Annotated in this window: 37 protein-coding genes and 1 pseudogene; 18 read left to right on the top strand and 20 right to left on the bottom strand. The window is 70.3% G+C overall.

What is annotated here, in order from left to right; all coding sequences use genetic code 11:
• Nucleotides 1-173: 173 nt before the first annotated feature.
• The 4 genes from ACVCAH_RS31285 to ACVCAH_RS31270 all read left to right on the top strand — a co-directional run bounded on the left by ACVCAH_RS31285 (nt 174) and on the right by ACVCAH_RS31270 (nt 3,471).
• On the top strand, nt 174-806 hold the full coding sequence (locus ACVCAH_RS31285; protein WP_447139839.1) for an RNA polymerase sigma factor: 633 nt from the start codon (nt 174-176) through the stop codon (nt 804-806).
• Nucleotides 807-887: 81 nt separating this feature from the next.
• Entirely contained in the window at nt 888-1,103 is a 216-nt protein-coding gene (locus ACVCAH_RS31280; RefSeq protein WP_447139838.1) for a hypothetical protein, read from the top strand.
• An 80-nt stretch (nt 1,104-1,183) separates the two neighbouring features.
• Nucleotides 1,184-3,139 (top strand): hypothetical protein, encoded by a 1,956-nt coding sequence (locus tag ACVCAH_RS31275; protein ID WP_447139837.1) that lies wholly within the window; start codon nt 1,184-1,186, stop codon nt 3,137-3,139.
• Nucleotides 3,140-3,201: 62 nt separating this feature from the next.
• A complete protein-coding gene (locus ACVCAH_RS31270) occupies nt 3,202-3,471 on the top strand; it encodes a hypothetical protein (protein WP_447139836.1) in 270 nt (89 codons plus the stop codon).
• 198 nt (nt 3,472-3,669) lie between these two features.
• Here the strand turns inward: ACVCAH_RS31270 and pcaD are convergent, their stop codons facing one another.
• The 9 genes from pcaD to ACVCAH_RS31225 all read right to left on the bottom strand — a co-directional run bounded on the left by pcaD (nt 3,670) and on the right by ACVCAH_RS31225 (nt 13,544).
• Complete coding sequence (pcaD, locus tag ACVCAH_RS31265; protein WP_447139835.1) at nt 3,670-4,485, bottom strand: 3-oxoadipate enol-lactonase; 816 nt, start codon at nt 4,483-4,485, stop codon at nt 3,670-3,672.
• A gap of 56 nt (nt 4,486-4,541) precedes the next feature.
• The gene (locus ACVCAH_RS31260; RefSeq protein WP_447139834.1) at nt 4,542-5,726 is read right to left on the bottom strand and encodes a thiolase family protein; all 1,185 of its coding nucleotides are present in this window, start codon (nt 5,724-5,726) and stop codon (nt 4,542-4,544) included.
• Nucleotides 5,727-5,806: 80 nt separating this feature from the next.
• A complete protein-coding gene (locus tag ACVCAH_RS31255) occupies nt 5,807-6,526 on the bottom strand; it encodes a sulfite exporter TauE/SafE family protein (protein ID WP_447139833.1) in 720 nt (239 codons plus the stop codon).
• A gap of 6 nt (nt 6,527-6,532) precedes the next feature.
• Nucleotides 6,533-8,056 (bottom strand): acyl-CoA mutase large subunit family protein, encoded by a 1,524-nt coding sequence (locus tag ACVCAH_RS31250; protein WP_447139832.1) that lies wholly within the window; start codon nt 8,054-8,056, stop codon nt 6,533-6,535.
• Nucleotides 8,056-9,603 carry an AMP-binding protein gene (locus tag ACVCAH_RS31245; RefSeq protein WP_447139831.1) on the bottom strand — a complete coding sequence of 516 codons (1,548 nt, stop codon included), beginning with the start codon at nt 9,601-9,603 and terminating at the stop codon, nt 8,056-8,058. The genes ACVCAH_RS31250 and ACVCAH_RS31245 overlap by 1 nt, the downstream gene beginning before the upstream one ends.
• Before the next feature lie 22 nt (nt 9,604-9,625).
• Complete coding sequence (locus ACVCAH_RS31240; RefSeq protein WP_447139830.1) at nt 9,626-10,858, bottom strand: FAD-dependent monooxygenase; 1,233 nt, start codon at nt 10,856-10,858, stop codon at nt 9,626-9,628.
• Nucleotides 10,859-10,939: 81 nt separating this feature from the next.
• Complete coding sequence (locus tag ACVCAH_RS31235; protein ID WP_447139829.1) at nt 10,940-11,704, bottom strand: ABC transporter ATP-binding protein; 765 nt, start codon at nt 11,702-11,704, stop codon at nt 10,940-10,942.
• Nucleotides 11,701-12,423 (bottom strand): ABC transporter permease, encoded by a 723-nt coding sequence (locus tag ACVCAH_RS31230; protein ID WP_447139828.1) that lies wholly within the window; start codon nt 12,421-12,423, stop codon nt 11,701-11,703. The genes ACVCAH_RS31235 and ACVCAH_RS31230 overlap by 4 nt, the downstream gene beginning before the upstream one ends.
• A gap of 182 nt (nt 12,424-12,605) precedes the next feature.
• Nucleotides 12,606-13,544 (bottom strand): ABC transporter substrate-binding protein, encoded by a 939-nt coding sequence (locus ACVCAH_RS31225; RefSeq protein WP_447139827.1) that lies wholly within the window; start codon nt 13,542-13,544, stop codon nt 12,606-12,608.
• 162 nt (nt 13,545-13,706) lie between these two features.
• Between ACVCAH_RS31225 and ACVCAH_RS31220 the strand changes: the two genes are divergently transcribed.
• Both ACVCAH_RS31220 and ACVCAH_RS31215 read left to right on the top strand, forming a co-directional pair.
• The gene (locus ACVCAH_RS31220) at nt 13,707-14,540 is read left to right on the top strand and encodes an IclR family transcriptional regulator (protein ID WP_447139826.1); all 834 of its coding nucleotides are present in this window, start codon (nt 13,707-13,709) and stop codon (nt 14,538-14,540) included.
• Nucleotides 14,488-15,528, top strand: coding sequence for an NAD(P)H-quinone oxidoreductase (locus ACVCAH_RS31215; RefSeq protein WP_447139825.1), 1,041 nt, complete (start codon nt 14,488-14,490; stop codon nt 15,526-15,528). The genes ACVCAH_RS31220 and ACVCAH_RS31215 overlap by 53 nt, the downstream gene beginning before the upstream one ends.
• Nucleotides 15,529-15,611: 83 nt before the next feature.
• Here the strand turns inward: ACVCAH_RS31215 and ACVCAH_RS31210 are convergent, their stop codons facing one another.
• The 3 genes from ACVCAH_RS31210 to ACVCAH_RS31200 all read right to left on the bottom strand — a co-directional run bounded on the left by ACVCAH_RS31210 (nt 15,612) and on the right by ACVCAH_RS31200 (nt 18,603).
• Nucleotides 15,612-16,781, bottom strand: a complete 1,170-nt coding sequence (locus ACVCAH_RS31210; protein ID WP_447139824.1) for an N-acetylglucosamine-6-phosphate deacetylase — start codon at nt 16,779-16,781, stop codon at nt 15,612-15,614.
• Nucleotides 16,778-17,548: a 6-phosphogluconolactonase gene (locus ACVCAH_RS31205; protein ID WP_447139823.1), complete on the bottom strand. Its 771-nt coding sequence runs from the start codon at nt 17,546-17,548 to the stop codon at nt 16,778-16,780. Before ACVCAH_RS31205 ends, ACVCAH_RS31210 begins: the two co-directional genes overlap by 4 nt.
• 80 nt (nt 17,549-17,628) lie before the next feature.
• Nucleotides 17,629-18,603 (bottom strand): LacI family DNA-binding transcriptional regulator, encoded by a 975-nt coding sequence (locus ACVCAH_RS31200; RefSeq protein ID WP_447139822.1) that lies wholly within the window; start codon nt 18,601-18,603, stop codon nt 17,629-17,631.
• A 104-nt stretch (nt 18,604-18,707) separates the two neighbouring features.
• Between ACVCAH_RS31200 and ACVCAH_RS31195 the strand changes: the two genes are divergently transcribed.
• Genes ACVCAH_RS31195 through ACVCAH_RS31185 form a run of 3 tightly spaced genes read left to right on the top strand, consistent with a single transcriptional unit; the run spans nt 18,708 to nt 22,774 of the window.
• A complete protein-coding gene (locus tag ACVCAH_RS31195) occupies nt 18,708-19,955 on the top strand; it encodes an AGE family epimerase/isomerase (protein ID WP_447139821.1) in 1,248 nt (415 codons plus the stop codon).
• Nucleotides 19,939-21,249: an enolase C-terminal domain-like protein gene (locus tag ACVCAH_RS31190; RefSeq protein WP_447139820.1), complete on the top strand. Its 1,311-nt coding sequence runs from the start codon at nt 19,939-19,941 to the stop codon at nt 21,247-21,249. Before ACVCAH_RS31195 ends, ACVCAH_RS31190 begins: the two co-directional genes overlap by 17 nt.
• A 31-nt stretch (nt 21,250-21,280) precedes the next feature.
• Nucleotides 21,281-22,774: a DUF4127 family protein gene (locus ACVCAH_RS31185; RefSeq protein ID WP_447139819.1), complete on the top strand. Its 1,494-nt coding sequence runs from the start codon at nt 21,281-21,283 to the stop codon at nt 22,772-22,774.
• 33 nt (nt 22,775-22,807) lie between these two features.
• Here the strand turns inward: ACVCAH_RS31185 and ACVCAH_RS31180 are convergent, their stop codons facing one another.
• The 8 genes from ACVCAH_RS31180 to ACVCAH_RS31145 form a co-directional block, all read right to left on the bottom strand.
• On the bottom strand, nt 22,808-25,702 hold the full coding sequence (locus ACVCAH_RS31180; protein WP_447139818.1) for a hypothetical protein: 2,895 nt from the start codon (nt 25,700-25,702) through the stop codon (nt 22,808-22,810).
• Nucleotides 25,699-28,041: an outer membrane protein assembly factor BamB family protein gene (locus ACVCAH_RS31175; RefSeq protein ID WP_447139817.1), complete on the bottom strand. Its 2,343-nt coding sequence runs from the start codon at nt 28,039-28,041 to the stop codon at nt 25,699-25,701. The genes ACVCAH_RS31180 and ACVCAH_RS31175 overlap by 4 nt, the downstream gene beginning before the upstream one ends.
• A 226-nt stretch (nt 28,042-28,267) precedes the next feature.
• Nucleotides 28,268-30,346 (bottom strand): hypothetical protein, encoded by a 2,079-nt coding sequence (locus tag ACVCAH_RS31170; RefSeq protein ID WP_447139816.1) that lies wholly within the window; start codon nt 30,344-30,346, stop codon nt 28,268-28,270.
• A 95-nt stretch (nt 30,347-30,441) separates the two neighbouring features.
• Entirely contained in the window at nt 30,442-31,323 is an 882-nt protein-coding gene (locus ACVCAH_RS31165) for a carbohydrate ABC transporter permease (RefSeq protein ID WP_447139815.1), read from the bottom strand.
• Entirely contained in the window at nt 31,320-32,222 is a 903-nt protein-coding gene (locus ACVCAH_RS31160) for a carbohydrate ABC transporter permease (RefSeq protein WP_447139814.1), read from the bottom strand. Before ACVCAH_RS31160 ends, ACVCAH_RS31165 begins: the two co-directional genes overlap by 4 nt.
• A 100-nt stretch (nt 32,223-32,322) precedes the next feature.
• Nucleotides 32,323-33,495: an extracellular solute-binding protein gene (locus ACVCAH_RS31155; RefSeq protein ID WP_447139813.1), complete on the bottom strand. Its 1,173-nt coding sequence runs from the start codon at nt 33,493-33,495 to the stop codon at nt 32,323-32,325.
• Between the two features lie 305 nt (nt 33,496-33,800).
• Complete coding sequence (locus ACVCAH_RS31150) at nt 33,801-34,805, bottom strand: hydroxyacid dehydrogenase (protein WP_447139812.1); 1,005 nt, start codon at nt 34,803-34,805, stop codon at nt 33,801-33,803.
• Nucleotides 34,802-35,752 carry a dienelactone hydrolase family protein gene (locus tag ACVCAH_RS31145; protein ID WP_447139811.1) on the bottom strand — a complete coding sequence of 317 codons (951 nt, stop codon included), beginning with the start codon at nt 35,750-35,752 and terminating at the stop codon, nt 34,802-34,804. Before ACVCAH_RS31145 ends, ACVCAH_RS31150 begins: the two co-directional genes overlap by 4 nt.
• Nucleotides 35,753-35,928: 176 nt before the next feature.
• Here ACVCAH_RS31145 and ACVCAH_RS31140 point away from each other — a divergent pair, with 176 nt between their 5' ends.
• The 9 genes and pseudogenes from ACVCAH_RS31140 to ACVCAH_RS31100 form a co-directional block, all read left to right on the top strand.
• Nucleotides 35,929-36,795, top strand: a complete 867-nt coding sequence (locus ACVCAH_RS31140; RefSeq protein ID WP_447139810.1) for a Gfo/Idh/MocA family protein — start codon at nt 35,929-35,931, stop codon at nt 36,793-36,795.
• 13 nt (nt 36,796-36,808) lie between these two features.
• Entirely contained in the window at nt 36,809-37,816 is a 1,008-nt protein-coding gene (locus ACVCAH_RS31135; protein ID WP_447139809.1) for a Gfo/Idh/MocA family protein, read from the top strand.
• Between the two features lie 15 nt (nt 37,817-37,831).
• On the top strand, nt 37,832-38,488 hold the full coding sequence (locus tag ACVCAH_RS31130) for an SGNH/GDSL hydrolase family protein (protein ID WP_447139808.1): 657 nt from the start codon (nt 37,832-37,834) through the stop codon (nt 38,486-38,488).
• Between the two features lie 23 nt (nt 38,489-38,511).
• Complete coding sequence (locus ACVCAH_RS31125; protein WP_447139807.1) at nt 38,512-39,528, top strand: NAD-dependent epimerase/dehydratase family protein; 1,017 nt, start codon at nt 38,512-38,514, stop codon at nt 39,526-39,528.
• Entirely contained in the window at nt 39,528-40,589 is a 1,062-nt protein-coding gene (locus tag ACVCAH_RS31120; RefSeq protein WP_447139806.1) for a dihydrodipicolinate synthase family protein, read from the top strand. The genes ACVCAH_RS31125 and ACVCAH_RS31120 overlap by 1 nt, the downstream gene beginning before the upstream one ends.
• 223 nt (nt 40,590-40,812) lie before the next feature.
• Nucleotides 40,813-42,246, top strand: coding sequence for an RNA-guided endonuclease InsQ/TnpB family protein (locus ACVCAH_RS31115; protein WP_447139805.1), 1,434 nt, complete (start codon nt 40,813-40,815; stop codon nt 42,244-42,246).
• A complete protein-coding gene (locus ACVCAH_RS31110) occupies nt 42,191-43,681 on the top strand; it encodes a mannitol dehydrogenase family protein (protein ID WP_447139804.1) in 1,491 nt (496 codons plus the stop codon). Before ACVCAH_RS31115 ends, ACVCAH_RS31110 begins: the two co-directional genes overlap by 56 nt.
• Nucleotides 43,682-44,301: 620 nt before the next feature.
• Nucleotides 44,302-44,436, top strand: a complete 135-nt coding sequence (locus ACVCAH_RS31105; protein ID WP_447139803.1) for a hypothetical protein — start codon at nt 44,302-44,304, stop codon at nt 44,434-44,436.
• Between the two features lie 156 nt (nt 44,437-44,592).
• Nucleotides 44,593-45,012, top strand: a pseudogene (locus ACVCAH_RS31100) (hypothetical protein); the annotation flags it as partial.

Genomic DNA, 45,012 nt, shown 5'->3' with positions numbered 1-45,012 from the left:
CGCCGTGCGCTACGAAGCCACCGTGCACGTCGCCGCGATCAGCGAGTGGCTGTGACCGACTTCGACACAGGCCCTAGCAGTGCGGTATCACGTCCGGTCAACAGACCAGGCAAGCATCGCGTGCACCGGCTCGGGCGTCCGCCAGTCCGCCATATCCTGAGAGCGGGCACGGCATGCCCGGTGAGCTGAGCGAGGCCGTCGCCGCGGCGCAGGCCGGTGACGAGGACGCCTTCCGCTTCCTCTACCGGACCCTCCAGCCGGGCCTGCTCCGGTACCTGACCGCCCTGGTCGGCGCCGACGCGGAAGACGTGGCGTCGGAGACGTGGTTGCAGATCTCCCGGGACATGCCCAGCTTCACCGGCGGCGAGTTCCGCGCCTGGACGGTCACCATCGCCCGGAACCGGGCTATGGACCACATCCGCTGGCAGCGCCGCCGGCCGTCGTTGCCAGTGCCGGTGCAGGCGCTCAGCGGGCTGGCCGCCGACGCCGACACCGCCGAGCGAGCCGGAGAGACTATCGGCACCGAGGCCGCGCTCGCGCTGATCGCCACGCTACCGCCCCGGGAGGCCGAAGCGGTCCTGCTCCGAGCCGTCATGGGCCTGGACGCCGGCACCGCCGGGCGGGTGCTCGGGCGGCGCGCCGGCGCCGTGCGGATCGCCGCGCACCGGGGGCTGCGGCGGCTCGCCGGGCTGATCGAGCGCCACGACGTGGGCCAGTCACCGGCCGCATCCGAGCGCACGGTTCCGCCCCGCGCCCGCGGCGACCGACGCCGGCAGGCGCCGCACGCCGAACCGGCGGATGGTTGACATGAGGAGATTTGGATGAGTTCCCCCGAACCGGCCGACCCGCCGACTGCGCCGAGGCCGCCAGGTAGGCGAGGACCGCACATGACCCGGCCGGAGAATCCGTCGGCGGTGGCCTGGCGGCTGGAGGTCGAGGACTTCGAAGCGAAGCCCGAAAAAGCGGAAGGGTGCCTCGTGCGGCGGGTGATTGCGCCAGAGGGCCACACCGCGTACCACTTCTGCCCGCACGGGTGGCCGCGGCACGGGGGCGCGGCGAACCGTCGGCGTCGCACCGTTGACGGCGGTAACTCCCTGCTCTAGGGTTCCTCCATTAACGGTCCGGGCCGTAATTCCCCACGGCTACGGGCTTCCTCGAGACCGGTCACCCGGAAGGACGCACGATGTCGGGAAGTCTCTCGCGGCGGGCCGTGCTCGCCGGCCTCGGCGCAGTAACGGCAGGAGCCGTACTGCCACGGGCGGCCCACGCCGCATCCGATGACGAACTCGCCGAACCGATCCGCGTGGCGATCAGCGACCTCGGCCCGGCCTCACGGGTGCTCAACTTCGGCAACGGCGTCCGGGTAGGCAACGAGATCTGGTTCGCCACCCGTCAGATCCTGCCGACCCGGGTCGCCGCGTACGACCTGACCCAGCGCCGGATCACCAAGACCGCGCTCATTCCGGGAGTGCCCGGCATCTGGGGAATCGACGCTGTCGGCACCGACGTCTTCGTTTCCTCGTACTCTCCGGGGCTGCTGTTCCGGGTGGATACCCGCACCCTCGACGTGACCCAGGTGCTCGACCTTGGCGAGGAGGTCGGCTGGACCACCAAGGCCTCCCCCGACGGCAAGATCTTCGTCGGCACCTACCCCTTGGCACGGCTCTGGGAGTACGACCCGGCGACCGGCCACGCCACCGACCACGGCCGGATGGACCCCGACGACACCTACGTCCGCGACCTGGTGGCCACCGACACCACCGTCTACTGCGGCATCGGCTCCCACGCCGGACTGGTCGCCTACGACCGGGCCAGCGGAACCCGCACCGACATTCTCCCGGCCGAGCTGCGCGACCGCACCTTCGGCGCGGTCTGTCACCTCGCCGGCGACCACCTCCTGGTGGGCATCTCGCCCACCGCCGAGATCCTTGTGCTCGACACCCGCGACCCCAGCCGCTACCAAATCCTCAAGACACCCAACGATTCGTTCGTCGTCGGCATCACCAGCCGCGGCGACGAGATCTTCTACACCACCCGCCCGAGCGGGTCGCTCTACCGCTTCCGCCTCGGCGACAGCACGCCCACCCTGGTCGGGGTGCCGGTGGCGGAGGCCTCGAACGTGCGGATCGGCTTCCTCGACGACGGCCGGCTCTGGGCGGTGCAGGGTGCCGGCGGCATTCTCTACGACCTGGACACCCGCGCCACGGAGGCGCTGGACATGAGCTCGCCGGAGCTCGCCCCGACCCCGGAGCGGCCGATGTCGCTGTGCCACGCCGGGGACCGGATCGTCGTCGGAGGCACCCTCGGCGTGCAGGTCGTCTCCACCGAGGTCACCCCCGCCTTCGCCACCTTCCGGGTGCCCTTCGGCGGCGAGGCCAAGGACATGGAGGCCTACGGCGGCGTCGTGCACATGGGGGTGTACACCCTGGCCCGCTACCTCACCCTGCCGCCCGGCGGGCGGACGGTGACCGAGGTGGCGCGGGTCGACGCCGACCAGGAGCAGACCCGTCCGACGTCATTGACCGTCGATCCGCACCGAGGCCTGGTGCTGATGTCCAGCGAGCCGGACTACGGCCGCTGGGAGGGCGCCCTCAATATCTGGGACGGCCAGCGGTTCCGCAGCTGGCGGGGCATCCTGCCGGACCAGACCGTGCAGTCCATTTGCCCCGACCCGCACGGCGTCTTCCTCGGCGGCAGCATCATCAACGGCTACGGCACCACACCGACGACCAGCCGGGCGAAACTCGGCTACTTCGACTACCGCACCGAGCGGCTGGCGTGGCTCGTCGAGCCGACCGCGGGCGCGGTGATCGTCGACCTCAAGCTGATCGGCCGGGTGCTGGTCAGCGTGACCCGCGACGGCGAACTGTTCGCCATGGACCCGCGCACCCAGGAGGTGCTCTGGCGGGTCGACGTCGGCACGGTCGGCGGGAAGCTGGCGGTGATCGACGACCGGGTCTTCGGCACCGACGGCAGCCGGCTGTGGACGGTCCGGGTCAGCCGGCGCGAGCCGAAGCTGAGCGTGCTCGCGGAAGGGCTCAACCAGTCCTGGTTCGGTGCCCCCGAAGTGGTCACTGACGGGGTGCGAGCCCTCTTCACCACCCGGGGCGTCAACCTGATCCGGGTCGACCTGAACTGACCGGCCACCCATGCCCGGGCGCGCCGCAGGACAGGGGTGCGGCGCGTCCGGACACGCCCGGCATGCCCGGACTCGTTGGCAGCGCCGGAGCCGCACTCCTCGGCGCTGCGACCGCCCTGACCGCCAGCCGCACCACCCGCCTCATCACCACACCCGGCCTGGCCATCGGCTACGCGCTCGTCTTCACCTCCAACACCAGCAGCACGCTGCTCCTCGGGTACCTCGTCGCCGTCAGCTGGTGGGGCGTGTCGCTCACCGCGTTCGCACTGCGGCTCACCCTCCCCATCCTCCGATCGACGCTCCGTCGGCTTGCCGATGGATCAGGCGTTTGACGTCAGCGGTTTAACTTGCGGACGGGTCGGCCAGACTCGCGGGGCACCACGGCTACCTGTGATCTGGGCCCAACGCGATGTCGGGCGCGGCGCCCGGAGCGGTGCGCCGGGGAATTGTCCCGTGGACGTCGATTCCGGTGCCGGCCGCTGGTGCACCGATTGACGTCGTACGTGCTGAACACAGGAACGTGCCTTCGATCACTCCTCCTCCCCGAGCAGATGTTCAAGAAGGAGACCGGTGACGGCTTCTCGCTGCTCGACGTTGGCGAGGTGCGCGGCCGGCGAGAGCACCTCGAGGCGTGCGCCCCGGATGCTCGCGGCGACCGCGCGACCGTGCTCCGGTGGGATGGACGGATCCTCGTGACCTGCGATGACGAGTGTCTTGGCGCGGATACGAGGCAGGAGGTCGGTCAAATCCATGGATTGGATCGCGTTGCAGCAGGATGCGTAGCCTTCTGCTGGTGTAGCCGCCACCATCGCTCGCATGTTGCGGGCGGTCTCGGGGTGCGCCTGCACCCAGCCGGGTGTGAACCATCTCGTCACGACGCCATCGGCCACCGCTGCGGTTCCCTCACGGCGAACCATGTCCGCCCGTTCCGCCCAGAACTGCGGTGGTCCGAGGCGGGCGGATGTGCAGCACAGGACGAGCCGGCGGACCCGTTCGGGGGCGTGCGCCGCGAGCCACATACCGGTCATGCCGCCTAGGGAGAGCCCGCAGAAGTGAGCCGCTGAGATCTCCAGCTTGTCGAGCAACCGCAGTACGTCGACGCCTAGATCGGCCAGCTCATAAGGTCCGGGCGGTACGGGTGACCCGCCGTGGCCGCGATGGTCGTAGCGCACCACGCGGAACCGATCGCGCAGCGCTACCGCTTGCGGCTCCCACATGGCGTGGGTGCTGCCGAGGCTTGGGGACAGAACGAGTACAGGGGCATCGTCGGGGCCCTCCACAACGGCGTGGACGTCGACTGGGTCGCGGCCGGCGGGGTCGTGCGTGGGGTAGGCGGCGCTCAGCAAGCCTTCCTCCTGCTCGTGGTCGCGGTGCACTGGTCGGTGTGGCTGCATAGGTGTGGTCATCCGCACGCCTCGAGTACGACGGCGAGCCCTTGACCGGCGCCGATGCAGAGTGCGGCGAGACCCCAGCCGCCGCCACGGCGGCGGAGCTCGTGGGCGAGGCTACCGAGAATGCGGGCGCCCGAGGCGCCGAGTGGATGACCGATGGCGATGGCGCCGCCGTTGGGGTTCACGATCTCCGGGTCGAGGTCCTTCCACTCGGCGAGGCAGGCCAGGGCCTGCGCCGCGAACGCCTCGTTGAGCTCGACTACGGACAGGTCGTCCCAGCCGATGCCGGCGCGCTCCAACGCGGTATGTGCGGCCTGTACGGGGCCGATCCCGAACATGTGGGGGTCGACGGCGGTGGCTGCCCGGCCGGCGATACGGGCCAGCGGCTCACGGCCGATGCGGCCTGCGGCGACCTCGTCGCCCAGCAACAGGCCGGCCGCCCCGTCGTTGAGTGGGGAGGAGTTGCCCGCGGTTACCGTCCCGTCCGCACGGAAGACCGGTTGGAGCCCGGCCAGCGCCTGGCCCGTGGCGTTCGCGCGGACGCCCTCGTCGCTGGTCAGCGCGGTTCCGTCGACGGGCACGACCTCGCCGTCGTAGACCCCGTTCTTCCACGCCGCCGCAGCGCGGGTGTGGCTGCGCAACGCGAAGGCGTCCTGGGCCTCCCGGGAGATGCCGTAGATGTCGGCCATCAGTTCCGCGCCCTCACCGAGACTGATCGTCCACTCCTGCGGCATGCGCGGGTTGACCATGCGCCAGCCCAGGGTCGTCGAATACAGCGTCTCGTGCCCACGCGGGAAGGCTCGGGCGGGTTTGGGCAGTACCCACGGCGCGCGGCTCATGGACTCGACTCCGCCGGCCAGCGCGAGCGAAGCATCACCGGTCTCGACCGCGCGTGCGGCCTGCACGACGGCCTCCAGCCCCGATCCGCACAGCCGGTTGACTGTCACGCCGGGTACGGCCGTCGGTAGGCCGGCGAGCAGGACAGCCATCCGGGCGACGTTGCGGTTGTCTTCACCCGCACCGTTGGCGTTGCCGAAGACGACCTCGTCGATCATGACCGGGTCGAGGTCTGGGGACCGGTCGACGAGGGCTCGCACGACATGGGCGGCGAGGTCGTCGGGGCGTACGTCCGCCAGTGCGCCGCCGTAGCGACCGATGGGCGTACGAGCGGCATCGAGGATGAAGACGTCGGCCACTTCAGGTCCTTTCCGTTGTGTTCGCCGGGACCGCCTCACGGCGTACCGTCGCGCGGTGTTGTCGGTGTGCGGTGCTCGGTTCATGTCGCGGCCCTGATGAGCAGGGCCGTGGCGGCACAGGCGGCGACGGCGAGCACGGCGGGCCGGATCCTTCCCGAGTCGAGGTGCCGCCGCAGCGGGGCGGCCAGTGCGAAGCCGATCGCGACGAACGGGAGCATGACCAGGCCGCCGATGACCGAGCGGTGTTCGAGGTGGCCGACCAGTTGGAGCATGCCCAGTGAGCCGGCTGCGCCGACGATGAAGAACGCTCCGAGGGTGGCGCGTAGCGTGGCGCCGCCCGCCCGCTGGTAGATGAGCGCCATCGGCGGTCCGCCGATGGCGGCCGTGGTGCCGGTGACCGCGGCGACGCTGCCGGCGACGGACAGGGTCAGGCGGGTGCGGGGCACATGCACGGGTAGCAGGCTGATGCCCACGGCCACCAGCACCGTCATGGCGACGATGGCCTCCATGCCGCGTCCGGGAAACGCGGCGATCAGCCAGACGCCGCAGATCGTGCCGGGGATGCGTCCGAGCAGCGCCCAACCGAGGCCGGGAAAGTCGATGTGCTTCCACTCCCAGGCCAGGGTCAGCAGTGGCAGGATGCCGTTGATGACCAGCAAAGAAGCGGGCATCAGGGACGGGTCGGCGACGGTGATGACAGGCGCTGCCACGACCCCCAGGCCGAAGCCCACGCAGCTCTGCACGATCGCGCCGACGCAGGCGGCGATCCCGACGACGAGGAGCAGCTGGTAGCTGAACATCGGCGGTCAGTAGGAGGTGCTCGGTGTCCACGGGCCGTGGACGGTGCGGAGTCGGGCGACCATCTCCCCCACCGTCGCGTACGCGCGGACGGCGTCGATGCATGCCGGCATGATGTTGTCGCCGGCTTCGGCTGCGGCGGTGAGGTCGTCGAGGGCCGCGGCAACAGCCCGAGCGTCGCGGCGTTCCCGCAGTGCGGCCAGCGACCGCACCTGGGCCTTTTCCAGTGCGGGGTCGACCCGGAACACGTCCAGCGGTTCGGTCTGGGCCGGGTACCGGTTGACGCCCACGACGATCCGCTCGCCGGTCTCGATCTCTCGGGCGTAGGCGTAGGCCGCGTCGGACAGTTCGCGTGCGAACCATCCGGACTCGATACACGCCAGCGCGCCGCCGCGCTGTTCGATGCGGTTCATCTCGTCGTCGATGCGCCGTTCGAGGTCGTCGGTGAGCGACTCGACGGCGTAGGAGCCGGCCAGTGGGTCGAGGGTGTCCACGAGGCCGGTCTCGTTCGCCACGACCTGCTGGGTGCGCAGCGCGAGGGTCGCGGCTGCCTCGGTGGGGACCCCAAGCGCCTCGTCGTAGGCGGATACGTGCAGGGTCTGCACGCCGGCCAGCGCGGCGGTGAGCGTCTCGACCGTCGTTCGTGCCACGTTGTTCAGTGGCTGCTGGGCGGTCAGCGTCGAGCCGGCGGTGAACGCGAAAACGCGCAGTTGCTGGGACCGTGGATCGCGGGTGCCGTAGGTGTCTCGCATGAGCCGGGCCCAGACCCGGCGCGCCGCGCGGAGCTTCGCCACCTCGGGCAGGAAGTCCATGGTGATGGCGAGGAACGTGAACAGCGTCGGCGCGACCTCGTCGACCGACACCCCACGCCGGACCGCTTCGTCGAGGTACGCACGGGCGTTGGCGAACGTGAAGGCGATCTCCTGGACGGCGTCGGCGCCGGATTCCCGGATGTGGTAGCCGGACATGGCCAACGGCACCCAGGTCGGGACCTTGCGGGCGACGTACTCGATGGTGTCGACCGCCAGGCGCAGCGACGGCTCGGGCGGGAAGATCTGGGTGCCGCGGGCGATGAACTCCTTGAGCACGTCGTTCTGGATGAACATGCCGAACTCGCCCGGGTCTACCCCGCGCTTCTCGGCCAGCGCGACGAACATCGCCGCCCACACGTAGCCCACGGAGTTGGCGGTGGTGCGTACCTGGGAGATGGACTCCAGTGGGATGCCGTCCATGAGGATCTCGATGTCGGCCAGCGAGTCGATGGCGACGCCGACCCGGCCGACCTCGCCAAGCGCCCGGGGGTCGTCAGAGTCCAGGCCCATCTGGGTGGGCAGATCCAGCGCGACGGAGAAGCCGGTCACCCCGGCTTCCAGCAGCGCTTTGAAGCGACGGTTCGAGTCGGCCGCGGTGCCGAACCCCGCGTACTGGCCCATGATCCAGGGCTTGGGCTCGGCCGAGACCCCGCGCGTGTAGGGGTACTCACCGGGTCGCTCAGCCCCGGCCGGGGCGTAGTCGACTTTCAGTCGGCGCATCACTGGCCAGCCGCCTCGGTGGCGAGGCGCTCGCGGAGGACCTTCTTGGCGATCTTTCCCGTGGAGCTGAGTGGAAGGCTGTCGACCCGGCGCAGCTCCTTGGGTTTCTTGTACGACGACAGCCGGCGGCGGCAGTGCTCGAGCACCTGTTCGTCGGTGACGGCGGCCGCGTCGTGCACGGTGTAGAGCGCGGTGACCCGCTGTCCCCAGTCCGGATCGTCGACGCCGAGGACCGCGACCTCGGCGACGCCGGGCACCTCCGCGATGACGTCCTCCACCTCGCGGGGGTAGATGTTGTAGCCGCCGGAAATGATCATGTCGCCCTTGCGGTCGACGAGGTAGAGCCGGCTCTCTGCGTCGAGCCAGCCGAGGTCGCCGGTGTGCAGCCAACCGTCGTGGACCGCCTTGGACAGGTCGTCGCGGCCCTCGGCGTTCCAGTAGCCGCGCATCACATGGTCGCCGCGGGTGATGACCTCGCCGATCTCGCCGGCGGGCAGCCGCCGGCCAGACCCGTCCACCACGGCCAGTTCCACGCCCAGCGCGGGCCGACCGGCCGAGGTGAGCAGCTGTGGGTCGTCGGTGAGGCCCCGCGCGTGATCGTCCGCGTCGAGCACCGTGACCGGAGGGATCGCCTCCACCAGGCCGTAGTACTGCACGAGGTGCGGGGTGAGGCGCTCGTACGCCTGGCGCATCTGCTCCGGGGGCATCGGGGCGCCGGCGTAACCGAGCATCTTCAGCCCGGCCAGCCGCCGGCGGTCGATGTCGGGCCGGGCGAGCAGCCGGGCGACCATCGTCGGGACGAGCGCGGTGTGGGTGGCGCCCCGATGTTCCACCGCCGCAACGAAGGCGTCCGGGTCCCACGACGGCAGGATCAGCTGGGTCGCGCCGGCCACCAGGAACGGCAGGACGAACAGGCCGCTGGTGTGGGTGATCGGCCCGGCGTGCACGTAGACGTCGTCGGGGCCGGGGCGTTCGCCGAGCACGTCGTAGCTCATGTTCACCAGGCTGGCGAACCAGTTGCGGTGGGTACGCAGGGCACCCTTCGGGTGGCCGGTGGTGCCGCTCGAATAGTGCAGCCCGCACAGTGCGTCGACGTTGAGGGGCGCCAGCGCCGCGATGCTCGCATCTGCCAGCAGCCGTTCGTACGGCGTGCCGGGGCCGTCGCCGACGACGACGAGTCGGCCAGGGAAGCCCGAGCACAGAGACTCTGCCTGCTCGGCGAAGCGGGCGTCGTAGATGAGCGCCGCTGCGCGGCAGTCGTCGGCGATCCGCCCCCAGTCGTCAGGGTGCAGCCGGTAGTTGAGCGCGACACGCACCAGGCCGGCGCTGCGGATGGCCAGGTCGGTCTCGACGTAGCGGCTCTGGTTGGACTGCAGGTCGAGCACTCGGTCGCCTGGCCGCAGCCCCATGGCGCGCAGCGCGTTCGCCAGCCGGATGACCCGGTCGCCGAGCTCGGCGAAGGTCAGGCTGCCCTCGGGCCCGTCCACCGCCACCCGGGTGCCGTACCGCTGGGCTGACCGGGCCACGAGCTGGCCGATGTCCCTCATCGTGTTGTCATCCTTTCCCGGTTCAGACGAGGGTCGGTGCCTCAGCCACCGCCGCAACGTGGAGCGGGGCATCGGCCGCCGCGACCACGTCGTAGCCCCACAGCCAGCCGCGCAGCCACTGGCCGTACGGGTCGGTCTTGGCGCGTTCGCGCATCTGCTCGTTGCGCCTGGCGATAGCGGCGGGGTCGCTGAGGTGGTAGACGGTCGCCATCTCCTGCGAGACCCGGGCGACCTCCGCCACCCGGCCCCACCGGCGCTGCTGGAACTCGCGCAGGGACTCGGCGACGGCATCAACCGAGCCGCGGGCGAGACACCGCGACAGCACGTAGGCGTCCTCGAGCGCCTGGGTGGCGCCGTTGGCCAGGAACGGCCAGATCGGGTGCGCCGCGTCACCCAGCAGCGCAATCCGTCCCACTGTCCACTGCTCCAGCAGCGGCCGGGTGAAGATGCCGGTGATGAACGGGGTCTCGATGGCGTTCACAATGGTGGCCAGCGGCTCCGTCGCGCCCGCGTAGGAACGCCGCAGGTCCTCGATGTCTCCGCGGGACTCCCACGCCTCGGAGCGGACCTCGCCGGACGGTACGGTCCCGACGAAGTTCATGTGGGTACCGCCGTTGACCCAGAAGACAACACCGCTGCGGTCGGGCCCCCACCACGCCGTGCAGCTCGGGGGAACGTCCACGCCCTCGAGCCGCTCCCGCGGGATGAGCGCCCGCCAGCACACGTAACCGGAGGCGTCCGGTTGTGCAGTGTCGAAAAGCTCGGCGCGTAGGGTCGATCGGATGCCGTCGGCTCCGATGACGACGTCCGCCTCGACGACGTCACCCGCGGCGGTGGTGAGCCGGACGACGTGGTCGTCCTGCTCCACCCCGGTGACGGCGGTGCCCAGCCGCAGCCGGGTCCGCACGACGGCCTTGTGCAGGATGTCGAGGAGGTGGTGGCGGTGGATGTGGAAGAACGGCGCCCCGTAGGTCTTCTCACCCCACTCGCCGGCACGGGTCTCCAGGATCAGCTCGCCGTCTTCGATGTCGTAGTAGTAGTTGCCCCGGCTGACGACGCCCCGCGCCCGCAGCTCGTTCTCCAGTCCGAGGTGGCGCAGCAGACGGGCGCCGTTGTTGGAGACCTGGATACCGGCGCCGATCTCCGTGAACTCGGGCGCCTGCTCCAGCAGGACGATGTCATCGAAGCCTTGCCGCTCCAGGCACACCGCGGTGGCCAGTCCTCCGATTCCGCCGCCCACAATCGCAATCCGCATCCTTACGCCCTCTCGCTCCCACCCGAGTGCCCTCGGTTGTGTCTGTCCGCTCGTCCATGTCGGTCACCTGGCCGTCGTAGCTCAACCCGCCGGGACGGTCGTCTCCTCGGCCAGTCGGGCCCGGATCTCGGTGCTGACCGCCTCCAACTCCGCCTGACCGCCCGCCCGTACCGGTGCGGCGTCGTACTCGCACAGCACGCGGGCCGGCCGGCCGAGCACGATGACCCGGTTGGCCACGGCGAATGCCTCTTCGATGCTGTGCGTGACGATGACGGCCGATGTCCCCGTCGACTCGCACAGCTCGACGAAGTCGGCTCGCAGGCTGCGGGCGGTGACCTCGTCGAGCGCCGAGAAGCTCTCGTCGAGGAAGATCAGCTCCGGCTCCACGGCGAAGGCGCGTGCCAGCGACACCCGCTGACGCATCCCGCCACTCAACTGGCTCGGGTACTTGTGCAGGGCGTCCTGCAGGTGCACCCGGCCCAGCCACTCCTCGGCAATTCGCCGTCGTTCGGCCTTCGGCCGCCGCAGAATCTCCAGGCCGACGGCCACGTTGCCGAGCGCGGTCCGCCACGGCAGCAGCCGCGGCGTCTGGAAAGCCATGGCGACCCGGCCCTGGAGCTGGGCGTGCTGCGCGTACGGGTCCAGGCCGAGGATGCGCACGCTGCCCGAGGTCGGCCGCATCGAACCGACCAGCAGGGACAGGATCGTCGACTTGCCCGCGCCGGTCCGGCCCATCAGCGCGACCCGCTCACCGGGCCGCAGTCGCATGCTGAACCGGTCGACCGCGCAGACCGAGTCGAAACTCACCGAAGCGTGATCGATGTCGATCAACGGTTCCTCGGTCATCGGACAACCGCCTCTCTGCGCCACCTGAGCAGATACCGTTCGGCCAGATCGACGACCGCCGTGAGGAGGAAGTTGAACACGATCAACACCACCGTCCAGGCGAAGATCAGGTCGATCCGGAAGTTTGCCTGCGCGAGCCCCATCGAGTACCCGACGCCAGCCGTCGCGCCGATCAGCTCGGCGAACACGAGGATCCGCAGGCAGAACGCGCCGGCGCTGCGGAGGGTCATCAGCATGTAGGTCAGCGACTGCGGAACGAACAGCACCCGCAGGATCTGCAGGCGGGACGGCCGGAACTGGCCAATGCCCTCCATCAGTTCGTGGTCGATGTTGCGGATGCCCTCGAAGACGGCGACCACGAAGAACGGGACGCCGATGACAAAGACGATGAAGAAGATCCGCGCCTCGACGCTGTGCAGCCAGATGACCGACACCAGAATCCACGACAACGCCGGGACCGCCTGCATGATGCCGAACACCGGTCGCAGCAGCTCGCCGACAGTGGTGCGGAACGCACCCATCAGCAGGCCGATTGCCCAGCCGGCGACCATCGCGCCCAGCAGTGCGCCGGTGAACCGTGCGACGGTGGCGATGATGTCGCCGCGCTCGTCGCGCAGAATCTCCAGCAGCGCCTGACCGATCGCCGGGAGGTCCGGGAAGACGTACTCCGGCATGAACAGGCTGGCTATCTGGATCCCGGCCAGCACAACCAGCAGCACCAGTGCGGTCCACAGGTGGGAACGCCGCGGGGAGAGGCGCCGCAGACGACCACTCGTCGCAGCGGCCGGCGCCGGCCCTGGGGGTGCCACCGGGTCGTTGTCTTGTCGGATCGGACGGGTGGTGGTTCCGGTCTCGGGCAAGGCCTGCCCCTCTCACTGCCTAGCTGTGGGTAGTCGGTGCGTCAGTTCGATCCGCCGTAGAACCGCGCCGGCGGCTCCTTCTCGTCGGTTCCAGTCCTGTGGATAAGCGCTAGCTGCGCCTTGAGCTGGGTCACGACCTCACCGTCGACCGGCTTCACCACGAAGGCGTGGACCGACTGCTGCATCACGTTGGCCGCCGTTCCCGCCTTGAAGCCCTGCTTGGTGGCGTACTTGTCGGCCTCGTCGGGGTGCTCGTTCAGCCACTGGGCCGCCTCCTGCAGCCGCTCGACGGCGCGCTGCTCGGCGTCCTTGCTGACGTTGTCGCGGACCGCGAGGACCAGCTGCCAGCCGGTGCCGAAGGTCTCGCCAGGCTTGGCGTCCGACGAGCTGAACGCCACCTTCATCCCGGGGTTGGCCCGCACGGCCGACGTGACGGCGGGTTCCCAGCCGACCGCGAAGTCCGCGGTGCCGGCGGCCACCTGGGTCACGCCGCTCTCGGCGTTGGGCACGTTGACGACCTCGAAGTCCTCGCCCTCCTTGACCCCGAACTTGTCGGCGAGCAGAGCCTTGGTGATGCGCCACCCGCCGCTGGTGGTGATCGCGGCGATGCGCTTGCCCTTGAGTTGCGCAGCCGACGTGATCTCCGACTTGCCGACCAAAGCGGTGGAGTTCGGCGAGACCGTCGCGGCGATGTGGATCGGCGCGCCCTTCGCGGCCTGGCTGGCGAACACGTCCGGGCCGCCGATGGTCATGTCGGCTTTACCGGAGAGCACGTCGGTGTACAGCTGCTGGAGGTCGGCGTAGTTGGTGACCTTCAGCTGGTCGTCGCCCGCGGCCGTCTCGGCGACGCGGTCGGTCAAAACGACGCTGAAGCCGCGCGTCCACGAGCCGATCACGTACTGCTTGTCGCCGCCTCCACCAGCATCCGAGGCGGCCCCGCACCCGCTCACCGCGAGCGCGAGCCCGGCAACGAGCAGCACGCGGGCATGTCCTGTGGTCCATCGACTCCGGCCACCACGCATGGGGCGCCTCCCGAAAGTTTCCATAATGTGGAGGTTGCTTCTACAAGGTGGAGTCACTGTAAGATGCACCACACCAGCAGTCAATAGAGGTCTTCACGTAGCTGACCTGGGGGTAGACGAGTGAGCGGCGATGGCGCACGTTCAGGGGCGCAGGCGGTGTACCGGGCGCTTGCCGTACTGGACGCATTCAGCTCGGCACGACCCGCAATGACGATCACGGAGATCGCCGAGGCGACGTCACTGACCGCTCCGACCGCGCACCGGATCGCGCTCGCCCTGGCCGACCGGGGGTTCCTCACACGTGACGAGGTCTCCCGCCGGTTCAGTGTCGGCCCGGCCGTGCTCCGGCTGGCGCAGCTGACCGACATCGGCCACTCGGCGTTCGCCCACATCGGCCCCCTCCTCGAAACCCTCAGAGCAGAGACCGGGGAGACCGTCGGCCTGCACGTACGCGTGGGAAACCGCCGGGTCTGCGTCCTGGAACTCGAAAGTCCACACCGCGTCCGGGTGGTATCCGGAATCGGACACACGTACCCGCTGACAGCGGCTGCGGCGAGCAAGGCAATCCTCGCCTGGCTGCGATCCGACCAGATCGAATCGGCGCTCAATGAGGCTCCACCGGGGCTCGATCAGGCGAAGCTCCGCGCCGACCTGCGGCAGGCACGCCACGACGGGTATGCGATCAGTTTCGGCGAAACAATTCCCGGCGCCCATGCCGTCGCCGCACCCGTGCTCGACTCGTCCGGCGAGGCAACCGCCAGCGTCAACGTCACCGGACCAGCCGACCGGCTACCGGAGGGACGACTGCGAGAGATCGGTGGGGAACTGTCGCAGAAGCTGCAGCTGATCCATCAATCGCGCCACCTTCCCCTACAGGCGACCACCCCGGAGGACTTCGCAGATGTTCGCGGTGACAGTGACCAGCGACTGCTCTCTCGAATGGACAGAGGTTGACACGCCCACGCCCGGGACGAACGACGTCCTCATCCGCGTCGCGGCCTCCGCGCTGAACAGGGCGGACGTCCTACAACGCAAAGGGCTGTATCCCCCGCCTGCCGGCGCATCACCGGTTCTCGGCCTCGAGTGCGCGGGCGAGATCGTCGCAGTCGGCGAGGCGGTCTCGACACGTCGAGTCGGTGAACGCGTGTGCGCGCTGCTCGACGGCGGCGGATACGCCGAGTACGTCTGCGTGGACGAAGCCCTGACACTCCCGGTGCCCGCGGGCATGTCCACGACGGTCGCCGCCGCGCTGCCAGAGGTCGCGGCCACCGTCTGGTCCAACCTGGTAATGGTGGGCCAGGTCCAGCCGGGCAGGACCATCCTCGTACAGGGCGGTGCCAGCGGCATCGGTACGACCGCCATCCAGGCGGCGGCCGCGCTCGGATGTCGCGTCTTCGCCACCGCCGGAACCGAGGCGAAGGCCAAGTTCTGTGTCGAACTGGGCGCCGAGGACGCCTGGAGTTACCGGGACGAAGATCTGCCCTCCCGGGTCCTTGAGGCGACCGGTGGCCGCGGATGTGATCTTGTCCTCGACAACATGGGCCCGAGCAACCTGGACCGGACCGTCGACCTACTCGCGCGGGAAGGGCGGATCGTCATCATCGGATCCCAGGGTGGCCGGCAGGGCAGCTTCAACGTCGGGCCCTTCATGGCTAAGCAGGCGACCATCCATGCCACATCCCTGCGCCAGCGCGGGCGCGCGGAGAAGGGCGAGATCGTCCGGGCCACCGAAGCGGCCTTCTGGCCGTTGATCGAATCCGGGAAACTCCAGCCCGTCGTCGATTCACAGTTCCTCATGGCGGACGCGCTCGCGGCGCACAGCTACCTGGACAGCGGCGCTCACATCGGCAAGGTCCTCTTGACGCAGCAGCCGGACGTGGCCGACGACAGCCTCCACGGATCTCATCCGCTCTCGCCGGCACGACGCGCCCTCACCGTTTGAGCAGCGGGGTGCGACCAGGGGCCGAGTGATCCGCGCCGCCAGGGATGGGCTGCACCGCGACAGGTGACCGGGAAAGCGGGTCGTCAGGACGACGCCACGCCGCCCACGATCGTGGAGACCAGGCGGGGTTCGACGTGCGACCGCGGGCCGTCGAGCCCGAAGACCAGCACCAGGTCCGCCCGGGCTCCCACGGCGACGACTCCCCGCTCGAGTGATCCGAGCAGCCGCGCCGGCGCGGTCGACGCCATCGACCACACGTCCGCGAGGCCGAAGCTGGTGTGCCGCAGCGCCCACCGGACGCACTCGAACAGCGAGCGGCCGCTGCCGGCCAGCAACCCGGTACCGGTCAGGTTGAGCCGACCGTCGGCGTCCACGGTGACCGAGCCACCGACGGGGGTACGGTACTCGCCGGGCGGACAGCCCGCGAGGGCCGCTGAGTCGCTCACCAGCACGGACCGGTCGACGCCCTTCGCCCGGACCATCGCGGTGAACGTGTCGGCCGGGAGGTGATGCCCGTCGGCGATAAAGCTCGCCATCAGGCCGTCTTCTGCCAACTGCGCCCACACGTGGTTCGGGTGCCGGAGCAGGACTTCCCGCGACCCGTTCCCCAGGTGGGTGGAGAGCCGCGCTCCCGAGCGGACCGCCGCCCGCACCTGCTGCGGCGTCGCATCGGTGTGTCCCACTGCGACGACGATCCCTGCCTCCGTCGCGGCTCGGACGTACTCCGCCGCGCCGGGCCGTTCCGGTGCCAGCGTGACGATGCGCACCAGGCCCGGGGCGATGTCGAGCCACTGCGCGAGCTCCCGCGGGTCCGGATCGCGGAGGTACCGGCTGTCATGCGCGCCGCGCGGGCCGTCGACGTCCGACAGATAGGGACCTTCGACGTGCACCCCGACGACGGCATCGGCGACCAGCGGGTCGCTCGCCCGGGCCGCGGCCACCACTGCGAGGGTGGAGAGGATCCTATCCTGGGGCGACGAAATGATCGTTGGACAGTACGACGTGACGCCGTGGCGGAGCAACGACCGGGTCAGTTCCACGACACTCGCGACCGAGACGTCGTCGGCGTTGACGTCCACGCCCTCGTAGCCGTTGACCTGCAGGTCCACCAGCCCGGGAAGGATCACCGGCTGGTCCGGCGCCGGCTCGACGTCCTCGATTCCGGAGATGCGGTCGCCGGTGATCCACACTCGCACGGCGCGCCCGTCGGCGAGTCGGCCTTCGGCTCGGGTCTGCTGCCCGGGCTGGGTCACGGCTCGTCCAGGTCGCTGGCGGCTGCGGCGTCGGCGTGAACCGACACCGATCGGTGCGTCCGGACCGCGCTCGCGGGGCAGGCCGGGTCGATGGGTCCGGTCAGTGCGAGCTTCAGCGCGGCGGCCTTGTGCCGGCCGTGCACGGTGACGACGATCGAGGCCGTGCTCAGCAGCGTGGGCACGGTCAACGTGACGGCCTGCATCGGTACGTCCTCGAGTCCGGCGAACAGCCCCTCATCGACCTGCTGTTGGCGCGAGGCCGCATCGAGTTTGACCACCCGCACGGCGGCGGGGTCGTCGAACCGGGCGACGTGGGGCTCGTTGAAGGCGATGTGTCCGTTCACCCCGATTCCCATGCAGGTGAGGTCGATCGGGGCCTGCGCCAGCAGGGTGGCGTACCGGGCGGCTTCGGTGGCCGGGTCCGTGCCCGGGCGCATCCGTTCGAACGACCCGAGCCCGGCGACCGACAGCCGCTCGTGCAGCCACTGGCCGAACGCTCGGGGGTGCGACGGGGGAAGCCCCACGTACTCGTCCATGTGGAAGGCGTGCACGCGGGACCAGTCGATCGAGTCGTCCTGCACCAGCGCCTCGAGCATTTCATGTTGTGAAGGCGCCGCCGCCAGCACGATCCGGGCCGTTCCCCGTGTGTCGATCGCCGCGCGAATGACGTCTGCCGCGGTGCGGGCGGCAGCGGCGCCGGCTCGGACTGGATCCTCTGCTACGTGCAGCGTCGCGTCGTCCGCACTGAGCCTCGCCGGCATCCCCATTGCGCCTCCTCAAGCTTTGCAATCGGTTGCATGGACGATAGCGAGGAACCTCGGGTGGGTCAAACAGCTGGCGATCGCGGTCAGGCGGCGCGGCCGGTCGAGGCGCGGATGGTGAGCTCGCCGTCGAGGCGGATCTCGTCGGCCGGCTCGCCCGCGTCGCAGCGCTGCAGCAGGTCGACGGCCGCGTGCCCGAGCCGTTGCATCGGCGCCGTCACGGTCGTCAGGCCCGGCGTGACAGTACGCGCCAGCAGGACGTCGTCGCAGCCGATGACGCTGCGCTCCTGGGGCACCCGGACCCCGGCCTCGGCGAGGCCCGCCAGGACGCCGCACGCCATCAGGTCGTCGAACGCGAACGCGGCGGTGCAGTCCGTGTCCAGCAGCGCGGTCGCCGCGGCCAGCCCACCCTCGAACGACGCCGCGAAGGGCCCCAGGTCGACCAGCGTGACGTCGGACCGGGCCGCCCACGCGTGGATGGCGTCGGCGCGCTGGCGTGCCGCCCACGAGGCGGACGGGCCACGCATCAGGGCGACCTTGCGGTGCCCGAGCTGCTCCAGATGCCGGCCGGCTGCCTGCAGGGCGCGAGTGTTGTCACAGATCACACCCGGCAATCCGCGGATTCGCCGGTTGATGATGACGCAGGGCAGGTCGTTCGCCGCGCCATTGAGCGCGGAGGAGGACCGGGGCGAGGCCACCAGCAGGCCGTCGACCTGGCCGGCGAGGTGCCGGATTAGCTGGGGCTCCGCAGCGGCTCTCTCCTCCGCGTCGACGAGCAGCACGGAGGCGTCCAGATTTCTGGCCGCCTGCTGGATGGCCCGGACCAGGGGCGGGAAGAAGGGGTTGGTGATGTCCGGGACGAGCAGACCGATCAGGCCTGTCCGTCCGGTCACCAGCCCGCGCGCGGCCTTGTTGGGCTGGTAGCCCACCTCCCGTGCCATGGCATGGATGCGTTCCCGGAGCTCGGCGTTGACCACGTGGGGGCGACTGAAGGCACGCGAGACGGTCGACGCGGACACGCCACACGTCTTGGCGATCGAGTAGATCGTCGGCCGCTTCATTCGGTCCTCCTGATTCGGTCTGTCGCCTCGCTCGCTGGATGTGAAGCGTGCCGCTACTCTAACCACCGACACCGCATGCAAGCGATTGCACCAGGGAGGGTCGGATGACGCCCGTTGCCCGTGTCCAACTCGAAAGTGTGATCCTGCCCTTCTGGCTGCGCCACGGAGTCGACGAGCGGCGCGGCGGCTTCCACACCTGCTTCGACAACCGCGGCCGCCAGCTCATCTCCACCGACAAGTTCACCTGGTCCCAGGGGCGGTTCGTGTGGCTGCTCGCGCGGGCGGCCCGGCTGGCCATGGGCGGACTGCTGGATCTCGACGCCGACCGGCTGGTGTCGCTGGCCGAACGCGGTGCCCGGTTCCTCGCCGACCACGTGGTCCGCGCCGACGGCACGTGCCATTTCGTGGTCACCGGGGACGGTACACCCGCCGCCGGGCCGGCCGGCGAGACGCACAGCGTCTACGCGGACTGCTTCGTCGTCATGGGATTGGCCGAACTGGCCCGCACGACCGGATCGACAGCGTGGCTGGAGGTCGCCGAGCCGCTGCTGTCACGGGCGAGCGCGGACATCCGGGCGAACCGCGCGGCGACGCCCCCGTACGCCGTCCCCGACGGCCATGTCGCCTTCGGCCCCCGGATGATCCTGCTCAACACCCGTCTCGAACACGCGCGGGCCCGCCGTCACCTCAATCTCATGACCCCGCAGGTACTCGCCGACCTCGCCGCCGACCGGGAGGCGATGTTGCGTCACCGCATGCCCGACGGCACCTTCCGAGAGATGATTCCCCACGTTCCCGACGACACGTCCCTCGTCGCGCGGCACCGGGTCCCGGGACACGCCCTCGAAGGCATCTGGGTCGCCCTCGATGCGGGTGACCTCCTCGGTGAGAGCGACGATGTCGCCGAAGCCGACCTGCTGACCAGCGTCGAGGCCCTCTGTGAATCGGCCTGGGACCGCCGACACGGGGGGCTCTTCCGCTACGTCGACGCTGAGGGCGCCACCGAGCCCCGCGGCACCGGGGGTGAAACCGCCTACGAGCGGCTGGTTCGTTCGACCTGGAACACCAAGCTGTGGTGGGTGCACACCGAGGCCGCCTACACCACGGCGCTGGCGGCCCGCCGCTACGGCGACCGCGGCGCCGCCCGGTGGGCGGAGCTGATCTGGGACTACACCCTCCGGACGTTCCCCGGCGGAGACGACGGCGAGGAGTGGGTCCAGATCCGCGACCGCGGCGGCCGTCCGCTGGACCAGGTCGTGGCGTTGCCGGTCAAGGATCCCTTCCACATCGCCCGGAACCTGATGCAGCTGGTCGAACTCGACGCCGAGGTCCCCGTTGACAGCCACCGCTGACACCGACATCACGATCCAGGAGGCCCAGGTCCGCTTCCGGGAGATCGACCTGGACCAGCCGTTCATGATCAGCGGCCGCGCCATCACCTGGTTCACCCTCGCCCTGGTCGACGTGGTCGCCACGAACCGCCGCGGCGAGGCCGCGACCGGCCGGGGTGCCTCGGTGCTCTCCGTCCCCTGGTCATGGCCGACATCGCGGCTGGACGTCCGGCAACGGGACAGGGCCCTGCGCCGCCTCACCGAACGGCTCGCGAACGCCGCGCTAAATGATGAGCCGGCTGACCCCGTCGGCACGTGGCTACGGCTGCACGAGACGGTGGCCGACGCCAGTGCCGCCGTCGAGGACGTCCCGGCGCCGGAGTCGATACCCCGGCTGGCCGCGCTTCTGTGCCTCGGCGCGGTCGACAACGCCGTGCACGACGCGTGGGCACGCGCGGCGGGCCGCCCGGCGCACACCATGTACACCCGCGACCACCTCGCCCACGACCTGAGCGCGTGCGTGGATCCGACGTTGGCCGGCCGGTACCCGGGTGAGTTCCTGACCGAGCCGCGACGGCGGCTGCCGGTCCAACACGTGGTCGGCACCTCCGACCCACTGTGGCCGGGCGACACCGGCGACGCGCGGCCGCTCGAGGAGTGGCTGCGCCGCGACGGCGTGCGCCATGTGAAGATCAAGGTGTCGGGCCGCGATCCCGACGCCGACGCGCAGCGGATCGCAAAGGTGCATCGGGTGGCATCGGCCCGGAAGACGGATGTGACGCTGTCGGTGGACCCCAACGAGGGCTACCCGGGGCCAGCGGCGCTCGGCGCGATGCTGGACGCCCTGGAGGCGACAGCTCCCGACGCCTTCCAGGCCGTGGCCTACGTCGAGCAGCCCTGGCCCCGGGACCGCAAGCCGGATCCGGTCGCCGTGCGGGAGCAGAGCCGGCGCAGGCCCGTACTGATGGACGAGAGCCTGGACGACCCAGCACAGCTTCGCCACGTGCGGAGCGACGGCTGGTCGGGAATCGTGGTGAAGGCCGGCAAGGGTCAGACGCCAGCCCTACTCACGTACGCCTTCGCCCGCGCCCGCGGGCTCTTCGTGACGATGCAGGACCTCACCGCGGTGGACGCGGCCCTCGCCCACTCGGCCCGCCTGGCAAGCGTGTTCGACCTCTCCGCCCCGCATCTGGAGTACAACAGCCGCCAGTACGCGCCGACCGGCAACCGGGACCTCGCCGGTCGGCATCCGTCCCTGGTCACCGTCGAGGACGGCGTGATCGTCCTCGACGAACCAGCGGCCGGCATCTACTGACGTCTCACCGAGCGCGATCCCGAGGAGCAAAATGACCCGCGTCGCCCTGTTACCGCCGGACGAGAGACCCAACACCCGTGGCTACGCCGTCGCCGTCGGGGCGTGCGCCGGGTTGGACGTCGTCACCCCACCTCCCGCCGCCATGCCGTCGTTCCGGCAGCCGGCGGACACCGCAGCCCTGGCGCGGTGGCTCCGGGAGATCTCCACGGAGGTCGACCACGTCATCGTCTCCCTGGATTTGCTCGTCCACGGCGGACTGATCCCGTCGCGCAACACCGATGACCGGATCGGGCAGGTGCTGCCCCGCCTCGACGTGCTGCGCCAGATCGACGTGCCGGTCACGGCCTTCGGCGTGGTGACCCGACTGCCGTCGTACGACAACGCCGCCCGCTCCCGCCAGGAGCCGGCCTACTGGGCCACGCACGGCGCACGGCTCGGCGCGTTGTCGACCGTCTGGGACGCGCACGACCTGGGCGAGGCGACGGCCGAGGCGGTCGCCGCCGCTCGCGCGCGGGTGCCGGACGCCCACGTGACCGACCTGGTGCGACGGCGCGCGCGCAACCACGCCGTGCTGCTCGCCGCGCTGGAAATGGCGTCCGACGGGGTCCTGGGCACCCTCGTGATCTCGTCCGACGACACCGCGCCGCGGGGACTGCCGGCGGCGGAGCGGCGACAGTTGCAGCGCTGGATCGAACGGCTCGGCGTCGACGTCCTCACCTATCCCGGCGCCGACGAGGTGCCCAGCGTGCTCGTGGCGCGGGTGGCGGCGCAGACCCGGGGAATAGCCCCGAAGATCACCGTCGACTGCCCCGAGGCGGACGGCCTGGACCGGATCGCCCCGTACGAGGACCAACCTGTGCGGCTCGGCCTCGCCAACCAGGTTCGTGCCCTCGGAGCCGTGGAGGTTCCGGACGCCGACGAGGCCGACCTGGTGGTCGTCGTACACCCGCCAGCGCCGGAGCCTGGCGACTGGGTGCTCAACCCACCCGACGCGTCCGCCGACACCGGCTGGACGGCCGTGGCGGACGCGGTCGCCGCCCACGTCGCCGCAGGGCGCCGGGTGGCCGTGGCGGACATCCGCTTCGCCAACGGCAGCGACCCGCAGCTGCTCGCCGGACTCGACGACCGGGGCCTTCTGGGGCGACTCGCGTCCTACGGCGGCTGGAACACCGCGGGCAACACGATCGGCACCACCCTCGCCGCCGGTGTCACGCCGGCGCTGTCGGTAACCCCGCCCTCGCAGGACGCCCGCAACCGGTTCCTGGCCCGCAAGATCATTGAGGACGGGCATTACCTACCGGTCGTACGGCGATGCCTGCAGCACGAGGCGGCGCAGCGGGGACTGACCGACCCACCGCTCGACGACCTGCCCGACGTGCACGCCCGGATCACGCGGGATCTGCACCGGTGGGCAACCAGCACCCGGACGCTGTCCGGCTGGACCGTGACGAACGCACGGCTGCCCTGGTCGTACACCTTCACCGTCGATTTCGACCTGACGCCGCCGGACGGGGCGGCAACCTGAACGGTTGCCGCCCCGTCGGCGGTGCCGCCGCCGTCACATGCCGGCGCACTGCCCCAGACTGTCGCCGGTGACGCTGTTGGGCTCGCCCCGGTCGGTCGGTTCGCTGTCGTTCCCGGTGCAGGTCAGTGATCCCAAGATCCGGTTGCCCGACAGCACCACCCAGCCGCCGGTGCCGGCCACGCTCACCGCGCCGCTGACCTGGGCCCGGCGGAGCCAGACGGCACGCGCGTGGTCGGCTTCCACCCCGCCCCGCAGCTGAGAATCCTCGACGAGCACGCCCGCGCCGGGGCGTACGACGATGCCACCGCGGACGTCGGCATTGCGGACACAGGTCGTCCCGGTTGAAACCGCGAGGTCGCCGTGGTGCGTTCCGGTGACCGTCCGGTCGCAGGCGGGCCCCACGGGCTCCGGCACCCACCGGTACAGAGTGCTGCCACGGTTGTAGTAGTAGGAGCCGTTGCGGTCGATGGCCAGGTTCTGCATCCCGGTCTGCAGGACCGTCATCTGCAAGGTCGCGGGGTCGATCTCGAAGAGCCGGCCGGTCGAGGTGCCGACGAGCTTCCCGTGGTGCCAGAAGAGTTCCCGGCCGGTCGCGTAGATCTTGCTGTCGTCCACCCCGAAGTAGGTCTTGCGGAGCACCACCGCGCGCGTGTCCGGGTCGAACTTGAACAGCACGTTCGCGGTGAAGCCCCACAGGTTGCCGTCGTCGTCGAAGGTCAGGGCCGAGACGTTCTCCTCCCCGGGGACGGGTACGGTCTCGAACACCACCTTCCCGGTCGCCGGGTCGAACACGAACAGCTTGCCTTCGCTGGTGGTCGGTTCGATGCCGATGCCGCCCCAGATGCCGGTGCCGCCGTAGACGAGGCCGTCCCGGTGGGCCAGGGCGAGCGGGGTCTGGTCCTTGACGACGTCGCGGAACACCCGCAGGTCGCCGGTCGACGGGTTGAACAGGGACAGCGCTCCGCCGAGTTGCCCGTAGTCCGGCATCGAGCCGATGGCCACGACGTCACCGGCGCTGGCCCAGCCGAGGGGTCGGTCCTGGTGGCTGCCCAGCGAGACGACCCGGTCGCGGTCCGTCACCGGGTTCGTCGCCGGATCCCACGGCCGGGTGGTGTCGTAGGTGTAGATCCGCGCTCCGGGATAGGTGCCGAAGACGAGATCGTCGCCGTGGGCGATGAGTCCCTCGGTCTGTCCGACACCGTTGAACGGCTCGGTCGCGCCGCGGTCCACGTCAACCCGGGCGATCCCCGGCGGGGATCCGTACCCGCCGACGTAGATGTCGCCGCGCGGGCCGGTCGCCATCGACCGGATCAGGAACGGCGTCAGCGCCGCGTCGCCGCGCACCGCGGCCGTTTGCCCGGTGGCGGGGTTCCAGGCGTGGAAGATCGACTTGCTGGTCGCGGTCACCACGGACGTGCCGGGGAAGCCGTCGGCGCCGAGCTCCATCAGGGCCCAGCCACGGGCCGCGGATCCCTGGAGGTTCATGGAGATCCGGCGCTGCTGCCGGGTGTCGAGGTCGTAGGCGATCACGGCACCGTCGATCGGCACGATCAGCACCTCGCGCCGGCGCACGCCGCTGTCCTCGGTGCTCACCTCGGGAGACACCGCCAGACCCACGACCTGGGGTACGACGTCCACCCACGCCTGCTCGGTCAGCGAGTAGACGAGCAGGTCGGTCGAGGGCGTCGGCCGGGCGAACAGGAGCCCGCCGGAGACGGTCACGTCGTAGAGGAAGGTGTCGGCGTCGTGCCCGGGTGGCAGCGGGATCTTGTGGATCTCGCCGGTGTGCGTGTCGAGGCGGGTCAGGCTGGCCTTCAGTGCGCCGCCCCCGGCGTACACGTACCGACCGTCTGAGTCGATGCTGCGCACGTAGATGTTGCCCTCGACCTGCACACCGTAGTCCTGCCACTGCCCCGTGGCGGGGTCGTAGGCGATCACCTTGCCGTCCGGATAGGTGCCCCACACCGGCCGGCCGCGGTCGTCCAGGGTCGCCGACCACAGGTGCGTCTGACCGAACGGTTGGGTGGCGACGAGTTCGAGGGTGAGGTCGTCCGGGTCGAACCGCCACACCTCGCCCTTGGTCTGGGTGCCGATGTAGATGTCGCGGTCGGGGGTCGTGACGAACGACCAGGACATGATCACGTTCGGCAGCGACCGGCTCATCAACCGCGCACCGGTCACGATGTCCACCGCGCTGAACGTCGAGGGACTGCCACCGCCGATGACCACCCCGATGTCCCGTCCGGCCGAGTCAGTGGTGTAGCCCGCCCCGGCGTTGGTGATACTCGCGATCGGCTCGCCCAGATCCTGCTCGACACCGGCCGGCGGCTGTGGACCGGGGCCGGTGGCGACGAACGCGACCGAGTCGACGAGGCCGTCGGCCATGCCGAGGGAACTGGAGTAGATGAGCGGCTCCGCGCTGACTGCGTTGGCCGGCGCTGTGAACGTCGCCGCCTGGCGGTCCCAGGCCCCGGGTGCCGGGCGCAGCACCTGGTACGGCTGGGCGACCCTGGCGCCGGAGGAGTCGTAGAAGTGGACCGTCGGTTGCAGGAGGCCGCTGGCCAGCTTGAGGTCCATCGAGAAGGTGTAGCTCGCGCCCCCAGCCACCGGTACGCGCGTGGCTCGCAGGCCGGCCCCGGCAGTCGGGCTTCCATCGCGCACACGCAGGCTCCGGTCACCGTCGCTGGCGTCGGTGTCGTCGAGGGAGTAGTAGTTCTCGGAGCCGGCCCACAGCGGGGACCAGCTCGCGGGCAGGCCGTTCGGACCCGCCTCCTCGAAGCTCGCGTTCGCCAGCAGGTTCCCGCTCGTGCCCGCGGTCACGCCGGTCGTCCCGGCGCCGGCTGGTGGCGCCAGGAGCGCAACCGGCGCCAGCACCACCACGCTCAGCATCCACCGGGCCCATGCCCGGCTCCGTCGGATGTCACTCACGACGGCTCTCCCTTCAGTCCGGCGCACTGCCCTGACGCCGGTCCGGCCACCGCGTTGCGGACGCCGTCGTCAGTCGGTGCCCAGCCGTTCTCCGCGCAGGCAAGCGCGCCGTTGATGGTGTTGCCGGACAGCAGCACACTTCCGTTGGTGCCCGTGATCGACATCGACCCGTCGATGCGGGACCGGACGATGCTCACCACCCGGGCCTGGTCCGTCGTCACGCCACCGTGCACGTGGGAGTCCTCGATCCGGACACTCGCCCCGGGGCCGACCTGGATCGGGCCGTTGACCACCGCGTCGGTGACGCAGGTCTTGCCCGCGGTGACCCGGAGTGGGCCGTCGTGGGTACCCGTGACGGACGCGTCGCAGTCGCGCGGGTCGTCGGCAGGCTCCCACCGGAACACGTTGGTGTTGTTAGCGATGTAGATCGTTCCGTCGCGGTCCATGCCGGAGATGCGGACGTCCCGCTCGACGACCAGCCCGCGTTCGAGAGTCCGCGGGTCGAACCAGAACAGCTTCCCACCGGCGTTGCCGTAGAAGCGGGCATCCGCGGCCCGGTAGAACAGCTCGGTGCGCAGGCCCCACAGGTTGCCGTCGGCGAACCCGGCATCGAAGGAACGTGTGACGGTACGGGTCCGCGGGTCGAATTCGAAGACGGTGCCGTCCTCGGTCAGCCCCCACACCATGCCGTGCGGGCCGACGGTGAGCGCCTGGACGATGGTGCCGCCGCCGACCACGGGGGCGCTCCAGACCTTCTCACCGGCCGCGACGTCCCAGATGAACAGTTCGGCCCGGTCCCGAGTGGGGGTGCTCGACAGCCCACCGTGGATCGAGGTTCCGCCGATGACGAGGCCACCGACGGTGGCTAGCGCAGTGACGCTCTGGTCCGGCACCACGTTGCGGTGGAACTGATGTTCCCCGGTCGCCGGGTCGAAGACCACGAGACCGCCGCCGAGTTCCCCGTAGTCGGAGACGGTGCCGCCGACGACCAGGTCGCCGGCCGACACGAGGGTCACCGGGCGGTCCTGGCCGAGTTCGGCGCGGCCGAGCGAGAACAGGTGCCGGGGGTTCCGGCCCCAGTCCCAGGTGGTGTCGCCGCCGATTTGGCCCGCGTAGTACTCCGCGCCCGGGTAGGTGCCGACCACGATCCGGTTGTCGTGGGTGGTGATGCTGTCGGCCTGCTTAGGCCCCGACAGCTGCTCGAGCTCCCCGGTTGCGCGGTCGACCCGGGCCATGACGCCGGCGCTGAGGTAGGCGCCGAAGTACACGTTCCCGTCCGGGCCGGTGCCAACCGAATGTACGGTCGCCGGGGTGCTCTGGATGACGTTCGGCAGGATGTCGCCGGTGCGGTTCTGCAGGTTGTACCGCCAGATCGTGCCGTCTCCGCGCATGCCCACCAGGGTCGTGCCTGGGAACTCCGGCGTGCCGAGATGCATCGGCTCGAACGCTCGGGTGGTACCCAGCGCCGCGGCGAGCGGGCTGTCCTCCCAGCCGACGGGGACGGTCTCCCGGGTGGTGATGTCGTAGCCGTGGACGGTGTCGTCCGAGGCGTAGAAGAAGCGTCCGTCCACCGAGCCGCGGGTGATGTGGCCGAAGCCGATCGGCTGTCCGACGGTGTCGGTGCAGCACCAACGCCCGGCGGACAGGTCGTAGACGAGGTGGTTCTGGCCGTTCAGGGTCGGTGAGTACTGTACGAACACCAGATCGCCGTGCCGGGTGATCCGGTTGATGAAGCTGGCCTGCGTCGCGACGGGCTCCGGTAGCGGGATCTCGGTCTTGTCGCCGGTCGCCGGGTCGAGGCTGAACAGGTGCGGGATCGCGCCCGTGCCGATCCAGAGCTTGCCGTCGACCTGGTCGAAGCCCCAGGCGTAGTCCCCGTCGGTCACCAGCGCGCCGTAGTCACGGAAGTCACCGGAGGCTGGGTCGTAGGAGTAGACCTTGGCCTCCGGATAGGTGGTGCCGTAGACGATGTCGTCCTTGATGAGCAGCGTCCGCAGCATCGCCTCACCGACCACCCGGGTGGCGATCTGCGTGACCTGGTTGGTCGCGGGGTCGTACCGCCACAGGGTGCCGTCGTTGGGTGCCCGGACGCTGAGGTAGACCAGCCCGGAGTCGTCCACGACGATGGAGCTGGCCACGGTGTGGCGGGGGAAGGTCGTGGTGTGGAGCAGCTTGCCCGTGCGGGCATCGATGGCGTTGAAGCTCACCGGGGTGCCGTCGCTGAAGCCGTAGACGACGGGGGTGCCGTCGGGGCGGACATCCATGGCCGCCAGCCGCACGTTGGCGGTGTACATCGAGCCGAGGTCCACGAATTCGGCCATCGGGTCCCCGGCGGTCACGGCACCGGTTTGGGGTACGGGCGACGCGTGCGCGGGCCCGATGGGCGCGGCGAGCAGCGCCACGCACGCGAGCACGGGGAGGAAAGTCGAGGGCCTGCGGCGACGCCGCGAGCCGCGGATGGATGGACCTGGCATGGTGTCACCTTTCGGGTCGGTCGACGCCGGACGCGACGATTGGCACGACACGGCCGGCCCGCTCGCCGGAAGCGAGCGGGCCGGGTTGGGGCTACGGGGTAACGGGGTCGAAGCGGTAGACGTGGGTGGCGTCGGCGAAGTAAATCCGGCCGTGACCGTCCATCGCGGACTCGCGGACTCCGGCGTCGACGAGCACCTCGATCGCCAGCGTCGCCGGGTCGAAGCGGAAGAGCCGGCCGCCGGCGTTGCCGTAGAAGCGCCCGTCAGCCGGGCGGTGGTAGAGGGACGCCTGCCGGCCCCAGGTGTTGGTGCTGCGTAGGCCGGACGGGACCGACCGGAGGACCTTCCGTTGGGCCGGGTCGTACTCGAAGATGGTCCCGTCGTCGGCCATCCCCCACAGCATGCCGTCGGGCCCGAACTCAAGCTCGGGAATGACGGTGGCGCCGGGCACGACCGCGCCGTTCCAGGCGAGCTGGCCGGCGGCCACATCCCAGACGAACAGCTGCGCCTGGGCCTGGGTCGGCGCGCTCGACAGCCCGCCGTGGATCGAGGTGCCGCCGTAGACGATTCCGTCGCGGTACGCCAGCGATACGACGCTCTGGTCGTGGACGACGTTTCGGTGCACCTCGACGGCCCCGGAGGCGGTGTCGACGAGGGTGAGCGCGCCGCCGAGCTGCCCGTAGTCGGGCACGCTGCCGACCGCGAGCCGCTGCCCGGCCGAGGTCATGTCGAAGATCCGGTCCTGGAAGTGCGGCTCGCCGCGGCCGAGTTCCAGCACCTTGCGCGGGTTGGTCCCCCAGGCCCATGGCTGCGCCAGGTCGCCGGTGTGGACCACGGCGCCCGGATAGGAGCTCACCGCGATCGTTCCGTTGTAGCTGACGATGGCGTCGGCCTGCTTGGGCCCGCGGATCTGCTCGACCTGCTGGGAGTCCTGGTTGATCCGGCTCATCGCGCCGCTGCTGAGGTAGGCGCCCATGTAGACGGTGCCGTCAGGGGCGACGCCCATGCTGTGTGCTCCGGTGGGTGAGCCGAGCACGTCGGCCGGGATGATTCGGGATCGCCTGGTGGCGAGGTTGTAGTGCCAGAGCCTTCCGTCGGTGTCGATGCCCACCACGGTCTCGCCGGGGAAGTGCGGTTCGCGCAGGTGCATGATGCTCATCGCGTACGTGCCCACCGCGTCGGCGAGTTGGGCCGGCAGGGCGCTCTGCTCGAATCCGGTGGAGATGCGGCGTCGGGCGGGTACCTGGTAGCCGGTGAGGTTCCCGCCGGCCATGAGGTAGAACGTGCGGTCGCGCCCCTGGGCGGTCGGTTCCGCGCCGAAGGTGTTGCCGATGATCTCGTCGAGCCACCGGTCCCGGGTCAGGTCGTAGACCGCCATGTCGTAGGTACCTCGGGGAGAGAGCCGCACGAAGACGAGGTCGTCGCGGGGCTCGATGCCGATGAACCAGCCGGTGTTCTCCAGCAGCGGCGCGGGAACCGACATCTCGGTGGCGTCGCCGGACTGCGGGTCGACCTGGTAGAGGTGGGGAACCGGGCCGGTGCCGGCCCAGACCTTGCCCTCCACGATCCCGACAGAGAAGACGTACGCGGCGTCGGTGGTGAGGCTGCCGTAGTCGCGGAACCGGCCCGTCGCCGGGTCGAACGACACGAGCTTCGCGTGTGGATAGGTGCCGAAGTACAGGACACCGTTGGCGTCGAAGGTGGCCGAGTAGAGGGCGGTCTCCCCGGCGATCCGGTCGCCGAGGTGCTCCAGGGTCATGGTGTCCGGGTGGAAGCGGAACACGCCGGCGGGGTTGGGGGCGCGTACGGAGAAGTAGACGGTGCCGTCGGGGGCGATCTCCACCCATCCGCCGACGGTGTAGCCGTCGAGCGGGATCGCCCGGATCCGCTTGCCGTCGCGCGCGTCGACCACGGTGAAGCTGGCCGGGGTTCCGTTGGAGATCGCGTAGCTCACGGGCGTGCCGTCGGGCAGGGTGCCGAATTCCGCGTTGCGGACGTTCACGGTGTAGAGCGCCGGTCCGAGGTCCGTGACCTGGCCGGAGGCCGCGACGGCACCGGAGGGCTGGGGTGGCGCCGAGGCGGCGGCGGTGGTCGTCAGCAGGGAGAGCGCGAGACAGGCGGCGAGGACGACGGTCCCTCGCCGGCGTCCGCTGCGAAAGAGCGATCGCATGGGGCACCTCTTCTGTTCGTGCGCATCACGGCTCGGGGCTGCAATCGATAGCAGAGACAGGGCGAACGGGCGTGGTCGTTGAGCGTGTGTTGCCTCTACTTGAGGCCGCTCATCATCACGCCGCGAACGAAGAACCGCTGCAGGAAGATGAAGACCAGGAGGGTGGGGATGAAGGTGATGACGGAGGCGGCCATCGTGGTGGCCAGCTCGGTGTCCTGTTCCTGAAGGCTGTTTAGCCCGACGGTCAGCACATAGTTGCCGGGACTGCGCTGGGACACCAGTGGCCAGAGGAAGTCGTTCCAGTGCCACAGGAAGACGAAGGTGCCGAGCGTTGCCATGATGGGCTTGGTCTGCGGCAGGATGATCGACCAGTAGACCCGGAACTCACTCGCGCCGTCGATGCGGGCCGCCTCGAGCAGCTCGTCCGGGATCTCCTGGATGAACTGCCGCATCAGGAACATGGCCTGGGCGTTGGCGATGGTGGGGACGATCATCCCCCACATCGTGTCGAGACCCCTCATCTCCGACACCATGATGAACAGCGGGATGAGCGTCAGGTGCCCCGGCACCATGAGCATCGCGACGAACAACCAGAAGACGAACTCCCTGCCCAGGAACCGCTTCTTGGCGAACGCGTAGCCGGCCATCGAGGCGAAGAGTAGAACGAGGACCACCGACGCCAACGAGTAGACCGCCGAGTTGACGGCCCACTCGTACACCCGGTTGCTGCTGAGGGCGTCGCCGTACGCGTCGAACGAGATGCTGTCTGGCAGCAGTGAGCCCGGCATCTCGACGCCCTGCTTCGGTTGCAGGGACAACACGAGCATCGCCCAGAAGGGGAAGAACGTCAGCACCGCGCAGAGAGCCAACGGGACGTGCATCCACAGGGCCCGACGCCCCCTGCTCCGCCGTCGCCCGGGGCGCTGCGGTGCGCCGATCGCCGGTGGCGCCGGCGCCTGCTCGAGAGTGGTGCTCATGCCGACCTCCCCTTGTTCATCAGGCGGTGCTGGATCAGCGAGGTGGCGAGAGTGATGACCAGCAGGACGACACCGGCCGCGCTGGCATAACCGAAGTCGAAGTACCCGAAGCCCTGGTCGTAGATCATGTACGTCAGCGAGTAGCTGGCTCGTACCGGACCCCCACCGGTCATCACGTAGATGGTGTCGAACACCTGGAAGGATCCAATGATCTCCAGGATGAGCACGAAGAAGAGCGCCGGCTTCAGCAGCGGCAGCGTGACGTGCCAGTAGCGGTGTCGCCACCCTGCCCCGTCGACGTGCGCGGCCTCGTAGTACTCGTTGGGGATGGCGAGCATTCCGGCGAGCAGGATGAGCATGTTGTAGCCGAAGCCCTTCCAGGCACTCACCATCGCCAACGCGGGAATGACCATGACTTCGCTCTGCAGCCAGTTCACCTCCGCAATGCCGACGAGGTTGAGCAGCCAGTTGAGCGGGCCGTCATTCTCGAAGATCCAGACCCAGATGATGCCGGACATGACCGTGCTGGTGACGACCGGAAGGAAGAAGATCGAGCGGTAGATGCTCATCCCGCGCAGCGTCCGGTCACACAGTGTCGCCATCGCCAGGGACACGCCCATGCTCAGCGGGATGGTGAGCAGCGTGTAGTAGGCGGTGACTTTCAGCGAGTTCCAGAAGAGGGAATCGCCGAACAGCCGGGTGAAATTCTCCGTCCCCACGAAGGTGAAGTTGCCGGCGATCCCGTAGTCCCCGAGGCTGAGGAGCATTCCGCCGACCGCGGGGATGATCCGGAACAGCAGGAAGAAGAGGACGTACGGCAGGATGAACAGGTAGCCGGCGGAGGCCGCTCGCGAGCGCCACCAGGGCTTCTTCGCTCGTCGCGGCTGAGACGGTGTCACGGGTGGAGCTGTCCTTACCGCCTGCTCGCTCACCACACCTCCTTCGCCGGAGGTCGGAGGCGTGCCGGGCGTGGCCGCGCCTCCGACCGTCGAATGTGAATCAACCGCGCTCGAGGAGGGCGTTTACGTCCTTCTCCGCGGCCGCGAGCGCGTCCTTGGGTGCGCTCTTGCCGAGCAGTACGGCCTGCAGGTGCGGCTTGATCAGGTTCATGATCTCCCGCGCCTTCGGGTGGATGACGCCGGTCCGGATAACGTCCAGGTGCTTCTCGCCCTCGGCCATCCCCGGGTTGTCCTCGTACAGCCCGGTGACCGACTTCCTCGGCGCGTAGTAGCCGTTCTCCTGGTTGAAGGTTCGCATCTGCTCGGGGCTGGTCAGGAAGTCGATCCACGCCTTCGACGCGGCCTTCGCGTCGCTGCCGGCCAGCACCGACAGGCCACCCACCGAGCCGGCGGCCACCTGCACCTTGTCGGTGAGCGGCTGGCTGACCACCAACTCCTCCGGCTTGAACAGTTTCGCCAGGGTGGCGGTCGTGGTGTTGGGCGCGAAGGCCTGCTTGCCCTGTCCCAGCGCGCTCTGCTCCAGCGTCTCGGCCGTAGTCAGGCTCTGCTGCGAGGTCCACCCGTTGTCGACCAGCTTCTTGATGAACTCCAGCGCCCGCAGCCCTTCCGGGCTGTTGAACGCCGCCTTCGTGCCGTCGGCGGTCAGGACCTCACCGCCGGCCTGCCAGAGATAGGGGTAGAAGCTGTGGTTGAGGGTGAGGGTCTGCGCGGCCACGTAGTCGGTCGGCACGTATCCGGCTGCCTTCACCTTCGGCGCCACCTGCTCGATGTCCGCCCAGGTCTCCGGGCATTGCTGCACCCCGGACGCGGCGAGCACCTTCTTGTTGCACACACCGATCAGTGCCTGCATCAGCAACGGCACGCCGTAGAGCTTTCCGTCCCACGACATCGAGTCGAGTGCCGCCGGCGTGAAGTCGTTTCGGTCGTCGGTGATGACGTCCTCGACCGGCTCCAGCACGCCCTCGACGGCGAACTTGGGAATGAAGTCGGGGTTGAAGTAGACGACGTCGGGGCCCTGCTTGCCGGCGATCGCCGTAACGAGAGTTTCCTCGCGGTTGGTGAACGGCTGCACCACGATGTCGACATCGACCTTCGGATACTTCTGGTTGAACCGCTCGACTATCGGAGCCCAGTAGCTGTCCTTGCCGCTGTCCCCGATCGGATAGGTCCAGAATGTCACCGAACCCTCGACGGCGTTGGGGTCGGTCGGCATCGCGCTGTCCCCCCCGCTGCACCCCGTGACCGCCAACGTCACCGTCAGCGCCATCGCGCCCCACCGGAGCCTGGAAATACCGCTCATGCCGCCCTCTCTCTGTACAACCCTGGCAGTGCCTGCTTCCTCACCGTGCAATCGGTTGCAGAGAACCTAGCGCCGGCATTGCCGGCGGTCAAGGGCATCGAGCGGCTCATCTGTCCCGTCGCGCCGCTCGCCAGAGCGGAGCCGTCCATGACGGACGGGCGGTCGCCGGCCTCCGGCGATACGCCCAGCCCTTCTCCCGACACCGCCCCACCCCAGGGTTACGCCAGCAGGTCGTAGGCCTCCACGCGAACCTCGTGTTCGAGCCGTTCGCCCGCGACGAACCGGTACAGCTCGTCGACCACAAGCCGGCCCTGCATCTGTCGTGCCTCCATCGTGCCGCCGGCGACGTGCGGGGTGACGATGACGTTCGGCAGCCCCAGGAACGCACTCGTCGACGGCAGCGGCTCCGTGTCGAACACGTCCAGCCCGGCCGACAGCCGGCCCGCCACCAGCTCCGCGAGCAAGGCCTGCTCGTCGACGACCCAGGAACGGGCCGTGTTGATCACGACCGCGCCGTCGGGCAGCGCGGCGAGCTCCCGCCGGCCGACCAGGTGGCGTGTCTCCGGGGTGGACGGTGCGTGGACGGCGACCACGTCGCTGCGGCGGAACAGCTCGGCCAACCCGACCAGCTCCACGCCGACCGCCGCGGCCACCGCCGGGTCGGCGTACGGATCGTACGCGCGCAACGCCGACGCACCCATCGCCCGCACCATCCGCGCGTACTCCCGCCCGGTGCGGCCGAGGCCGACGATCCCGACACCGCGCGCCGCCAGCGCCCGACCCAGGACCGGTTGCCGCGCCGCCGCCCAGTCGCGCCCCGTCCACAGGGCGCGGTCGTGCCGGTGCAGGTTCCGCAGCAGGGCGAGGGTCAGGGTGAGAGCCATCTCGGCCACCGCAGGCGCCATGGCCGCCGCGCCGGCCTGGCAGACCCGCAGCCCGGCCTGGAGGACCTCGGCCGGAAACAACCGACGGATCGAACCGGCCGAGTGCAGGGCGAGGCGCAGTCGCCCGCCGCGCAGCAGGTCCGGGGAGAACGGTGTGGTGCTCCAGGAGGTGATCACGACGTCGAAGCGGTCGGCGGCGGCCGGCGGCAGCATCGTCGCGCGGTCACCGTCGCCGAAGTCGACGGTCGCGAGGTCGTGAAGTCGCTGCCGGGTCGCCGGCGCGAAGAGCAGGTCGTACTCGTCCGGGGCCACGACGACGCAGACCGTCGGCTTGTTCATGGTGGGCAGATCTCCTCAGGCGGGTCGGGATCGGTCAGGCGCCGGTGCAGCCACGCGTAGCAGGCGTGCAGGACGTGGTCGGGGTGGGCGTGCCCACCGTTGTGGTAGAGGGTTTCGAGGCCGGGTGGACCGGGCCACCGTCGGGCGGCCCGCTCGACCAGGCGGTGGTTGTGCCATCCGTCCGAGGCGCCTCCGCCGGCCAGCAGGAACGGCCGGGGCGCGACCAGTGCGAGCAGGTCGTCGTGGTCGCGGTGGGGCGGGACGGTCCCGTCGAGGTACCAGGGGTCGGACCAGTTCGAGTACTGCAGCCCCAGGCCCGGTTCGTGGGCGACGCCGGCGGCGATCCTTGTGTCCAACGCGGTCAGGTGCAGCGCCAGCTTGCCGCCGAGCGAGTGGCCGAAGGCCCCGATCCGTCCGGGCGCGACCCACGGTAGACAGCACAGGGCATCCACCGCGAGGAAGAGATCGGCGATGCTGCGGCCAAGGCCACTGATCGCCAACGACCTAGCGTGTGAGGCGACGCTCGGCCGGTACCGTTCGCCCAGCGGGGTCGTCGACGTCGCCGGTTCGAGGACGTACTCGAACCACCACGGCACGGCGAGGACCGCGACGCCGCGCGCAACGAGGTGCCGCGCGTAGGCCTGGGATGCCAGCTGGGCGGCATCGCGGCCGGCGGTGCGTGCGCACCTCTCACCGAACATGGTGGCCACCTCGTAGAACGGCACCACGACGGCCGGACGGACATCCTCACCCGCCGGCCGGGCGAGCTCGGCACGCATCGTCGTTCCGTACGAGGTCAGGTCGACCGGACAGCGCACGGTTCCATCGGTGGTCGTTCGCGCCGGGCCGATCTCCCACGACCCGTCCGGATCACGGACCGCACCCAGCCACCGCCGCCACCAGGTCCGGCGCTGCTCCGGCTCGTCGGTGGCACCGCCCGGGATCACGCGGCCAGGGTACGGCGAGACCCACGGGGGGTGCAATCGATTGCGCGCAGCAATGCCGCGGCCGAACGTCGCCAGGTCGACTCGGTTCAAGGGACTCAGCGATTGGAACCTTGACGTGCAACCGATTGCACGAGAGGCTTGGGGTAGTTGGCCGTCGACGTTCGAAGGACAGGTACGTGAGACGGATCGGAATCATCGGCACCGAGAACTCGCATGTCGACCACTTCATCCGTTTCCTGAATGGCGAGCGGCGGCACCCGGGCAACCGGGTGGTCGCCCTGGCCGGTGGCCCGACGGACCGCAACCGGGAGCTGTCCGAGACCGGCGGCATCGAGCTCGTCGTCGACCGCCCGAGCGACCTGATCGGACGGGTCGACGCGGCGATCGTCAGCAGCCGCGACGGACGCCGCCACCGGGAGCAGGCCGAGCCGCTCCTGGATGCCGGACTGCCGGTGCTGGTGGACAAGCCGCTGGCCGCGTCGATCGACGACGCCAACGCGATCGTCGCGGCCGCCGCCCGCGGCCAGGCACCGCTGGTGTCCTGCTCGGCGCTTCGGTTCGTCCCGGAGATCGCCCGGCTCACCGCCGCGCACGAGCGGATCGGTCGGCTGCGCCAGCTCGCCGTCATCGGCCCGGCCGACCCCGACAGCGAGTGGTCGGGCCTGTTCTTCTACGGCATCCATCAGGTCGAGCTGGCGCTGCAACTGCTCGGCGACCCACAGATCGCCCCGGAATCGCTCTCGGTCGACGTGGTCCGCGGCGCTGACACCGCGGTGGCGCTCACCCGGATCGGCGACGTCGTGGTGACCTTCACCTTCGTCACACCCACCGACGGCGACCGCGTCCCGTTCCAGGTGGTGGCCACGGGGACGCATGGCGTGCTGGCCGAATCCCCGACGATCGGCCCGGACTACAACGCCCCCGCCCTCGGGCGATTCATCGAGGCCTGCGATCGAGGACGGTCGCCGGTCAACCTGCGCACCCTGCTCTCCCCGATCGTGGTCATGGCGGCGGTCACCGACGCGCTGGCCCGCCGGTCGTAGGAAAGGACGGAAGATGCCCCCACACCAAGGCCCGCTCCGCATCGGCGTCATCGGGGTCGGCGTCATCGGCAAGGCTCACGTCCGGCGCCTGATCAACGGCGCGGCGGACGCGACACTGGTCGCGGTCGCCGACGAGAGCAGCGGAAACGCCCACGAGGTCGGGGACGAGGTTGGAGTCGACGTCGCCCGGTCGGTGCAGGATCTGCTCGCCCGCCCGGACGTCGACGCGGTGATCGTGGCGATCCCGAGCGGTCTGCACGCAGCGGTCACGGTCAGCGCACTCGAGGCCGGCAAGCATGTGCTGCTTGAGAAGCCGATCGACGTGACGGTTGAGGCCGCGGATCGGATCCTCGACGCGGAGAAGCGGTCGGGCCGGACCGTGAGCGTCGTGAGCCAGCGCCGGTTTGCCGAGGCGAACCAGGTCGTCTTCCGTGCCATCCGGGACGGTCACCTGGGGCGGATCACGTCCGCCACCTTCGAGGTCGCGCTCTGGCGCAGTCAGGAGTACTACGACGCCGGCGATTGGCGGGGCACCTGGGCCCTCGACGGCGGCGGGGCCCTGATGAACCAGGGGGTGCACTTGGTGGACCTGGCGCTGTGGCTCCTGGGTGAGGCCGACGAGGTGTTCGCCTACAGCGGCCTGCTCGCCCACGATCGCATCGAGGTCGAGGACACCATCACCATCACCGCCCGGCTGCGCAGCGGCGCCTTGCTGACCTTCCTGGCAACCACCGCCGCCTACGACGGCGTCCCGATTCGGTACACCGTCTTCGGTGATCGCGGCTCGGTGGTCGTGGAGGCGGAACAGCTCACCCACTTCGCCTCGGCACACGGCCGGCGACCGCCCGGTCCCGACGGCGTGCCGGCCGACCAGCAGAGGGCACAACTCGCCGATTTCGTCACCGCGGCGCGGACCGGCCGTCCGCCCCTGGTCACCGCCGCACAGGCCCGGGCGGCCGTGGCCTTCATCGAGGCGGCCTACCAGTCGGCTCGTACCGGAAAACCGGTCCGCATCTACTGATCAAGGAGCGACCCCGTGGACCCTGACCCCCCGCTGCCCGCCGTCACTGCCGGGCAGGCGCCGCTGACCTGGACGTTCATCGGCGATAGCGTGACCGCTGGGACCTGGCACACCTACGGCGCCCGCTCCTATCCGGAGCTGTTCACCGAGCGCCTGCGCGAGCTGGGCCGCTGGTCGGACGCGGTCGTCAACACCGCGGTGAGCGGCTACACGGTGAACGATCTCGACGACCGCCTCGAGCGGCTCGCCCTGCGCTTTCAGCCGGACATCGTCGTCGTGGGTGTCGGACTCAACGACACGCGGCACGGCGAAGCGGGCCTGTCCAAGTTCTCATCGACCTACCGGTCGGTCATCGAGCGGCTGCGCGCCGGAGCGGGCAGCCTGGTCGTGGTCCAGACACCGAACGACACGCTGCCGACCGCGCCCGAGCACGTGGTGCAACACCTCCCCCGCTACGTCGACGCGATCCGCGGCGTCGCCGCCGACACCGCGGCGCCCCTGGTCGACCACTACGCCGTCTGGACCAACCCGGAGTGCCCGGCACCCGAGCACTGGTACGCCATGGGATGCCACCCCGGCAAGCACGGCCACCGCGCCATGGCGCGCACCCTGCTCGGCGTCTTCGGCGCCTGGGATCCCACGAGCCGCACCGGCCGACTCACGATTCCCTGATTCGACGACGAAAGCAGAGCAGCGTGCAGAACAGCGCCGAACTCGAGGAGCGGCTGTCCCGGCCACGCCCGGCCCTGGTCGAGGACCTGCGCCGCCTCGACGGGGACATCCTCGTCCTGGGAGCCGCCGGCAAGCTCGGCCCCAGCCTCGTGCGGCTGGCGGTGCGGGCGGTGACCGAGGCCGGGACAGGCGCCCGGGTGACCGCCGTTTCACGGTTCTCCACGCCCGGATCCGCGGAGGCGCTGCGCGCCGCCGGGGCCGTCGTCGTCGCCGCCGACATCACCGACGATCATGCGCTGGCGGACCTTCCCGATGCGCGCAACGTCGTCTTCCTCGTCGGCGCCAAGTTCGGTACCGAGGGCCGCGAGCACGCCACCTGGGCGACTAACGCCTACCTGCCGGGCCGGGTGGCCGAACGCTACGCCGGCTCCCGCATCGTCGCGCTCTCCACCGGAAACGTGTACCCGCTGGTGGGCAACGGCTCGGGCGGCGCCGGCGAGGACAGCCCGATCGGTCCCGTCGGCGACTACGCGATGTCCTGCCTGGGACGCGAGCGGGTCCTGACGCACTTCGCGCTCCGCGACGGTACCCCGCTCGCCCTGATCCGCCTCAACTACGCGGTGGAGCTGCGCTACGGCGTGCTGGTGGACCTCGCCACGCAGATCATCGCCGGCATCCCCATCGACCTCCACACCGCTTACGCCAACGTCGTCTGGCAGGGCTACGCCAACGAAGTGACGTTGCGCAGCCTCCGGCACGCCGATGTCCCGCCGTTCATGCTGAACCTGACCGGCCCCGAGACGATCTCGATCCGGCGTACCGCGACCCGGCTGGCGCAGCTGCTGAGGACCGAGGTCCGGTTCACCGGCGCGGAGGCACCGACGGCGCTGCTGTCCGACGCCACCCGGTGCCACGGCCTGTTCGGCTATCCCGAGGTCACCCTCGACGAGCTGCTCACGGCGACCGCCGCCTGGGTCGGCTCGGATCAGCAGCTGCTGGGCAAACCCACTCACTTTCAGACGCGGAACGGAAGGTTCTGATGACTACGACGGTTCAGCCGACGACCATCGACCCGCTGGAGATGTTCCGTACCGGCACGGTGCTTCCCGCGCACCCCCTGGCGCTGGACGCCGACCTCAGACTCGACGAGCGCCGCCAACGGGCCCTGACCCGCTACTACCTGGAGGCCGGCGCCGGCGGCGTCGCCGTCGCGGTGCACACCACCCAGTTCGCCATCCACGAGCCGCGCCGCGGCCTGCTCCGCCCTGTCCTCGAACTGGCCGCCACCACCGCCGCCGAGTATCCGGCCCCCGGCACTGTGTTGGTGGCCGGCGCGTGCGGCCCGACCAGACAGGCGGTCGCGGAGGCGGAACTGGCCGCCGAGCTCGGCTACCACGCGGTCCTGCTCGCCCCCTACGGCGCCGGCGACCTCACCGAGGACGAGTTGATCCAGCGAGCGGCGGCGGTGGGCGAGGTGCTGCCGGTGATCGGGTTCTACCTGCAACCGGCCGTCGGCGGCCGGATGCTGCCCCGGTCGTTCTGGCGGAGCCTGGCGGAGCTGCCGTCGGTCATCGGCATCAAGGTGGCCCCGTTCAACCGGTACGCGTCGCTGGACGTCATCCTCGGCGTGGCAGCATCGGGGCGCAGCGCCGACATCGCGCTCTACACGGGCAACGACGACCACATCGTCGGCGACCTGCTGTCGCGTTACCCGGTCGACGGCTCCCGTCCGCTCGAGTTCGTCGGTGGGCTGCTCGGACAGTGGTCGGTGTGGACGCGGCAGGCGGTGCACCTGCACCGGACCGCCCGGCTGGCGAAGGCCGGCGACCCGGTCGCACTGCGGGAGGCGTTCGCCACCGAACTCGCCCTCACCGACGCCAACGCCGCCATCTTCGACGTCGCCGGCCACTTCCACGGATGCATCTGCGGCATTCACGAGGTGCTGCGCCGCCAAGGGCTGCTCGCCGGACTGTGGTGCCTGGACGAGAACGAGTCCCTCAGCCCGGGCCAGCTCGCGGAGATCGACCGGGTGTGGCGGGCCTACCCGCAGCTGCGCGACGACGACTTCGTCGCCGAGAACCTCGACCACTGGCTGTCGTGATGCGCAGACCAGAGTTAGGTCCCAGCGCGCAGACCGACGAGGCGGTGCTGGCACCCTGCCCCGCATTCGGCTGCCACCGACGCCCCGATGGCACGGTCCGCCGATGGTGACCGGTCCACTGCCACGGACGCCGCACCGGCTGTCGCTAGTGCGGTGGCCACTAACGTTCGCCGGGTTGGGCCGGGTTGGGGAACTGTCGTAGGGGTGGTGTTGGCTGTGGTTCGTGCCTCGCCGTCGGGATCCTGCCGCGCCGCGGGTCGTGCATCGCACGGCGCGGGTGGGGTTGCGGGTGACGGTGGGGCAGCGGCGGCGGTGTTTCGGCCTATTGCGCTCGGCGGGTGACGTGTGGGCGTGTGTGTTGGAGGTCAACGCGTGGCGGCGTCTCCGCCGCGACGCGCCGCTGGTCGGTTACCAAAAGTTGTGCCGGGAGTTGGCGGCGTCGGGGCCGGGCACGTTCGCCGAACTGGACACCACGGGCGCGCGGTCGGTGCTGCGCCGGTTTTCGGATGCGTGGTTCGCGGTCGCGAAACGCCGCGCCGGCGGTGACGTGTCGGCGCGGTTCCCGCGGCGGCGGCGGGGGTTGCTGGCGGTGCGCTGGTATCACGGCACCTTCGGCATCGATGGGCGCAGGGTGCGGATCCCGACCACCAAAGGCAGCCCGCCGTTGTGGGTGCGGCTGGCCCGGGACCTGCCGTATGCGGTGGAGCAGGTTCGGTCGATCACCCTGCTGTGCGAGGGCGGGCGGTTGTTTCTCGACGTCACCGCCGAAGTCCCCGTCGTCACCTACCCGCCGGGTGAGGAGCCGGATCCGGGCCGGGTAGCCGGGGTGGACCTGGGGATCATTCACCCGTACGCGGTGGCCGGCCCCGAGGGTGAGGGGCTGTTGGTGTCGGGGCGGGCGATCCGCGCCGAGCACCGCATGCACCTGGCCGACACCAAAGCCCGCCGCCGCGCCGTAGCACGCCGGGCACCGAAGCCGGGCCAGCGAGGGTCACGCCGGTGGCGGCGCTACCGCCGCCGGGCGCGGCTGGTGGAGAGCCGGCACCGGCGACGGGTCCGCCAGGCCCAACACGAAGCCGCCCGAACCGTCATCACCTGGGCCGTGAGCCGGCGAGTCGGGGTGCTGCACGTCGGGGACCCCCGCGGGGTGCTCGACCTGCCGGCGGGGCGGCGGCACAACCTGCGGCTACGGCAGTGGCAGATCGGCCGGCTCATCCAGATCCTGACGGACAAGGCCACCCAAGCGGGCATCACCGTCCGGCTCGTCGACGAACGCGGCACGTCCTCCACCTGCCCCGCCTGCCGACGGCGGGTGCCGAAACCTCGTGGGCGAACGCTGACCTGCCCGCACTGCGCATTTTCCGGGCACCGCGACCTGGTCGCGGCTGCCAGCATCGCCGCCCGCACCCCGGGCGGCGGAACCGCCACCCCGACAGCCGTCATGCTGCCGGAGGTGGTCACGCACCGTCGAGCCGGCCGGCACCTCCCCGGCGCCGGCCAGTCCCGACGTGACCCCCGCCGCCCACACCAGGCGGCGCGAGGATCAGTTGGCCCGCGGAGGCCCGCCCCACCACCCGGTGGGGAGTCGCTCACCCTTCACGGTGAGGATCCACAACACCACCGGACACCCGGTGAACGTTCGTGGACACCGCACTAGACAGCCTCGACGAGCCGCGGCGGGGTCGCCGCGGCTGGATCGGGCCGCCCGTGGATCCCCGCGCGGTGCGGGTCGGGATCGTGCACTCGGCATCGGCGCCTTCCACCGCGCACACCAAGCGGTGTTCACGGAACTGGCCGCGGCCGCTACCGGCCGCGACGATTGGGGAATCGCCGGGGTGACACAACGGTCCGCGGCCGTACGCGACCAGTTGGCGGCGCAGGACGGGCTCTACGGCGTGCTCGAGCGTGGGCCCGCAGCGGCACCCCTGCGGGTGATCGGCACCGTGAAGGAGATCCTCGCCGGACCGCATGATCCGGCAGGTGTCGTCGACCGGCTCGCCGACCCTGCCGTACGGCTGGTGACCCTCTCGGTTACGGAGAAGGGCTACCGGCGCGGCGGCACGGGCGGGTTGGACCTCGCGGATCCGGAGGTCATCGGCGACCTGCGGGGCCGGCCGCCCCGCACCGCCATCGGCCAGCTCGTCCGTGGGCTACAACGGCGACGGGTGCTCGACGCGGGTCCGCTCACCATCCTGTCCTGTGACAATCTGGTCGGCAACGGCACGGTCCTGCGCCGCCTCGTGCACGACTTTCTGGCGGCACTGCCGTCGGCCGAGAGCGACGCACTCGCCGTATGGATCGCCGAGGCCGCCCGTTTTCCGTCCTGCATGGTCGACCGGATCGTCCCGGCGACCACGGCGCAGGACCGTGCTGAGGCTGCGGCGGTGCTGGGTATGCGGGACGAGGGCCTGGTGGTCACCGAGCCGTTCCGGCAGTGGGTGATCGAGGACGACTTCGCGGCCGACCGACCGGCCTGGGAACTGGCCGGAGCAGTGCTCACCGATGACGTCGCCGCCTGGGAGACCGTCAAGCTGCGGATGCTCAACGGCAGCCACTCCCTACTCGCCTACCTGGGCGCGCTGGGCGGGCACGAGACGATCGCCCGGGCGGTCGCCGACGACGCCCTCGCCGCGGCCGCCGACGCGCTGATGGCCGAGGACGTCGCTGCCTCGCTGCGCGTCCCGCCGGGCCTGGATCTCGACGAGTACCGGCGCGAGATCCTCACACGCTTCGCCAACCCGGCACTGCGTCACCGCACGGTCCAGGTGGCGATGGACGGATCCCAGAAGCTACCGGTGCGACTGTTGGGCACTGTTCGGGACCGTCTCGCCGCCGGCCTGATCCCGCACCACGCAGCGCTGGCCGTCGCCGCGTGGATGGCGTACGTCGCCGACGTGTGTGACCGGGCGCTGCCGTTGCAGGACCCGTTGGCCGACCGGCTACGCACGGCGGTGACGGGCGGTGGTGGCGATCCGCGCCGCATGGTCACCTCGTTCCTCGAGATCCAGGAGATATTCGGAGCCGACCTTCGCGACCATGACGGCCTGCGGGCCGCCCTGGTCGACCACGTCGCCCGGCTCACGGCCCGGTGAACCGGCGCCGATGCCCCACTGCACGTCAGGATCGGTAATTGGGACAGCATCATGACGCGTCCGATGGAGAACAGCACCATGACGACCACGAGGGCTAGCAGCAGCCGTTGACCACCGGCCGCCGTCGTCGGGACTCCGCCCCTGTCGTCGGTGCTTTCATCCTCATCCGGACGCGATATTCGCGGCGGCGACGGCGAGGTACCGCTCGACGCCACCGACACGTTCGCGCAGGTGCTCGAGCTGGTACTGGCCGGGTAGTCGGGGTACGGCGACTCGATCTTCCACGATCGCGACGACCTCAGCCCGCTCGTCGCCGACCTGTATCGCGGGTGGTAGCGACAACGCTGCCTGCCGGTTGCACCTCATGCTGTTCTGCCACGGCGTGGACTCCGTGGGACTGGCAACCGCCGACCAGTGGCACAGGGTGCTGCAACAGGCCGGAGTAGCGGGATCGTTCCCCGCAGCAGGCCGGGTCGTTACCCCCGGGACCTTGCGACATTCTTCCGCTACAAGTCGGCCCCTGCGCGCCGTACCCGCCTGGTACCCGACCCCTGAGCCGTGTCGCTCAGGGAGCTCGACAGATTCTTCGCCGTGCTGACCGCGCTATCGGAGTCCTGGCCGTGGTCACCGAGGTGCGCATCGCGATCGGTATCGCCGGCCTGCTGCTCCTGGCCACCCCGTTCCTGCTCCCGCGCCGCACCAACACGCAGCCGGCCAGCGAGCCTCCGCAGCCGTCGGCGGCCGTTGCTCGATGACCGGGCCGTGGTCGAGCCGGGCCGGCTACGGCCCGCCCTTGCCGAGATCCCTCGGGCGGCGTAGGAAGAACAGCCCCACCCTTCCGGCACTGTCTCAGGCTCCTCCCACCACCCTCGGCTCCGTGGGTCCGTCCACTCCGTCCACCGTCGAAGGAGATGCGTGTGACCACCCCCAGGCGGCTCCGTCTCGCCATGTCCGTGCTGGTGACTGCCGGTGCCGTACTGCTCGGCACGGCCGCCGCCGCCGCACCACCCGCGGTGCCGCCGCAACCGGCTACGCACGGTGCCTGCGACGCGATCGACCCGACGGCGTGCCTGCTGCCGTTCCCGAACGACTACTTCACCGTGCCCGATCCCGCCAGCCCCACCGGCAAGCGCGTGCGGTTCCCTGCTTCCTCGATGCCCGCCAACGTGCACGGCACCCCGATCAACCCGGCCGAATGGAACCGACAGGACGGTTTCAGCCCCGGCTCGCCGATCCTGGTGCACGTGCCCGGCCTGGACGCCGCAGCCACGGGGATCGCCCCGGTCACCGACATCGGCCGCTCGCTGGCACCGGACGCGCCGATCGTGCTG

It is taken from the genome of Micromonospora sp. LZ34, assembly GCF_052981855.1.
The sequence above is the reverse complement of the archived record's forward strand: the minus strand, read 5'-3'. Positions and strand labels throughout refer to the sequence as shown.

Coding starts and splice junctions, on each gene's coding strand:
- ACVCAH_RS31285 (WP_447139839.1), top strand. CDS start 174: ATGCCCGGTGAGCTGAGCGAGGCCGTCGCCGCGGCGCAGGCCGGTGAC.
- ACVCAH_RS31280 (WP_447139838.1), top strand. CDS start 888: ATGACCCGGCCGGAGAATCCGTCGGCGGTGGCCTGGCGGCTGGAGGTC.
- ACVCAH_RS31275 (WP_447139837.1), top strand. CDS start 1,184: ATGTCGGGAAGTCTCTCGCGGCGGGCCGTGCTCGCCGGCCTCGGCGCA.
- ACVCAH_RS31270 (WP_447139836.1), top strand. CDS start 3,202: ATGCCCGGACTCGTTGGCAGCGCCGGAGCCGCACTCCTCGGCGCTGCG.
- ACVCAH_RS31255 (WP_447139833.1), bottom strand. CDS start 6,526: ATGTTCAGCTACCAGCTGCTCCTCGTCGTCGGGATCGCCGCCTGCGTC.
- ACVCAH_RS31250 (WP_447139832.1), bottom strand. CDS start 8,056: ATGCGCCGACTGAAAGTCGACTACGCCCCGGCCGGGGCTGAGCGACCC.
- ACVCAH_RS31245 (WP_447139831.1), bottom strand. CDS start 9,603: ATGAGGGACATCGGCCAGCTCGTGGCCCGGTCAGCCCAGCGGTACGGC.
- ACVCAH_RS31240 (WP_447139830.1), bottom strand. CDS start 10,858: ATGCGGATTGCGATTGTGGGCGGCGGAATCGGAGGACTGGCCACCGCG.
- ACVCAH_RS31235 (WP_447139829.1), bottom strand. CDS start 11,704: ATGACCGAGGAACCGTTGATCGACATCGATCACGCTTCGGTGAGTTTC.
- ACVCAH_RS31215 (WP_447139825.1), top strand. CDS start 14,488: ATGTTCGCGGTGACAGTGACCAGCGACTGCTCTCTCGAATGGACAGAG.
- ACVCAH_RS31205 (WP_447139823.1), bottom strand. CDS start 17,548: ATGGGGATGCCGGCGAGGCTCAGTGCGGACGACGCGACGCTGCACGTA.
- ACVCAH_RS31200 (WP_447139822.1), bottom strand. CDS start 18,603: ATGAAGCGGCCGACGATCTACTCGATCGCCAAGACGTGTGGCGTGTCC.
- ACVCAH_RS31195 (WP_447139821.1), top strand. CDS start 18,708: ATGACGCCCGTTGCCCGTGTCCAACTCGAAAGTGTGATCCTGCCCTTC.
- ACVCAH_RS31185 (WP_447139819.1), top strand. CDS start 21,281: ATGACCCGCGTCGCCCTGTTACCGCCGGACGAGAGACCCAACACCCGT.
- ACVCAH_RS31170 (WP_447139816.1), bottom strand. CDS start 30,346: ATGCGATCGCTCTTTCGCAGCGGACGCCGGCGAGGGACCGTCGTCCTC.
- ACVCAH_RS31165 (WP_447139815.1), bottom strand. CDS start 31,323: ATGAGCACCACTCTCGAGCAGGCGCCGGCGCCACCGGCGATCGGCGCA.
- ACVCAH_RS31155 (WP_447139813.1), bottom strand. CDS start 33,495: ATGCCGACCGACCCCAACGCCGTCGAGGGTTCGGTGACATTCTGGACC.
- ACVCAH_RS31150 (WP_447139812.1), bottom strand. CDS start 34,805: ATGAACAAGCCGACGGTCTGCGTCGTCGTGGCCCCGGACGAGTACGAC.
- ACVCAH_RS31135 (WP_447139809.1), top strand. CDS start 36,809: ATGCCCCCACACCAAGGCCCGCTCCGCATCGGCGTCATCGGGGTCGGC.
- ACVCAH_RS31120 (WP_447139806.1), top strand. CDS start 39,528: ATGACTACGACGGTTCAGCCGACGACCATCGACCCGCTGGAGATGTTC.